A 57,671-nucleotide genomic window follows, 5' to 3' on the forward strand; every position below is an offset into this window, starting at 1 on the left:
GGATCTAAAAAAGATGACTCCTGTTCAATACAGAAATCATCTTCTTAATGTAGCATAGGCTTTTTTAAATTGTCCTTGACAAAGGGTACATTTTAATCGTAAGAGGACTTATCATTATTTCAAGTTTGATCTTTGTACTTCCTGCTTTCTTTGGCAGCTATGGGATATGGATTAGCTCTTTATTGAACGAAATTTTTACGCTTTGCATTTCTTTATGGATCTTTTTTCGTTTCCATGGGCATTTGTAAAAATGTCTAGGTTAAAAGGTATAATACGGGTCATCAAGACCTATGTAATTCTCTAAATCATTAACCATGAAGATGGAATAATTATTTAAAGTCTAATAAAACATGCACATGATTAACACAAATCCTACACCATAAAAAATAGACACAGCATAAACCATGTCTATTCATAATATTTTCTATTTATTTTTATACCATAGCCATATTCATTTTTCTACATTCATCTGCACATCTTCGACAGATCTCAGCACATTTTTTACAATGTGCATCTTGGAACATTTCACAATCTTTTGCACAAGCATCACAGATGGTCGCACATGTATTGCAAATATCTTGGGCATACTTGCTACCTCTTGACATATAGCCTATCGCTAACTCACAAATATCAACACAATCACGAAGCATCTCAATACAGTTTACTCTACTCTTTACATCTGCTTCTCTCAAGCATAACGTAAAACATTCTTCACAGGCTTGCAAGCATTCCTTGCAAGCATCAATACAACTTTGCATATTTTTGATTATTAACATTTCCAACAATACCCATTTTCCTTTTACCTCCCTAAATCTATATATTTTATTTACAAATTTAATATTTGTCATTTGTCAGAATTTTATACTCTAACTTAGGGAAATAATAAATCAATAATTAATCAGCTATTCATTACAACGCCTAAGCATAACTATGCTATTCCCTTTCGTATTTTCTCAGCAAATTCACTTGGAATTTCGCTGTCTTCTATGGCTTTTGCCATTTTTTCATAATCATATTGTACTTCAACAATCTCCGTTTTTATATCATTAGCATTCACATCTATGATCATATAAGTAGCCTTTGGATTTCCATGCTTTGGTTTTCCTGCACTTCCTGCGTTGATCATATGAATACCTGCTACCTGCTTGTGGAATGGTTTATGTGTATGACCACATACCATAATATCTGCATTTATCATACCTGAAATTTCTTCTAGTTCTTTTGATTCTTCATAAAGATATTCATTATTCTTTCTTGGACTTCCATGAACCAATAAGATCTTTTGTCCTTCATCTTCGAACTCTATTTTTTCTGGTAATTCTTTAAGCCATTTCTTATTTTCTTCTGTTGTATTTTCTTGTGACCAATATAAAGATTTTGCTCCTATTTCCATAGCTTTATCATCTTTGTAATCACATCCACAAGCAAACAATTCTTCTCCTACGCTCTGATCATAATTTCCTTGTACAGTAGGAATATGCTTTTCTCTGATTCGATTTATTACTTCATTTGGAAATGGTCCGTATCCTACTAAGTCCCCTAAGCAATATATATTTTCAATTCCTTTATCTTCTATGTCTTTAAGTACTGCTTCGAGTGCAAATATATTCGAATGGATATCTGTAATGATAGCGATCTTCATGATATAACCTCCCTTATCATCAATATTTTTTTATAGCATTCTTATAATCTTTTTCTTAATTCAAATTTCCTCTCTCAGGAAACCAATGTTTTGTATTATTTGCTATTTTAACAAGGGTTAGCATGACAGGAACTTCTACTAAAACGCCTACTACTGTAGCTAAAGCTGCTCCTGATTTTAAACCAAACAATGATATTGCAACAGCAACTGCTAATTCAAAGAAATTACTTGCCCCAATCATAGAGCCTGGTGCTGCTATGTTATGTGGAAGCTTCCAAACTTTTGCCCATCCATAAGCTAAAATAAATATAAAGAAAGTTTGTATGATTAGTGGAATCGCTATTAAAGCAATGTGTATAGGATTATTAAGTATGACTTCTCCTTGAAAAGAAAAGATAATAACGAGTGTAAGCAAAAGTCCTACCTCTGTAATGCCATTAAATTTCTTTAAAAATACATTCTCAAAATAGTCTTTTCCTTTACTTTTTATAATATACGTTCTTGAAAGGTAACCTCCTACTAAGGGGATCACTACAAACAACACGACTGATAAAAATAATGTATCATAAGGAACTACTACATTACTTACGCCTAATAACAGAGCAACAATTGGCGTAAAGCCTACTAATAATATTAAATCATTCACAGCAACCTGCACGAGCGTATAAGCAGGATCTCCTTTTGTAAGATGACTCCAAACAAATACCATTGCCGTACATGGGGCTGCACCTAAAAGAACTGCTCCTGCTAAGTATTGTGATCCTAGTTCATCAGGTATAAGCGATCTAAAAATAATTTTTAGGAAAAGCCATGCAAAAAAATACATTGTAAAAGGTTTTATCAACCAATTTGTAACACACGTAATCGTTAAACCCTTTGGTTTTTTCGTAGCTTCAAGAATACTTGAAAAATCGATTTTTAACATCATTGGATAAATCATCAACCATATGAGTATCGCAACCGGTATTGAAACTTGTGCATATTCAAATTTGCTCAATGTTTTTGGAAATTGTGGAAATACTTGTCCAATGATTACACCTGCCACAATACAAAGACCCACCCAAAGGGTTAAATAATTTCCAAAAAGCCCTAGGGCTTGTTTTGTTTTTTCTTTATTTGCCATCGTAAACACTCCTTTGCTTTTATCTTGTTCCATCACAATCTGAATCACAATGCTTTATTTCGATGTCTAATGATCTGTTTAAAATCATTTCAAAGAATTGTTTGGTTTCTATAACTTTTTCATTATTTATTGAATAGTATTTCCATTTCCCTCTCTTTTCAACATGAATCAAATCTGCTTGATAAAGCACCTTCAAATGATGCGATACTGTAGGTTGAGATAAGTTCAAGTTTTCTAAGATATCGCAAACACATAATTCTCCATAGGCTAATCGTTTAAAAATGGTTATTCTATTTTCATCCGATAAAGCTTTACATATTTCTACTAGTTCTTTCAAAATCGCTCCTCCATCTTTTCTCTATTTTTAATTTCATTATATTCTTCATATAGATACATGTCAATATATGAATATGTTAATTTCTTGTTAACTTATTTTCTATATTCTCTAAATCTCTTTTACTACAAAACAAAACCCCTAGAAACTAGAGGTTTTATTTTTACTATTTTTGAATTAATTTTTTAATTTCATCTGTTTTCGCTACTTTTCCCATTACCTTCACTTGTTCATCAATCACTAATGCCGGTGTTTTCATTACGCCATACTTCATAATACTTGGAATATCTTCTACTTTTTCAATCGTTACATTGTCTAGTCCTAATTCCTTAACCGCTTCTTTTGCATTTGCCTCTAATTTTTTACAATTTGTACATCCTGTTCCTAAAACTTTAATATTCATATAAAAACCTCCTCTTTAAATTTATTTTATAAATAAAATCAAATTAACCATTACAACAACATCCACAGCTACTTTTTTGCCCTGTATCCTCATAATCTTAATATTTCTCTTATTCACACCATACCCCCTATTCATTTTCGTTATTAACCTCAATAACATGCCTTTTATATTTATATTTACTATATTGATTCTGCATTCATATATATTTTGTCTACTTCACTTTTAGGTATTAAAAAAGATAAAGTGTATGCAATCAATATAATCCCTGGAATATCTACTAATAATCTTGTAACAGCAAAAGGTAAGCCTAATGCTGACATTTCAAATAAAAACATAGGGATTTTAGTCGTTGACCAAGCGCCAATGAATATGAGCACATTGCTAAATTTAACTCCTTTTTTCATAAATACCGCTGCTGTTGGAAAAGCAACAAAACCAGGTATTAATGTTATAGAACCTATAATAGCTGACAAAACGATTCCAATCTATCCTGACTCTTTTCCTAATAAATTTGATATTACTTTTGGATCTAAAATGGCAAGAAGTATCCCTACTAACATGATTACCCCTAAAAATTCTGGTAATATATTTTCAAAAGCTTTCCATGCTTTTTTCAAAGCTTTTTTTGTTTTATGTTTATCTTTTTTAAAAGATACTCCAAGTAATATAACTGTTATCATATACATACTATAGTTATTCATCATTATCTCCGCCTTGTAGATAAGTTATATTAATAGGTGTGCGATCGCATTAAATAAATATCCAACAAGAATGATTCCTATTCCAGTAATAATCACAAAAGCTTTTATTAATTTAGGTTTAATCACTTTTCTCAAAAGAATCATTTCTGGTAAAGATAGTGCGGTTACTGCCATCATAAATGATAGTGCCGTTCCTATACCTACGCCTTTATTGATCAATGCTTCAGCAATAGGAATCGTTCCTAAAGCATTTGAATATAATGGTATTCCAAGAACTACTGCTACAAATACTGAAAATGGATTATCAGGTCCTGCATATTTTGCAAGCAGTGGTGCTGGTGCCCATCCATGAATAGCTGCGCCTATGCCGATTCCTATCACTAAATAGATCCAAATTCTCTTGATAATCTCCTGTACATTATCTATTGCAAATCGAATGCGATCTTTTTTACTTAATTCCTCTATTGTTGCTTCACCCATTTGTATTTCATATACATATCCTTCAACTTCTTCCTCTAAGTGGAGACTCCCTATGATTAAACCTCCTACGACACCAACAATTACGCCTGTTATGACATAAACTACTGCGATCTTTATTCCAAACGAAGCCAATAGTATTGCAAAAGCTGCTTCATTTACTATCGGTGAAGTGATTAAAAATGAGAAAGTTAATCCTAATGGAACCCCCGCTTCAACAAAACCTATAAAAATTGGAACGGATGAACAAGAACAAAATGGTGTAACGATTCCTAAGAGGGACGCCATTATATTTCCTTTAACCCCACTAAATCTACTCAATATTTTTTTTGTTTTCTCAGGTGGAAAATAACTTCTAATATAAGATATTACAAAAATCATAATCCCCAGCAAAATAATGATCTTAATGGTATCATAAATGAAGAAATGTATACTTGACCCTAACTGCGTCGTTACAGAAACACCAAATACATTTTCAACCAATTTTTCAACGAGATGATCTAGCCATGAAAATTTAAATATTTCATTAATCCATTTTAACAATTCTATCAACTCCTTATTTGTTTCGTCATATCTTTTATTTCTTTTGTAACTATTTTTTCTACAATACTTATCAGTTCAATAATTTCTTCATTTTTAATACTATAATTAACCCTTAACCCCTCCTTCTCTTGAACCAATATATTTGCGTCTTTTAAAATCTTTAAGTGTTGCGAAAGATTAGATTGACTAAAATCAATATCTTCATTCAATTCGCAAACACACAATGTTCCTTTTACTAATTTCTTTACTATCTTTAATCTAGTTGAATGGGCTAAGGCTTTAAATATTTTTACTTCCATGTTCTCAATATTCATTCTTTTTCACCCCTTTTTACATGAAAGATATAATTTATTCGATAACTATATTATAATATTATAATATAGTTGTTTAACAATATGGTATTCCTTTTATTTGTATTTGTCAATATGTTAAAGCATCATTTTATTTTGTAAATAGAATCTAAATAAAGACTATATTTGTATGATAGCAAATTATAATATTCTGATCCTTCATAATTAATGCTTTGAATATATTTAGTATGATCTATGAAATATTCTTTTCGTCCCATCTATTTTATTACATTTACAGGACAACATATAATCGCTTTATGCAATGCTCCAAAATGAGCCTTGTATCTCTAATGGCTAAGCAAATAGCGATACAAGGCTCATCTTCATATCTTCATTTTATTATTTCCGAACTTTAAAAGTCTCAAAATATCCTTCAACTTCTTTTTTTATTTCTTCTAATATTTCTAAATTATATGGATGAAGCTTATTTTGTCCTACTAAAACTGTTTCTCCATCTCTAAAATTTTGTATCGTATATTGTTTACTCCCCTTTAAATATTCTGCTATTGTTAACACATCTTCTTTTGTTAATAGTTCTTTACAGACGGTTGTTCTAAATTCATAATCTATATTTGAGTTTCTAATAATACGAATGCTATTCTTTATAGCTTCCATATTGATCTTAGTCCCTGTCACAACTTCATATTTATGTAGTGGCGCTTTTATATCCATAGCTACATAATCTATGATTTTTTCATCTATAAGCCTTTTCACCTCTTCTGGATTCGTTCCGTTTGTGTCTAATTTTACCAAATATCCTGCATCCTTTACTCTTTTTGCAAAATCATATAAGCCTTCATGCAAAGTAGGTTCTCCACCAGAAATACATACTGCATCCACAAATTTTTTTCTCTTTTTTAAAAATACAAATATATCTTTATGGGGAATAATTTGTCCCTGCCCCTTTATCACATGGGCGTTATGACAATATTTGCATAACATGTTGCACCCTGAACAAAAAAACACACTACAAATTTTATCAGGATAATCAATAAAAGACGCTTTTTCTTGTCCTATAATATTCATTTTCACCACCAACCAACACCTTACCCGATTTTCACACTTGTTTTTGATTGTTTATGTTTTAAACTCTCTACATGAGAAAATTCTTTTCTATCTTTAAATTCTTCCTGTTTTCCTTTATTCCACGCCTGAACAGGTCTATGGAATCCTACTACTCTCGTCCATACCTCTGCTTCTCTTCCGCAATGTGGACACTCAAAATGCTCGCCTGATAGATATCCATGCTCTTGGCAGATAGAGAAAGTAGGCGTGATCGTAACATAAGGAATGCTGCTGTTTTCCATCACTCTTTTTAATAGGGTTTTACAAGTTTCGATGCTTTCAATCTCTTCCCCGATAAATCCATGAAAAACCGTTCCCCCGGTATATAAAGATTGTAATTTTTCTTGTAATTCAATGGCTTCAAATATATCATTGGTATGATTTACAGGAAGCTGTGTAGAGTTTGTATAATAAGGTTCCTCTGTTCCTTGCGTAAAAATGTTTGGATACATTTTTTTATCGATTCTTGCAAAACGATAAGCTGCCCCTTCTGCAGGAGATGCTTCTAGATTCCATAGACTCCCTGTTTCTTCTTGAAATATTTGGATCACTCGGTTCATAAATTCCATGATTTCAACAGAAAATTCATTGCCTTCTTCTGTTGTAATATCTACCCCTAAAAGATTTATACAAGCTTCATTCATGCCATTTAATCCAATTGTTGAAAAATGATTTTTAAAATATGCATCCGTAGCATCTTTTACTCCTTGAAGATAGAATCTTGAATAAGGATATAATCCTGCGTCCATATACTGTTCTAATACGACTCTTTTACTTTCGCAGATTTCTTTTGCATTTTCCATTAACCCTCTTACTCTACGTTTGAATTCTTCTATTGATTTTGTAACATATCCGATTCTTCCCATATTCAATGTAACAACATTGATAGATCCAGTAAGTGGATTAGCGCCAAATAACCCGCCACCCCTTCTTCTAAGCTCACGATTGTCTAACCTCAAACGACAACACATACTCCGTACATCTTCAGGGGATAACTCTGAATTTAAAAAGTTTGCAAAATAAGGTGTTCCAAACTTTCTAGTCATTTCCATGATGGCATTTACAGATTCTGAGTTCCACGGAAAATCTGGTGTGATATTTACTGTAGGAATTGGAAAGCTAAATGCTCTACCGGCGCCATCCCCTTCCATCATAACTTCACAGAAAGCCTTATTAAACAGATCCATTTCCTTTTGAAATTCTTTATATGTTTTGTCCATTTTTTCTCCGCCAATAACTACAAGCTGATTCTTTAGTAGTTGATGAGGCGTAATATCTAATGTGACATTTGTAAAAGGTGTCTGAAAGCCTACTCTTGTAGGAACATTTAAGTTAAATACAAATCGTTGAATAGCCTTCTTAACTTGCTCATAGGATAAATTATCATAATAGATAAAAGGGGCTAAATAGGTATCTAAACTAGATACTGCTTGTGCGCCTGCTGATTCTCCTTGTAATGTATATAGTAAATTTACAAGCTGCCCTAAAGCGGATTCTAAATGTTTTGGAGGCTTTGACTCAATCTTTCCTTTTGCACCTTTAAATCCATACCTTAAGAAAGCTTCTAAATCCCATCCACAGCAGTACGGCGCCAAAAGCCCTAAATCATGTATATGTAAATCTCCACGAATATGTGATTCTCTTAATTCTTTTCTATAAATTTTATTCAACCAATATTTCTTTGTAATACTTTCAACAATATGATTATTTAGACCCTGCAACGAAAATCCCATATTCGCATTTTCATTTACGCGCCAATCTTCTAAATTCACATATTCGTCAATCATTTTTTCTGCGTCCATAAATAAATTTTTTACTTCTCTTATTTCTTCATGTCTCTTTCTATAGATAATGAACGCTTTCGCTGTTTTTGCATGCCCTTCTTCGATCAAAACTTTTTCTACCATATCTTGGACATCCTCTACAGATGGTATACTCGCCCCATATGTTTCATTAATAATTTCAACCACTATATTTGCAAGTCTCTTTGCAATCATTTCATCTTTACCACCCACAGATTTTGCAGCAGCAAAGATGGCTAATTTAATTTTTCCACCGTCAAAGTCGACAATTTCCCCATTTCTCTTCTGAATCTTTGTAATTGACATCATACCCCTCCTATTGTGCCGCATTCCTTATCGTGCACTACATATTGTATATTATGCACCATTGTCCACACTTATGACAATAATCCTAACGGACTAATTCCTACAACTTTTGACGGGTTTATACACCTATTCTCTATCATACTCTTAAGTTCTTTTAATTTTATATTTTTATAAACAAAATATAATAAATTATTATATTTGAAAAAACTATTCTCTATCATTTTCTGTACATTAGAATAGGATATGCTTTCGCATATCCTATTGTTTCGTAAATATATAAGGTTCCTTACTCCATTTTTCTAATAATTCTTTTTCACCTTCTTCAACATATCCCATTTCAATAGCAATAGGAAGAAGAACGCTATAGCTTGTCAATGTATGGTAAGGAATATTTTCTTCTTTAAAAACTGTATCTACTTTTTCAAAGCCATAGGTAAATATAGCTACAACCCCTAAAACATCTGCACCTGCTTCTTGAAGGGCTTTTACCGCCTTCATAGAGCTTCCTCCTGTTGATAGTAAGTCTTCCACCACTACAACTTTTTGTCCTTTTTTTACAAGACCTTCAATTTGATTTCCTTTTCCATGTTCTTTTGCAGAACTTCTTACATATGCCATAGGCAAATTCGTTCTTTGAGACACCCATGCAGCATGAGGAATTCCAGCTGTAGCTGTTCCTACCAAAACCTCTGCTTCAGGATAGTTTTCCCTAATTAAATCTTCAAACCCTTTTGCGATCAATTCCCTTACATTTGGATAACTCATCGTAAGACGATTATCACAATAAATAGGGGATTTGATTCCTGATGCCCAAGTAAATAAATCATCCGTACTTTTTACAGTTACTGCTTTAATTTCTAAAAGCTTTTTAGCAAGTTCTTGACTTATATTCATTTTTACTCCTCCTTGTTAGCCTCACTGGACTTCTTTTAAAGGTATTTTTTACTCCATCCATCTTACCACATACATCTTTTTATTGTCAATTTCTCCTTTATAGAAAATTCATTTATATATTGTGCATAACCCTTATTATCTCATTTTTTATCCACTCTTTTATGCCATTGTTCACAACTTATTATCTTTCCTCACGGGAATAGGATACCCCAAGAGCACCTGGCGCAGCAATATTTCTATTTCCTTTCTTCGCAGATATAAAGATTAGCACCCCCATTGTAAATAAATACGGAATCATTTTCATAAAAATAGGTGAGACTGTAATCCCTAAAGTTTGTGCACGATACCCCAAAATATCTAGTCCTCCAAATATATAAGATCCCACAAGGGCACGCACAGGATTCCATAGCGCAAAGATAACGAGTGATACAGCAATCCATCCTCTTCCTGCTGTCATATTCTCAAGCCATGCAGGTGAATAAGCAAGAGATAAATAAGCGCCTCCTGCGCCAGCGAAAACCCCTCCAATAAATACATGGATATACTGTATTTTACTTACATAAATCCCAACCGCATCTGCTGCTGCTGGATTTTCTCCAACCGCTTTTAGTTTTAGTCCCATATTCGTTTTATATAGATAAATCCATACAGCAACAATCATCATATAGCTAATATATACCAATACATCTTGATGAAAAAGGATCGTCCCTATAAAAGGAATCTTCGAAAGGATTGGAATAGCTACTTTACTAAACTTTACAGGTGCCGGTATACCAATCATACTTTTTCCTATAAAACTACTCAGTCCTGTCCCAAATATGGTAAGGGCTAGCCCACTTACAACTTGACTGCTTTTTAGGGTAATCGTTAGAAATGCATGTATAAGTGAAAACAATCCTCCAGCAAGCATTGCAACTAAGAAACCTACCCAAGGGTTATTGCTAAGAACTGCTGCTTTAAAACCACACACAGCGCCTATAAGCATCATACCTTCAACCCCTAAATTTAAATTTCCAGACTTCTCACAGATTATTTCTCCTAAAGCCGCATAAAGAATAGGGGTTCCTGCAATGACTGCTGCTGAAAGTGTACTAATGATAATCGCATTATCCATTTATTTTCGCCTCCCCTTTAGAAAAAAATCTTTTGTCTATGCTCACACGATACCCCGTAAAGAATTCGGCTCCTAATACACAAAACAGTATCAATCCTTGAAGCATCAAAGCAACAGAAGCAGGAAGTCCACTCGTCTGCACTGCATATCCACCTACAATTAATCCTCCAAATAAGAAAGATACGAAAATGGCTGCAATAGGATTGAGTCTTGCTAACCAAGCAATAATAATGGCACTATACCCATAACCAGGTGAAAAATTTGATTGTAACCTGTGAATCACACCTGATACTTCTGTCATGCCTGCAATCCCTGCGATTCCACCACTGACCATTAAAGTAAGTATGATGTTTTTTGTCACATTCATTCCTGCATATTTTGCCACGTCACTATTCTCACCTGCAACCCGAATTTCATATCCCCAAACCGTTTTATTTAAAAGAATATAAATAACAAAAGAACATAATATGGCAATCACAATCCCTATGTGTACACGTGTGCCCCCAAAGGTCGGTAGAAAAGCTGACGGACTAAATTCTGCCGTTATGGGAAAGTTGTATCCTTTAGGGTCTTTCCACGGTCCAAAAACAAGATAATCCACCCACAAAATACCCACATAATTCATCATAAGTGTCGTAATGGTTTCATTCGTTCCCCAAAATGACCTTGCAATCCCAGGAACACATGCCCAAAGGGCACCCCCTAAAAATGCTGCGATCATCATCATGGGTATTAATAGCAAGCTCGGTAAATCTCCAAAAGATAAGGCCACACCACTGGCCATAATCCCTCCTGCATAGATCTGGCCTTCTGCACCAATATTCCAAAGCTTCATTCTAAAAGCAATAGAAACGCCCAATGCGGCAATTAATAATGGAATTGTTTTCACGATGGTTTCATTTACTCCATAAGCAGAACCAAAGGCTCCGTCGATCATCGTAACATATACATCTATCGGAGCATGTCCAGAGAATATAAGAAAAATAGCTCCTAAGACTAATGCAACAAAAATTCCACCAATCCGTATGGCAAACATGCCATATTGATTGTTCATATTTCTTTTTTCTACTTTCAAATACTTTTGCATCCCTTTTTTCCTCCTAACCTACTTGTCCATCAAGCATCATCATGCCGATTTCTTCAACCGTCGTTTCATCAGGTTTTACAATCCCGGCTACTTTTCCACCTTCTATCGCTACAATTCTATCAGATAATTGCATAATATAATCTAAATCCTCAGAGATAAATAAAACAGCACATCCTCTATTTCTTTGCTCAAGTAACAAATCATATACCGCCTCTGTCGTAGCAATATCTAGTCCACGAACAGGATAAGCTGCAATCAGCACTTTTGGATCTTCTAATATTTCTCTACCTAATAAGATCTTTTGGAGGTTTCCACCCGATAAAGTTCTTATGGGTGCATCTATATTTTCAATCTTTATTTCAAATTGATCAATAACATCCTTGGCATTTTCACGTACTTTCTTCTTTTGGATAAATATCCCTTTTCTTGCTTTCTTTTTGCGATAATCCTTCAAAATCAAATTATCAGTAATATCCATGTTTCCTACAAGACCCATGCCCATACGATCCTCTGGCACATAGCTTAACCCCATATCAATAATCTGACGTGGATTTTTTTCTTTGATTCCTTCATGGTCAATTTTTATATTTCCTTTTTCAATTTCTCTAAGTCCTGCAATGGCTTCTGCTAATTCTTTCTGTCCATTTCCAGATATCCCTGCGATCCCTACAATTTCTCCCTTTTTTACGTCAAAAGACATATTTTCTACCGCAACAAATCCTTTATCATTTTTGATCGTCACATTTTCTATTTCTAAACCAACCTCGTTTGTAACTTGCCTATCTTTCATTTTTCTTTCAGATGCGTATTTTCCAATCATCATCTCTGTTAATCTTTGTTCATCTACTTCTCTTTTAAGTACAGTTCCTTCTTTTCGTCCTTTTCTTAAAACCGTAATTCGATCAGCAATCTCCATAACTTCTTTCATTTTGTGTGTAATAATCACAATACCGCATCCTCGATCAGCCATTTTTCTTAATATATCAAATAGCTCCTTTGTTTCCTGTGGCGTCAGTACTGCAGTAGGTTCATCTAATATCAATATATCCGCACCTCTATATAAAGCCTTTAATATTTCGATGCGTTGCTTTTCTCCAACAGACATATGATAAACATAATCATTTGGATTAATGGAAAGACCATATTTTTGTGAAAACTTCAAAATTTCTTCTGAGATATTCTTTCTATTTAAAAAGAATGTCTTTTTATAGCCTAATATAATATTTTCACTAGCTGTTAGGTTTTCTACAAGCTTAAAGTGCTGGTGGATCATTCCCACACCATTTTGTATTGCATCTTTCGGTGAAGTAAGAATCGCTTCTTTTCCATGCAATAAAAGTTGCCCTGCATCCTGCTTATAGACCCCTGCTAAAATATTCATCAGTGTTGATTTTCCTGCACCATTCTCCCCTAAAAGTGCATGAATTTCTCCCGCCCTTAGTTCAAATTCAACCTGTTCATTTACCCATTTATCTCCAAATTTTTTTCCGATCCCCTTCATGGATACCAATCGTTTTTCTTTCATACTTGATCTCCCTTCTCCTATATACAAGGATTGGCACACAAATGTTTCTGTGTGCCAACCCAAAATTTACTCAGCTATTTTTCCTTCTACCCCTTCAACGAACCAATCCATTGAAAGAAGTTCTTCATCTGTTAATTGTTGTCCTTCTTGCACCTTCACGTTTCCTTCTTGATCTTTAATGATTCCTGTAAATACATCCCAATCTGTATCTATTATTTTCTTTTCTTCTTTCGCTACAAGTGCTTTTGTTTCTTCATCAACCAAATCTGTCATTGGCGCTAAGGCTACAACCCCATCCTTTAAGCCTCCCCAATATTGTGCTGATTTCCATGTACCCGCTCTTACAGCTTTTACAGTATCCACATAATAAGGTCCCCAATTCCAAACAGGAGCTGTTAAATAGGCTTCTGGTGCAAACTGGCTCATATCCGTATTGTATCCAATAGAAAATGCATTTTGCTCTTGTGCAGCCTGTTGTGGTCCTGGTGTATCTTGATGTTGCGTAATAACATCTGCCCCTGCATCTAATAAACTCTTTGCAGCTTCTTTTTCTTTTGCAGGATCATACCATGTGTTTGTCCAAACTACTTTTACAACTGCATCTGGATTGACACTTTTTGCCCCTAGCGTAAAGGCATTGATTCCTCTTATTACCTCAGGAATAGGGTAAGCTGCTACATAACCAATCACGTTTGACGCTGTCTTTTTCGCTGCTACAACCCCTGACAAATATCTTGGTTGATACATTCTACCAAAATAAGTTGCTACATTCTTATCCGTTTTATATCCAGAGCAATGGATGAAGGTAACGTCTGGATATTTTTTTGCTACATTCATCACAGAGTCCATATACCCAAAGCTTGTTGCAAAAATAATTTGGTTCCCTTTTTCTGCAAGCTCTGTCAATACTCTCTCAGAATCAGAACCTTCTGGTACAGATTCTATATAAGTCGCTTCTACATCTGGCATTTCTTTTAATAAATATTCTTTTCCTGCATCATGAGAATAGGACCATCCAGCATCTCCCACTGGTCCAACATAGATAAATGCTACTTTATATTTTTCATCTTCAGTCTTGCTTTCATCTGCTGTAGATTTTTGAGAACATCCCGTAAATATCATTACTAATACCATCAACAAAGACATAACACCCAATAATTTTTTTCTCATTTTTTTCTCCCCTTTTATTTTATATTTATTTTTCACAAAAAATAATACAATCTTCTTTCATTGCTTCTATGATCGCCAAAGATTCTACGCGAATCCCTGCTTTTCGAACACTCTCTCCACCACCTTGAAATCCCTTTTCGATAACAATTCCAGCGCCTATAAACTCCGCACCGCTTTCATTTATAATCTTTTTAAGTCCTAACAAGGCATGTCCAAATGCGAGAAAATCATCAATCACCAGTATTCTATCTTCAGGGTCAATAAATTCTTTTGCAATCTTAATATCATATACAGTTCCTCTTGTAAAAGATTTTACTTGCGTACTATAAACATCTTGATCCATATTAGAAGATTTGCTTTTCTTTGCAAAAACTAAAGGTACCCCTAACGATGCAGCAGTTCCCATAGCAGGTGCAATTCCTGATGTTTCTATGGTAATCACCTTTGTGATCTTTTCATCCTCAAATCTTTTTGCAAATTCTTCTCCTACTTTCAGCATAAACTTTGCATCTATTTGGTGATTTAAAAAGGAATCTACTTTTAATATGGTGTGTGATAAAACTTTTCCTTCTTTTCTGATTTTCTCATGCAATGCTTTCATATTTACCCTCCATATATAAAATTTCACAAAATCTTTTATCTGCTAGCTATCTACATCCTTGAAAATCTATGCTTTCCAAATAAATAAAAGCACCCAAAATCTACAGTTTTTACCATGGTGAAAACTGTAGATTTTGGGTGCTTCTATAAACACTAAAAATACTAAAGTTCGTATTTAATCCGAACATTTTTCACTCATAGCTCTATAATTTAAGGTTATAGTGTAGAAACTCCCAGGCCATATCCCCAGGATTATACGAGTTTCTATTTAATTGAATAAGTTTATTTTATACATGTCTATTCGTATTGTCAATAGTCTAATCTGTTTTTGTCTCATTTTCTCAAAAGCTAGGAAAGAAAACCATTAGAACACCCATCATGATTAGTGAAATCGAAAAAAGGCAGCATACTGCCGCCTTTTATTCCACTAGAGCCCCTTGTGAATATTTATTCCCTGCATTCCATAGTAAATAGGATTCTACGCCATTTTCTTCTAATGCTTTTATTTGATCTTTTACTTGCTTTGGACCATATTTGATATATCCTTTTACCCACGATGCAGTAAAATCTTGAATCCACGGTCTAATATTTGCAGGCGTTGGTATATTTTGATTTCTCGCAATAGCATCCTTTGTCCCCTGATATACAAGTTCGTAAGGATGCGCATCAGGTATAGACAATCCATACGTTCCATTTGCATAATGACTTGGATACATCATAGGAGATATATAGTCTACTACATTACTAATTGCTTCCCAGTATTGTCCTAGTCCCATATCATCTGTAACAGAACCTACCAATCCAAATACATCCGCACTGATATAAACACCTTCTTTAGAGAGTTCATCATGAGCTTGTTGTAGAAAATGTTGGATGGTTTGTGGTTTACTTTGATCTCCATGCGTATTTCTATAATCTAAAGCTTGATCTAATTTGTTTCCATTTGAAGCTGGAAACCGTACATAATCAAATTGGATTTCATTAAAGCCAACCCGAGCAGCTTCTTTTGCTACAGCAATATCATAATTCCAAAGTTCTCGATCATGAGGAGAAGCCCATCTTAATTTATCTTTACTTATAAATGTCGTTCCTGTTCGTTTATCAAGAATTGCGCGATCTGGATGTTGCTTTGTATACATAGGATCTTTGAATGTAACAATTCTTGCGATTGTATAAATATTGTTATCTTTAAGAATTTGCATTCTTTCTTTAAGCTTTTCCATATTCGCTCTTGCTCGTTTATTCCCTTCAGGAGAATATTTTTCAGCTGCTTCATTTGGAAATAACATGATCCCATCATCATCTTTTACATCAATAACGAATGCATTGATTTCTGTTTCATTTGCAAGCTTTAAAAGTCTTTCAAATCCTTCTCCTATAAAAGAATGTTCCGTAACATAAATCCCTTTTACATTTACGCTAGGATTGCCTTCATATTCTTTCACCTTGTTCTGTGGTGAAAAATCTAAGATCCTTAAGGATTTATCTAATAGCTCTAAACGATCCTTCACCGTATAAGTAGATACAATCCATCCTGTAGATTTTCCTTCCTTTGTGTCAAAAGAAATTTTATACCAAAGTTCATTATTCTCATTGGTTTTTTCCTCAACAACTTCAACAGCAGTCCCTTTCATAAAGCTTTCCACAACAGCTGCATTGTTTATCGCCTCTTGTCTTACATTTAATTTACTTGCACTGATATAAACAATATTTTTTTCTTCTACCCCCTGTGCTCCTTGTTCTTCTTTTGATGCTTCTCCATTTGAATCTTTGTTTTCTCCTCCATAAACCTCTTTTTCAGTTGTTTGTTCTGCCTTTGACGTTGGTGCCTGACATCCACTAAGTATTACCATACTTACCATCATGAGTGCAACCATTGCTATGACAAAATTCCTTTTGTTTCTATCCATTTAGACACCTCATTCTTTTGTTTTACTTTATTATACCATGATATGACAAAGAACTTATAGATTTCTTATTATGAAATATTTACTATTCTTGTTTCATTAAAATTTCACTCCTCCAATAGATTCTTTGAAAAGTTTTTTATCCTAAACATACCTATATGAAATAATATTGCATATGGTTAAAATAATGAATAATGATTTTATGTTCAAAAAATAAAAATTTTTCCCATTATTCGCATAAGAAATAGAAAAACATCCATCATGTATTAGATTAGATGTACAGACAAAATAGATGCAGTGATACAATCCAATGCTCTTATACACAAAGACATAGGCAAAAAGAATATCGGTTATATACAATATGGAAAACTGCACAAGGAATTTTATAGAAGAAAAGACTATCCAATCATCACACCGAAAGGTCATATCTATGTAAACTATATAGCGAAGTAGAAAGGCACTTTCTTTTTATATTATGGCAAGCGATAATAAAACACAAGATGCACATGATAAAGAATTGCCGTCTCACGCTTATTTTCGTAGGTTTTTTAAAAAAGTCTTCTTCAATAGCCTATTCGATCAAAAAAGATTCACTCTATACAATAAATCCTATAGATGGTGTAGAGAAAGTTGATCCTCAACTTTTTTATAATCCAATCATACAGTTTTTACTACTTGGTTTTTTACAGGCAAAAAAATAGTAAACAAGGTTCCAACCTCTTCATAACTTTCTACCATGATTTTCCCTTTATTTCTTTCAATAATTTGTTTTACAATATGAAGACCATATCCATGGTTCTCCCCTTCTTTTGTTGAATATCCTTTTTCAAAAATTTTCTCATAGCAATCTTTCTCTAAAATTGGGAATGAATTTCCTATGATAATAATCCATTCGTCTTCATACTCTCCAACATCTATATTCAACACCTTGTCATCGTCTTTACAATGCTCTAATTCGTAAATTGCATTATCGATTAAATTAAACAAAACGGTGCAAAGTTCTATAGAATCTATATATGTGTTTTCTAAAGAGGTACTAATATCTAGTTCTACTCGAATCCCTTTACTCTCTGCGATGGTGCATTTTCTTCCTAAAGTAGCAGCGATTTCAACATTTTCAATCTTAGAAACACAAAAAACACCTTCAACCTTTTGCGCGATTTTAAAAATATATTCTAGCGCTTTTTCATTCTTTCCCAATTGAAGCATACCCGCAATTAAGTTTAAATGATTGGCAAAATCATGTTTTTGTCCTTGCAGCGCATCAATCACTTCCTTAGAGTTGTTCAATTTGATAATCGATTCTTTTTCTGTCTTTAAAAAGTTTGTAATATAAAAAATGCAAATGATTGCACTAAATCCAAGTATATTAATAATAATCGCCATATAATTTGGGTATTGATATTGGACAATCATATTTCCCATCAATCTTAAAATCGTATTATTGGTTAAAAACATGCCAATAAAACTCTGTAATAATATGAGTCCAACTAATATGTGCGCCCTAATAGAGATTTTCATATAAATCCACCCTTATTCATTATTTTCATGAAAATGATTGAAATCAATAATGGTAATTTTTAAAATATATCCTATAAAAAAAGTAATGATTAAAAGAAGATTTGCTAATAGCCCAGCTAATAGTAGTCCTCCATGTTTGCACATTAACGTTTGTGGGTTAAGTTTCAATAATCTTAATAAAGGAAATAAAAAAACTCCATCTCCCCACATGATCAATAAGAAACTAATTAATGTTGCAATGATACTATCTAAACTTCTCTGTTTTCCAATAAATTTAAGCAATATTATAAAAGAAATAAGTAATAATAGCGTATGCGTCCCAAAAGGAATGTTATTTTTAATATAAAGAATTCTAATATTATATACTAATAGAGCTTGTATTATAGAAATTAATAACATTGTTTTTACTTTAGGACGGATACCTATAAGCCCTAATCCTGCTCCAACCATTAAAAAACATTCTATAAAATAGACTATTATTTTTTCTAATATTTGCATATGCTATCCCCTTTTATTACATAAATTCTTTTCATGGCAATAAAGCACGTAGTGCTTTATTGCCATGAAAACTTACATGTCTTTAAGCTGTTCAGGTAATTCAGGCTGATAATTAGCTGTAGTACACGCTGCTGCTACATTTGTAAGAGCAAGAAATGTAAGTACTGAAATTGATAATTGTAATAACCTTCTCATCATTTGTATCCCCCCTATTCCCCTAATATTTTATTAAAAAGGCGATCGATTCCATGTGCAAATTGATAGCCTTTTTGGGTGATTGAAAAAGATTGACTCAGAATCCCTAAAGCAGATGCAAGCATCATCGGATGTACCTTATGAAAGATAATATAATAATTGATCACACAAAAATTCCATGCACACACAAAAATAAATGCGCGTATTTTTAATTTTTTTCTTTTTTTCTTTGATGTAATAGGTTTTTGTGGCGTATCAGAAGGCGCATATTTTTGAATTGCCCATACAGAAAATAAAAAGATACCAAATGCTATATACAGTATGTTTTTATCCGGTTCCATATTTTCCGTCAACAGTCCTGCAATATTGCATAGCACCATACCATAAATGGTACAATTTCTCATACTCTCACAATGTGCTCCTCCTGAAAAAAAACGAAGTGTAGCATTTGTCATCATCATCATAAAAACATATGCGACAATTCCTAAAGGCCATGCTACAATAAGCGCAAGTCCAAATGAAAAAATCGTACTTATCGTTATTTGCAGCGAATATTTCAAAATAGCTTCCTTATTTTCATCTATCTCTAGATGCTTTTTATAAAACGACAAAATCTTCCCAATACATTCTTCCATGTTTATAAGTCCCTTCATTCATATCGCAATAGGTAAGTGCTCCCATTTTTATAATATATTACTACACTATAGATTCTTCATTCTTATACATATTCCTCTAATTATTTGTAATTTTTTTCAATTTTTTTTTAAATAAAAAATAAGCACTTCATTTCTTAGAACAAAGTGCCAATTCTTTATACTTCAAAGCCTTCATTTTTTATCATTTTAATATCGTCTACCATTTTATTGCCTACTGTGGTTAAATAATTCCCTACTAAAGCTGCATTGACCCCTGCCCGAAACCCTATGTTTTGCTTTTCTCCTAAAATAACTCTTCCTGCTGCATAGCGGATAGAACCATCAGGTATGACGAATCGATAAACAGCCATTATTTTTAATACCGCTAGCGGCGTTATTTTGTCTATATTTTCTAACGGTGTTCCTTGTATAGGATTTAAAATATTTACAGGAACAGATTTAATCCCTAAACCCTTGATCTCAAATGCCATACGCATGCGATCTTCCATCGTCTCTCCCATACCTATGATTCCACCACAACATAAATCTAACCCAGCCTTTTGTACATTCTTTATTGTATCAATTCGATCTTCATACGTATGGGTCGTACAGATCTTTTCGTAAAAACTACTGCTTGACTCTACATTATGATGATACATCCTTACGCCCGCTTCTTTTAATTTTACAGCTTGTTCGTAGGTTATAATCCCATGTGATGCACATATCTTTAATTTTGTATCCTTTTTTAATTTTTGATAGATTTCTAGTAATTTTTCAAAATCTTCTCCATCCATGCCTCTCCCACTCGTAACAAGGGAAAATCTATGCGCACCATCCTTTTGCATCTCTAAAGCTCTTTCTAAAATTTCATCATATTTTAACAATGCATATTCCGCAACACCTGTTTTATAATGAACAGATTGTGCACAATATTTGCAATCCTCAGAGCACCTGCCACTCCTCGCATTCATAATGGTGCATAAATCCACTTTGTTTCCTACATATTTTTCTCTTATGGTATTTGTAGCATCAAAAAAACTCGCTAGTATTTCGTCATTGTTTTCAGGAATTTCCATTAATTTTACTGCTTCATCATAAGTAATCTCCCCACCATCCAAAATTCTTTGTTTGATTTTTTTGATCAGGTTTTTCATTTTTCTTCATCTCCTCAGATTATTTTTCAAATTTTTCTGAAACATATCCTGCTTTTCTAAGCGAAGGAATTACTTTTGTTGCTGTATATACGATCAAAACGCTCCAAAAGATATCTTGTATAATAAAAGGGAAAAATCCCAATTTTAAAGCTGTCATAAAAGTAATGGGTTTACCAATATGATAACGAATAATCATATACATATAAGGAACCCCTACACTATATACAGCTAAGAGTCCTGTTATTACAGGGAAAAATAAATTCTTGAAATTTACTTCTTTTAGTTTTTCAGTAAATTTACCAATTATATATGAACAAAGCATAAATCCAATCAAATATCCAAATGTTGGTTTATACACATAGGACAATCCTGACCCTTGTGCAAAAATAGGGATGCCACTAAGTCCAATTGCTACATATAAAAGCTGAGAATAAAGTCCTAATCTAGCACCTAAAAATATACCTGAAAAAGCGCAGAATAAATATTGTAGTGTAACAGGCACAATAGGCGTTGGGATTTTTATAAAAGCACCAATAGCTGTAAGGGCTGCAAACATTGCAACCAATATCATATCTCTTGTTTTGAATTTCATATTATTTGCCTCCTTATATTTGTGTGCTTTTATCTTATAGGAGCGCTCGTCTTTTGTCAACTTCATAGCCGTCATTGGTTAACGTTATTTTTTTACATTTCTCCTTAGAAGTATTCACCACAAGTGCCAATCTATTGCTTCATTACAATCCACATAATTTCAAAAAAGATAAAGTGTATGGTCTATTTTACAAATAGTCCATAAACTTTATCTTTTTCTCTTGTTATTCTAATTATTTTCTTGATGAATCAAGTCCTTACATAAAACTTTTATTTAATGCACCTTTATCTCTGTCCAAATACGATCATATTCTGTAGTAAACTCTCCTAAATCTATGAATACTTCTCCCTTTTCAAATAGATCTCCCTTTGGATAAGCCAATTCATTTTCTACATCTTCTCTTGGAAGGAGATTCATGGCTTCTGTATTTGCTGTAGCATACTTCACATACGCTGCACATTTTGCAGCCACTTCTGGTCTCATCATATAGTTAATAAAAAGTTCTGCTTCTTTTTTATGCTTACTTGTAGTAGGCACCGCTATGGCATCAAACCAAAGATTTGTTCCTTCCTTTGGAATTGTATAAGCTAAATCAGGATTTTCATCTATTAAAAGCATTGCATCTCCTGACCAAGCAAGAGACATTGCCGCTTCTCCAGAAATCATCATATCCTTATATGCATCTACTTCATATGCTTTTACTAAAGGTTTTTGTTTGATCAATGCTTCTTTTGCTTTTTCTAGTTCATCCATATTTCTCGTGTTTAAAGAATATCCTAATTTTTTAAGGGTAATACCAACTGTATCACGTACACTATCAATCATGACAATATCGCCTTTGTACTTTTCATCCCAAAGAGCATCCCAGCTATCTATTTTCCCATCTACTTTCTTTGTATTATATACAATGCCCATCGTTCCCCAAAAATAAGGAACAGAATATTTATTATCTGGATCATATGCAATATTTTTGAATTGATCTCCTATATTTTTATAATTGGGTAGATTTTTAAAATCTAATTCTTGCAACAGCCCTTCATTCATCATCGCTTCAATCATATACTCTGAAGGGAATATAACATCATAGTCCGTTCCTCCCGCTTGAATCTTTGCAAACATTTCTTCATTTGTGGCATAATTTTCATAGTTTATTTTAATCCCATATTCTTTTTCAAAATCTTCTAAAACTGCCGGCTCTATATAATCTCCCCAGTTGTATACATTTAATTTGTCATAATAACCCTGTTCATTGGTCTTTCCCTGACCACATCCAACAACCCCTACCATAAGCATACATACCACCATTAATAATACGATTCTTTTCAATCAGATCATCCTTTCATTCTTTTATATTTTTTTCTCTACTTTGTAGTAACACAAACAAACTTAAAACGCCTATAAACAACAGCGTTGATAAAGCATTAATCTTAGGGCTTACACCAAGCTTTGTCATAGAATACACCTTGATTGATAACGTATTCACCCCTGATCCTGTAGTAAAAAAACTTACCATAAAATCATCTAATGATAATGTAAATGCAAGCAAGCCTCCCGTTACCACCCCTGGCATAATTTCTGGTAAAACCACCTTGAAAAAAGCTTGCATAGGCGTTGCACCTAAATCTAGCGCGGCTTCTTCTAGATATGGATTTAGGTGTTTTAACTTTGGTAATACGGCCAAAATCACATAAGGGGTATTAAACGTTATATGACCTAGTAAAATAGTAAAAAATCCAAGGTGCATCTTCAAAGCCACAAAAAGAGCTAAAAGAGATATACCGATTACAATATCTGGATTCATTACTGGTAAGTATGTAACGTTCATAAAAGTCATTTTCCATCTAGGGGACATCTTATGTATAGCAATCGCGCTGATTGTCCCTATAATTGTTGCAATGAGTGCTGATAAGATAGCGATTGCAAATGTATTATATAAGGCTGCAACAATCGTTCTATCCTTAAAAAGTTCTTTATACCACCGCAATGTAAAGCCACTCCAACTGCCTCTATATTTTGAATCATTAAAAGAGTAAAGGATCAACAAGAATATAGGCAGATACAAAAACAAATAAACAAGGAGTGCATATCCTCTTTTAATTAGTTTCTTTACCATAATCCTCCCCCATCCTCACTCTTATATTTACTGCTTATGGTCATAGCAATTACAATCAATACCATCATAATCATGGAAATGGCTGAACCAAACTGCCAATTTCTTGCTACTAAAAACTGGTTTTGAATCAGATTTCCAAGCAAGATCGTTTGTCCCCCACCTAATAAATCAGATATAACAAAGGTACTCACGGCTGGCATAAATACCATGATAATCCCTGACACAACCCCCGGCATACTTAGTGGCAAAGTAATCTTCAAAAAAACTTGTGTAGAAGTAGCACCCAAATCCTTTGCCGCTTCAATCAAACACTCATCCATCTTTGCGAGTACAGAATATACAGGCAGTACCATAAATGGTATGAAATTATAGACCATTCCCAGTGTTACAGCGCCTGTATTATACAAAAGCTTTAAGGGCTCATCAATAATGCCTAAAGACAATAACAGTTGATTAATAGGTCCTTGATCTCTTAAAAGAACCATCCATGCATAGGTTCGAAGTAGAAAGTTTGTCCATAAAGGTAGTACAAATAGCATCATCAAAATGTTTCTTTTCTTAAGAGAAGCTTTTGATATAATCATAGCCATAGGATATCCTACCAACAAACATACAACTGTACTAATCATTGCCAATAGGAGAGATCTCCATAAAACATTTAAATAAATAGGTTCCATGAATTTTCTGTAATGCTCAAAAGTAAATTTATAAATAATCTTTCCATAAGGAGATCGACTACAAAAGCTATATACGGCAATAATCACAAGGGGTGCGATACTAAAAATCAATGCCCACAATGCATAGGGGATAGAAAGCCACTTCTTCTTCATTGCTATGCCCCCTTTTTCATGATATGTATCGCATCTGGCACAATCACGAGTCCTACCTGCTGGCCTTTTTTAGACATATGTATACTATGAATCATCCAATGAAACCCTAACTCATCCTTTACTTCCATTTCATAATGAACGCCTTTAAATATGACAGAGATTACGATTCCTTTCATCATACCATCGTTTTCCCTAACAATTTCTATATCTTCAGGCCTTACTAAAACCTCGACCATTTCATTTTTTTCAAATCCTTTATCTACACAGGGAAGTACCTTCTCTTGTATTTTAACAGAAAAATCTTCTAACATACATCCATCCAATATATTTCCCTCTCCAATAAAATCTGCAACAAACCGATTAACAGGTTCATTATAGATATCCTCTGGCTTTCCAATCTGCTGAATTTCTCCTTCACTCATTACGATTACCCGATCAGACATGGTTAGGGCTTCTTCTTGGTCATGGGTTACATAGATAAAGGTAATCCCAACGCGTTGCTGAATCTTTTTCAGCTCTATTTGCATCCCTTTTCTCAGCTTCAAATCAAGCGCCCCAAGGGGTTCATCTAAAAGCAATACCTTTGGTTCATTTACCAAAGCCCTTGCTATAGCAATCCTTTGCTGTTGCCCACCACTTAAGGAATCAATCTTTCTATTTTCAAATCCTTGTAAATTCACTAACCTTAACATTTCTTTTACTTTTTCTTGAATCACATCTTTATCAATCTTTTTTATTTTCAACCCGAAAGCAATATTTTCAAAAACATTTAAATGGGGAAACAGGGCATATTTCTGAAAGACCGTATTGATTTGTCTTTTAAAGGGTGGAATGTCATTGACTTTCTTTCCTTCAAAATAAACATCTCCCGTCGTTGCATGCTCAAATCCGCCTATAATCCTTAGTGTTGTTGTCTTACCACAACCACTAGGCCCTAAAAGCGTTACAAATTCCTTTTGTTTTATACTAAGATCTATATCACATAAGACTGCTTTATCTCCAAATATTTTAGAAATATTTTTTAATTCAACAATATAGTCATTCATATTAATAGCCCTCCTTCTACATTGATCTCTCTTGATTCTATCACCTTTTTCTATATAAATATAAAAAAGAATATTTAGTATTTGTAATCTTAAAGTTTATTAAAACTAAAACCAATTAATTATATTTTTTTTGAAGGAATTTGTCAATAAGTATAGCAATATATTCTTATTTAATTTATAATCTTTTACTGTTCTTACTTCATTAAAATAGATGCCTCAAACATCTAAAAAAGACAAAACAAAAAGAATACGCTATTAGCTTTAAGATTCATTCCTTATGCTATAGCCTATTCTTTTTTTCTTTTTTTGTAAATTGTGAATGAATATTGCGATCAGCCTAAAAATTTATTTAGCATAGGATCTTATAACCGCAATGATCGTTTCTACAGCTTTATCCATAGATTCTATAGATATTGTTTCAAATTTACCATGAAAATTAAATCCTCCTGTAAATATATTGGGCGTTGGCAGTCCCATGAAAGAAAGTCTTGCTCCATCTGTACCTCCTCTTATGGCTTTAACAATAGGTTTTACCCCTACTGTTTCCATCGCCTTTACTACTGAATCAACAATATGCATTACGGGTACAATCTTTTCCTTCATATTAAAATATGAATCCGTTAATACAAGTTCCACTGTATCTTCACCATATTTATCATTCATAAATTGACAAGCCTTTTCAATTAAAACTTTTTTATTAAGAAATTTTCCCATATCATGATCACGAATAATATATTCCATCTTCGTAAGTTCAACTGTTCCAGTAAATTCATCAAGATGAAAAAAACCTTCATAACCTTCTGTATATTGAGGGATTTCGAATATTGGAAGAAGGGCATTCAGTTCCATACCTATTAGCATTGCATTTTTCATCTTTAGCTTTGCTGAACCTGGATGAATATTCACCCCATGAACTTTAATAGAAGCAGAAGCCGCATTGAAGTTTTCATATTCAATTTCTCCAATAAAACTACCATCTATGGTATAAGCAAAATCTGCTCCGAATTTCTCAACATCAAATTTGTCTGCACCATTACCAATTTCTTCATCTGGTGTAAAACAAATCTTAATATCACCATGCTTTATTTCAGGATGCTTTATAAAGTATTCTGCTACAGTCATTATTTCTGCTATACCAGCTTTATCATCTGCGCCAAGTAACGTAGTGCCATCTGTAGTAATCAGCGTTTGTCCTTTATAATCTGCTAGATATGGAAAATCTGATACACGCATCATGATATCTAATTCCTTATTTAAAACGATATCCTTTCCATCATAATTTTTAATTATCTTCGGTTTAACATTTTCACCTGAAAAATCAGGACTTGTATCTAGGTGAGCAATTAACCCTATCACTGCTGCATTTTCAACATTCCCCTTTAGCGTTCCCATCACATAACAGTTTTCATCCACATGGGCATCTTCTATTCCAATAACCTTTAGCTCTTCTACTAATACATTGGCCAAATCAAATTGCGTCATCGTACTTGGTGTAGTTTCTGAATCCTCATCTGATTTTGTATTGATGACTGCATATCTAAGAAATTTTTCATAAGCTCTTTCCATTCTTATCTCCTCCTTACTCCTTATTCTTTTTAAAAAGTTTACAGTTCATGCATCTCATCCATACCCTATTTTATTGAAAATCGAGATAAGAAAAAGAGGGTATCTCACAATAGAAAGTACTTTCTAAATTGTGATCCCCCATTTTTTTACTTTAAACGAATGCTTGAACTAATAACATGACTGCTGAAAATCCTCCTATGATTCCCATTAAAGGCATAATAAATTTCAACCATTTATCATAGGTTACATCTACCATCGAAAGCGTAACCAATATCAGTCCTGTTGGTGTAATGAATGCCATTAGGCCTTGCCCATATTGATAAGCACTAACAATCACATCTCTTGGTAATCCAACCGTATCAGCGAGTGGTGCCATAATAGGCATTGATAATACTGCTAATCCTGATGAAGATGGAATAAAGAATCCAAGGACACAGAATATTAATAACATCAATATAGAGAATACCCCACCATTCATTCCAGTAACAATGTTGGTTGCTCCATGAAGGATTGAGTCAGAAATCAATCCATTATCCATGATGATATTTACAGCTCTCGCAACCCCAATTGTTAAAGCAACACCTACAAGATCAGCTGATCCTGCCACAAAGTTTCCTACCGCTTTTTTTTCACCCATTCCAGAAATTGCACAAATAACGATTCCTGAAGCGAGGAATAAAGTCGTCATTTCTTTAAACCACCAGTCTTGAGAAGAAACACCCCAAATCATCACCCCAAAAGTACATGCAAAAAGTAAAATCATTAATTTCCGTCTAAAAGTAAATTCTGGAACTTCTTTATCTACATGTAAAAATCTCTTTTCTATATCGTCTTTTTGATCAAAAATAAGTGATTTTGAAGGATCTTTTTTGATTCTTTCAGCATATCTAACAATATATACAATGGTTATAATCGTAGCAATGAAAAGTCCAACCCCTCTGATCATCAACCCATTTGTAAAAGATATACCTGCGGCATTTGATGCAATAACAGAAGAAAACGGATTTACCGTTGAAAACATTGTGCCAATAGATGAACCCATGTATAAAGCTGCGATACATACAATCGCATCATATCCTGCTACCATGAACACCGGAACTAAAATTGGATAGAGTGCTATAGTTTCTTCTGCAAGACCAAAGGTTGTTCCTCCTAAAGATATTAAAAAAGTAACAACTACAATCAGTAAATATTCTTTCCCTTTTGTCATACGAGAAAGACTTGCAAACCCAGCATCAAAGGCCCCACTGCTGTTAAGAACACCTATGATCCCCCCTATAATAAATACAAACATAATAATGTCTACTGTATCATAAAGCCCTTCAATTGGTGCTTTAAGAATTTCAAAAATTCCCTGTGGATTACTTGGTAGTTTTTCATAAGTACCAGGGATGGCAACTGCTTTATAGATACTTCCATCCGTAAACTTAGAAATATCTACCTTAACCCCAAGTTCATCTAGTGTAGCTTGTGTACCTGGATATTCTTGTGTTGATTCTCCATCCGGTAAAGTCACTACAAACATTTCTGTACTATCATCAAATAAAAGCTTTGCATATGACCCTGCCGGAACTGTATAGGTTAAAATTGCTGCGAAAATTAAAACAATAAATAATACCGTATAGGCCGTAGGAAAACTTCTTTTTTTCTTTTGCTTTTGCGTATTCATACTATTCCTCCCTTATCTTCATCACAAAATCCCATCATTGTTATTACATTAAGTAACCACGTATACATCACATAAAGTACTGTTTTCACAGATTTACTCCATATTTTTATTTTGGATGCAATCCCTCCTTTAAGACCTATTATTCCTTTAATAAAAATTTATTTTAATAATTTTAATAAAGCACATGCATAAATCTCTATCGCCATTTTCATTTCATCTAACTTAATACATTCATTTGGCTGATGTTCTGTTTCTTCCGTATATGGAAAAGCTGCTCCAAAAGCCACACAACGGTCCATAGCCCTAGCATAGGTTGCTCCCCCTGATGAAACAGGCAAGCTTTTTGAATCTCCCGTAATTTCCACATACGCTTCCATTAATGTTTGTACAAGTTTAGAATCAAGTGGTGTATAGATAGATTTTAGATAATCGTTTTCCACAATAATAAAACCATATTTTTGTACAACTTTACTTAATTTATTTAAAACAAATTCCTTATCTATACTTACTGGTATTCTTATGTCAATATTTAAAGTTTCATTATTTTCATCCATATTTATTTTCCCAATATTAAATTTAAGTGCGCCAGATACATCATCTTTACATTCTCCAAAAATCTTAATTGCCAATGCATCTTCTAAAATATTCTCAACTATAAAATCAATACATTTCGATTTTAATCCGATTTTATCCATTGCTATGAGTAATCTGCATATGGCATTGATTCCTTTTTCAGCATCTTTCGCATGAACGCTTTTTCCCATAACCGTAATCATACGATTATTTTTTTTGTACTCAAAATTTAATTTTTCTAAAGCTTCTACTAACGAATCTGCATCTTTCGTCTCATACAAAATTTCTGAAGGAACCGAATTATAGGCATCTCCTCCTTTTAATCTTATATTCGTTTCATTTTTTGCAACCAAATTTACTTGCAAAAGTCCTTTTTCTGCATATATTAATGGGAAATCTGCATCTGGTGTAAATCCATAATCAGGCATTTTCTCTTTCTTCTTGTATTCCTCAATTCCTCTCCAAAGAGATTCTTCATCCGTTCCATATATAAATCTTACCTTTTTGTTAACGTTAACACCGCTATCCATGATGGCTTTGAGGGCATACATTGCTCCTAAAGTAGGACCTTTATCATCTTGTGTTCCTCTACCAAATAATTTACCTTCTTTAATAGTCGGACTAAAAGGCTGCGTATCCCATTTTTTCAAATCCCCTGGCGGAACTACGTCTAAATGTCCCAAAACCCCAATCATTTCATCACCATTTCCATATTCCGCATATCCATAGTACCCTCTAGGATCATAAAATGTATCAAAGCCTAGCTTATCCGAGATGGCTAACATTTCTTTTAAAGCGTCATCTATATTCTTCCCGAAAGGATATGGGCTTTCATCCTCTTCATAAACACTCGGTATACGAATTAACGCTTTAAGATCTTCAATAAACACATTAAAATTAGATTCGATTTTTTCTTTTATTATTTTCATCATCCATCCTCTTTTATAATTTATTTTTTGTCGTTATTCGAATTTTATATGAAAAAAAAGTTTTTTTCTGTAGTCTATATTACAATTTGTGGTAATAAAAAAAATAATCAGAATATTTTTCTGATTATTCTATAGGTATATTCGTAAGCTTTTTAAGCCCTTCAATATCTTTAATAATTATTTTTCTCTCTTTAATTTCTATATAGTTTTTATCTTTGAATAGCTTTATTCCATTTGTAACTGTAATCCTATTAAGACCTATTCTGTTGGCAATTTCTTCGTGCGTCAATACAATACTTATATTGTTCTTTAAATTTATGTTTTCTGTATAGTATAGTCTTATAAAAAAATCTGCTAATTTCCCAATAGAATCATTAAATTGGAAGTTTGTTAATTCTAACATAATCATTCTATGTTTTCTTATGATACTCATCAAAAAATAATGATACATCTCAGGATCTTCTTTTAATCTACATTCTATAACGTCCCTACTTACCACCGATATTTTCCCATTTGTCACAGCTTTATTGACAACAAAAGTTCTATTTTCATCAAAAAAATCTATTTCTCCAAATATACTTCCTGCTGTTATTCTATAGAAAATGATTTCATCACCATTTTTTGAATACATAACTTGATTCAATTCACCCTCAAGGATAATATAAATACTATCTGCATTATTAGGATTAATAATCTGTCCTTTTTTTAAAATTTCAATTTTCCCATGCTTTGCTAAGTTATTTATAAAAAAAATATCCATCTTTTTTTGCACATCTTGATCAAATATTTTTTCATACATAAAGTATTCTCCTTAATTATATACAACAAAACGTCTTTCAAGAAACTTACAAATTTTATTCAAATCTTTTTTAATCATAAAATACTTCATACAAAAATAATCCTTGCGCTGGCGCAGTAACGCCCGCATTTTCTCGAGTCTTTGATGCGAAAATATCTTTTATGCTCTCAGGAGTTCTTTTTCCTTCTCCGATTTCTATAAGGGTTCCTACCATAATTCGAACCATATTATGTAAAAATCCATTTCCATGAAATAGTAGGTGCAGTTCATTTTCTTCTTTTGTAATATCCATTTCGAATATTTCTCTACTTGTTGATTTTTTACTAGATTTTACAGATGAAAAAGCTTTAAAATCATGTTCTCCTAAAAGATAACTGCCTGCTTTTTGCATCGCTTCTATATCCAAATAATTCGGCACATAGTAAGTATATTTTCTATTAAAAGCTGTTGGGATTGCGCCAATTCTTATCCTATATAAATATTTTTTAGATTTTGCATTATACCTTGCATGAAAACGTTCGTCTACTTCTTCTATGCCTTTTACCACAATATCTTTTGGAAGATATTGATTACAATACCGTCTTATTTCTTTCGTACTCATGTTTATATTTGTTTTGAAGTTCACAATTTGCGCGAGTGCATGCACCCCTGAATCCGTTCTTCCTGAAGCAATAACCTCAATCTTTCTACCTGTCATTTCAGAAAGAACCTTTTCAAGTTTAGACTGAATTGTATTTTCCGTATCCCCTAGTTTTTGCCATCCATTATACCTAGCCCCATCATATTCGATGGTTAGTTTTATGTTTCTCATTAAAATTTATGACCCCTTCCTATTTACATCTATTTTTTTTTCGATCTCATTTCCTATAGCATATCCTATAGCTCCACCAATTATATATCCTACCACAAAATTCGAAAACATTGTGAAAAAAAATCCAATAAATCCTCCGATTAAAAGAAAGTTCATTCTTATATTTTTCTTTATATATTCTATCATTGAACGATCCCCCGATCTGCTATTTTTATCTATACAATCAATTTTTTATTCTATTCATATCCTATATTCAATATATTCTACATTTTCTGCAAATTCCCTTTTCTCAATTTTAATCGTTTCTCATTCATTACACCGTAACAAATTCTATTTTCCTTAAGTTTTACCTATATTTTCAAATAAATATGCTATACTATGGTTATATCATTATTTAAAGACCATGGAGAATATTTATGAATATATTAAAGAAAAACAAAACCCTAATCTTATCTATATTGACTATTGCTTTACCTGCTATTGTAGAAATGGGATTAAATACCTTAGTTAATATTGCGGATACCTTGATGATTGGAAGGATTATCGGAAAGAACGGCCTCGCCGCAGCTGGTTTTTGCAACGAACTGGTCTTTTCACTTATTTTTATCTTTTCATCCTTTAATACAGGAGCTACCGCAATGGTTGCGCGACGTTTTGGAGAAAAAAATTATACTGAACTCAATAAAATAACAGGGCAAAATCTATCCTTAAATCTATTTGTTGGATCGATCATTTTCATCCTTTCCCTGATTTTCAAAAAAGAATTGATTATGGTTTATGACATATCCTCTGCTGTTTTAAATATGTCATTAGCTTATTTTCAACCGATTGCTTACAGTATCTTATTTATGTTTGTCTCTTTCTCTGTTGCTGCTAGTTTAAGAGGTATTGGTGATACAAAAACACCCATGCTCATTACACTCATCACCAATATTTTAAATATTATTGGGAATTATTTTTTGATGACAGGTTTTTGGATCTTTCCGAATATGGGTATTGAAGGAGCCGCTGTCTCTACTGCTTTTTCTAGGTGCATAGGTATGCTTCTATACCTATATGTTCTTTTAAAAGGAAAAGACCAATGTAAACTTATATATGAAAACTTAAAAGTCACAAAAGAAGTACTAAAACCTCTTTGGAAAATAAGTTATCCAGGCGCCATTGAACAGCTTTCAATGAATGTATCTTTTATCGCTTCTAGCATAATTATTTCCAAGCTAGACACAGCTTCAGAAGCTGCCTTTCGTATCCTACTAAGTATCGAAAGACTATCTTTTATGCCTGCTGTTGGTATGTCTATCGCTGCAGCAACACTCGTAGGAAAAACCCTTGGCGAAAAAGATATAAAGAAGTCATTGGATACAGGATATACAGTTTCTTTTTTAGGTGTTATTTGGGGGATATTTATAGGCATGTTCTTTATATGTTTCCCTAGACATTTATTAAGCATTTTTACAAAGGAATTAGCCATTATTAATCTTTCTGTTTTTGCCATGTTTGTTGCAGGTTTTAATCAACCCTTTCTTAATTTTATGATTGTACTATCCGGCGCATTAAGAGGTGCAGGTGATACGAAAGCGGTCATGATTATTACTGGATTAAGGGCATGGACTATGTTTGTTCCGCTATGTTACATCTTTACGATCACATTAAAATTTGGTGTTGCAGGTATGTGGTTAGCAGAAATTACATCGTTTTTCGTATTTTCATCTATTCTATTTAATCGATTTCGAAAACAAAAATGGGTAGAAATTGATTTATAATCTAAAAAAAACAGGTATCGATTTATATCCATACCTGTTTTTTTAAGTTTAAATATCCTTTTTCCTATACTCTCCTAGCATTTCCTTTGGTGGCTTAGGTCCAAAAAATTGATAGTAATCTACTTTAATCCTTCCATTGTATAGCTTCCTTTTTTTGCTTGCACGTTTTCCATATAATTTTTCAAAATCTTCATCCGATGTGATAATGTATGTAGACCAAGTATCCAGTTTTTTAAATACTTTTCCCATTCTCGCATAAAGCTGTTGCACTTCTTTTTTTTCACCTAATCTTTCTCCATAAGGAGGATTGCATATGATATATCCATATTTTTCGTTAGATCTTATCGTAGCCATATCCCCTACAGCAAAGGTTATACAATCCTCAACCCCTGCGTTGCAAGCATTTTCTTTTGCGATCTCAACAGCTTTTTCATCCATATCCGATGCAAATATTTTTATGTCTTCATCTTGTCTGATAGCCTTTAGTGCTTCTACTCTTGCATCTTTCCATGCTTTTTCAGGTATTCTTTCCCAACCCTGCGAAACAAATTTTCTTTCTAATCCTGGGGCAATGTTTTTTCCAAGCATAGCTGCTTCTATAGCAATGGTTCCAGATCCACACATCGGATCAATCAATACCCGATCTTCTCTCCAACGGCTAATCATTACCATTGCTGCTGCTAATGTTTCTTTTAAGGGTGCTTCATTGGCTTTTTCTCTATAACCCCTTTTATGTAATCCTTGTCCACTTGTATCAATCGTAAGTGTCGCAACATCCTTTAATAAAGCTACCTCGATAGGGAATTCCTCGCCATCTTCCTCAAACCACTCTGTATCATAATGTTCTTTTAATCTCTCTACAATCGCTTTTTTTACGATGGCTTGACAATCGGAAACACTAAATAATTGTGATTTTATAGATTTTCCATTAACAGGGAATTTGCCATTCTCAGGAATCCATTCTTCCCATGGTAAAGCTTTTGTTCTCTCAAATAATTGCTCAAAAGATGTGGCTTTAAATTCTCCCATTTTGAGTAGTACCCGGTCTGCTGTTCTTAGCCACAGATTTGCTCTCGGTATTGCATATGTATCACAGGTGAAAGTAACCTTTCCATTTTCAACTGTCATTTGTTCATATCCAAGGTTTCTTACTTCAATTTTCACCATTTCCTCTAACCCAAAAGTGGATGTTGCAATTAATTCAATTTTTCCCATATCATCTCTCCTAAACTGATCTTTCTATTTTCAATTGGTTATATTATAGCATAAACTCAACTTTTTATTCTTATGCATTCTAAAAATTCTATCCTTTCACTGATCTCTTCTGCTAATTTCCTTACTTCTTCTGCAAATAAGTTTGTTGATAGAACAAAAGCAAATCGCTATAATAGAAGATAAGTCCTATAGAATCGTATGGCTATTGTAGACAAAAAATTGACGCTAGCCTCTTATAATTTAACATAGCATAAGATGCGCTATTGGCTTGAATAAGATAGGAGAATTTTTATGGAAAGAATAAATAAAATCCTTATCCATCTAAAATATATTGATTATTTGAATAGAAATTTTGAATCTGAAAAGACGCGTGTGTTTTGTCATCATGATCTGCGTCATGCCATCGATGTAAGCAGAGTCGCTTATATCTTAGCTTTAGAAGAAAATTTGAACATAAAAAAAGATTTGATCTACGCGGCTGGTCTTCTTCATGATATTGGTCGATGGCAGGAATACCTCACAGGTATGGATCATGCCCTTATCAGTGCTCAGTTTGCACCAGAAATATTAAAAAGCTGTGGATTTACGCCTAGTGAAGAAAATATTATATGTTGCGCCATTAGAAATCATCGTAAAGAGCGCGCACAAAATATGTCTTTAGATAGGATATTATACAGAAGCGATAAACTTTCTCGTCCCTGCAATGAATGTCTTGCAATCCATCAGTGTAAACGATTTAGTCCTAGAGAAAAACCTAAGCTTCATTATTAAATGTATCTTTGCTACATAAAGTAGCTCCTATATACTATCAAACCTAACCATTTCTTATTTTGCCAATACCGTCCACAACTAATGGACTCGTAGGAAAGGAGTGTTTCCGTTGATTTTAATGATTGATAATTATGATTCATTCACGTATAATTTAGTACAATATCTAGAATGTTTAAAGGAAGACGTACTTGTTTATAGAAATGACTGTATCCATCTAGAAAAAATAGAAAATTTAAACCCCGATATGATTGTTCTATCTCCTGGACCTTGTACACCAAACGAAGCGGGCATTTGTAAAGATGTGGTTGGTCATTTCAAAGGAAAAATACCGATCCTTGGCATATGTCTCGGGCACCAGACTATTGGTCAAGTATTTGGAGGGCATATTATAAAAGCAAAAGAACCTGTACATGGAAAGGTGCATCCTATTCACCATTCAAACAAAGGCGTATTCGAAAATCTTCCAAACCCTTTGAAAGTGACTAGATATCATTCTCTTGTCATAGAAAGAAAAACGCTCCCAGATTGTTTAGAAATCACCGCCGAAACCTTTGACGGAGAAATTATGGGAATTAATCATAAAGATTATCTATTAGAAGGGGTTCAATTTCATCCTGAGGCTATATTAACAGAGATGGGTATGGAAATTTTAGAAAACTTTTTGATCAAAGCAAAAAAATGGACAAGTAGGTGTAAACATGTTGATTAAAGCAATAAATACTTCCCTAAATAGCTTCCAAATCTATTCACTTTTTAAAGATGAACCTTATAGCTTCTTCTTAGATAGTGGTATGGATCACGAAAAATTAGGAAAATATTCTTTCATCGGATTTGATCCTTTTTTGATATTCAAAAGCAAAAACAATCGGATAGATATTTGTGAAAATGGGATAACTTCTACTTTTTATGGTGATCCATTTAAAAAGCTAAGAGAAATATTTTCAACCTATGCAATGGATTACAAAACCGATCTTCCCTTTATCGGCGGTGCTGTTGGCTATTTGGGCTATGATTTATGCCACCATATAGAGAAATTACCTCGAACTGCAATAGATGATATAAATATTCCCGACTGTTATTTTGGACTCTATGATGGTGTTATTATTATTGATCACGTAAAAAACACTGTATCCATTGCTGCTTTAGGCATAAAAGATAGAGAAAAAACTATCATTGCAAACATCGAAAATATTATAAAAGAAACCGAAAAAACAGGAGTTACCCTATCTATACAGAAAAAAAATAATCCCGTTACACTTAAATCTAATTTTGAAAAAGAAGATTATATGAAAGCAATCAACAAAATCAAGGACTATATCAAAGCTGGAGACATCTATCAAGCAAATATGACCCAAAGATTTGAATGTACCCTTGAAGAATCCCCTTTTGAACTTTACGCAAAGCTTAGAGAAATAAACCCTGCACCCTTTGCAAGCTTTATAGATTTTGGAGAAGGCCAAATCGTAAGCAGTTCTCCAGAAAGATTTATTCAAATAAAAGAAAATATCATTGAAACAAGGCCCATTAAAGGAACACGTCCTAGAGGCAATACACATGAAGAAGATATGAAAAACAGAGAAGAACTATTATCAAGCGAAAAAGATAAAGCAGAACTTTTGATGATTGTAGACTTAGAAAGAAATGATCTTGGAAAAATTTCAAAAACAGGTAGCGTAAAGGTAACGGAATTATTCCACTTAGAAGCCTATCCGACGGTATACCATTTAGTCGCTACTGTTATAGGCAAAATGAAAGATGATCTCCATATAATAGATTGTATTAAATCCGCTTTCCCAGGAGGATCTATTACGGGTGCTCCCAAAATAAGAGCCATGGAAATTATTGATGCATTAGAACCTACCCAAAGAAATGTTTATACAGGTTCTATCGGCTATATAGGCTTTAATGGTAGCGTTGATTTAAACATTGTCATCAGAACCATCCTTTGTAAAGACAAAAAAGCATACTTCCAAGTGGGAGGTGGCATCGTTTGGGATTCAGATGCAAACCTTGAATACGAAGAAACATTGCATAAGGCAAAAGCACTTATCAAAGCTTTAGAAAGTTAGCTTTTAAAATTGGAGTGATGCTATGTATATCTCGTTCAATGGCAATCTAATAAAAGGATCAGATGCCTTTGCTTCTCCAAATAATGAAGGTTTTCAATACGGCTATGGGCTATTTGAAACCCTAAAAATCGTAGATGGAAAAATATTCTTTATTGAAGAACATCTCGCACGATTAAAAAAAGGTTGCAAGGAATTAAACATTGGTCTAGCCTATGATTTAAAGCTTATACAAAAGTATGCCTATGCACTCATTCATCAGAATAATATTGTTTTTGGTGCCCTAAAAATACTTTATGCAAAAGATAATGATGGATACGATTTATTGATAACGACTAGAAAAAATGCTTATAATGAAGAAAAATATACAAAAGGATTTAAATTATGCTTTGCAACCACAAAAAAAAACCCCTATGCAAAGCTGACGTATATTAAATCTAACAATTATCTAGAAAATATATTAACAAAAGCATACGCCCTAAAAAATGGCTATGATGAAGCCATCTTTTTAAATGTACATGAAAAAATTAGCGAAGGTACCTATACAAACATATTTTTTGTAAAAGATAAAATCATCCATACCCCTTCTATTTCATGTGGTATTTTAGAAGGAATTATGAGAAAAAAGATCATTGATTTGATTCATGCGTGTAATTTAACATTGAAAATTGGGGAATTTAATAAAGAAGATCTATTGGGGGCAGACGAAATTTTTCTAACAAATTCTTTAATGGAGATTATGCCTGTTTACCAATTAGCGCATACAGTATTTCCTTTAAATAAAAATCATATGACGAAACGATTACAACAAGATTTTTATCATTTATACTATGAAAAATAATGACCTGCTTTAAATCACGCTGTCATAAATGTACTTTTCTCATAATCTATTTGAGAACACAAGGTATTTCTATCCATAAAATACACACTACAAGAATAAATACAAGTAAAACCTATAAAAACAAAAAGAAAAGAGGAATCAAAATGGACAAACCAAGAATAGAAAAGGCTGTAAGAGAAATATTAGAAGCAATTGGTGAAGACCCAGATCGAGAAGGTTTGAAGAACACGCCAAAAAGAATTGCCAAAATGTATGAAGAAATTTTTTCAGGACTTCATGAAGACCCGAAAAAACACTTAGAAATATTTTTTGAAGAAGAAAAGCACGAAGAACTCGTTTTAGTAAAAGATATTCCTTTTTATTCCATGTGCGAACACCATCTCGTTCCCTTTTTTGGAAAAGCACATGTTGGATATCTCCCTAGAAATGGGAAACTTACAGGATTAAGCAAACTTGCAAGAGTTGTAGAAACCGTTGCAAGAAGACCACAACTTCAAGAAAGATTGACTGCATGCGTTGCAGAAGCATTAGTAGAACAATTAGCTCCTTATGGTGTGATCGTAGTCGTTGAAGCAGAACATATGTGTATGACTATGAGAGGCGTAAAAAAATCTGGTTCTAAAACGATTACTTCTGCTGTAAGAGGATTATTCCAAAAAGACGCAAAAGCAAGAGCAGAAGCTATGGCACTCATTAAATTTTAGCTCTTTTAGGGGGAAATAAAATGAATTGTAAATACAATTTTTCACGAAAAGTAAATGTATCCTGTAAAGAGTATACATTAAACCTCGGAAGCAAAACCTATATCATGGGTATTTTAAACGTTACACCCGATTCTTTTTCAGATGGTGGAGACTTTATAGGCTTAGAAAAAGCAATCCATCATGCAAAGGAAATGGTCGCGCAAGGTGCAGACATTATAGACATAGGTGGAGAATCTACAAGACCAGGTCATATGGAAGTATCCCCACATGAAGAAATCGAGAGGGTTTTACCTATAGTAGAGAGACTTATAAAAGAAGTCCATGTGCCCATATCTGTAGATACCTCTAAAGCGCTAGTCGCCCAAGCAGTACTAGAATCAGGTGCCCATATGATTAACGATATTTGGGGGCTTCAAAAAGATCCAGACATGGCAAAGATTGTTGCAAAACACGATGTCCCAATCATCATTATGCACAATCAAGATGGAACTGAATATAAAAAAGATATTATGGAAGACATCATTGATTTCTTAAAAATATCTATTGATATTGCATTAGATGCAGGAATAAAAAAAGAAAAGATCATTTTAGATCCAGGCATTGGTTTTGGAAAAACACCAACCCAAAATATTCATGTCCTATCAAGATTAGATGAACTAAACAGTCTAGGCTATCCCCTATTGTTAGGTACATCTAGAAAATCTATGATTGGAAAGATACTTGATCTTCCTCCAAAAGAAAGAGTAGAAGGCACCATTGCTACTTCTGTTATGGGAATCATGCATGGTATGGATATTTTAAGAGTCCATGATGTAACAGAAAATCTAAGGGCCACAAAGGTTGCCGATGCCGTATTGAGAGGAACTACGCTATGGATAAAATAATCATGAAAAATCTAAGCTTTTATGGCTATCATGGTGCCATGCGGGAAGAAAATGTACTTGGACAAAAGTTTTTTATAGATATTGATCTCTACGTAGATTTAGAAAAAGCAGGAAATAGTGATCATGTGAAAGACACGGTTCATTACGGAGAAGCTTATGCGCTTGTAAAAGATATTGTAGAAAATAAACGATTTGACCTCATAGAAGCATTAGTCGAAGACATTGCAAAAGAAATTTTGAATCAATTTCAATTGGTAAAAGAAATAAATGTAACCATCAGAAAACCCGAAGCACCTGTAGCAGGTATATTTGACTATTTTGGGGTGGAGATAAGGAGAAAACAAAATGCGTAAGGCTTATTTGGGAATCGGTAGCAATATTGGAAATAAAAAAGAAAATATTGAAAAAACCATTGCACTACTAAAAGACAATCCCCTTATAAGCGTGTGTGCTATTTCATCCTTCTATGAAACAGCCCCTGTAGGCTATACAGACCAAGACTGGTTTCTAAACATTGTGGTTGAAATAGATACCTCCTTAGTACCTTATGATTTACTTGATTATTGTCATCACATTGAAAATGAATTAAAACGTGAAAGAATCATCAGGTGGGGTCCAAGAACAATCGATGTGGATATCCTCCTCTATGAAGATTTTTTATCCACAGATGAGCAGTTAATTATCCCCCATCCTAGAATGTGTGAACGCGCCTTTGTCATGATCCCCCTTTATGAGATCGCAAAGGAACTGATCATTCATAACAAAGAAATTAAAACGATTGTAGAAAATCTAAAAGAAAAAGAAGTTAGAACTTTTTCTAGCACTACAAACAAGTAGCTATCATAATTAAGCATCAAACCACCCTTTTATCTTAAACCAAATTAATAATAATAAACTTACAAGTAGCATGACCCCTAATATTGTAAAATAGCCATAATGCCATTTGAGTTCTGGCATGTACTCAAAGTTCATGCCATATACTCCTGTGATAAATGTCAATGGCACAAAAATAGATGTGACTAAAGTAAAAGTCATCATAATGGTATTCATACGGTCAGCATTTATTGACAAATAGCTCGCATGGATATCCGAAGTCACATCACGGTTCGATTCAATCATTTCTGAAAGCTTCAGTAAATGATCATAAATATCTGAGAAGTAGATTTTCATTTCTTTATAATTTTTGAAATGATCAGAATTGGTTATCCGATACAACAAATCACGCATAGAATTAATCGTTTTTCTTAATTTTAATAAATTATTTCTGATTTCAAATAAATGATTTACTAATACGCGTATTGAATGTTTTTTAACATGAATACCAAGATTATTGATTTTATCTTCAATTTTATATACAGCTGGAAAATATTTGTCAACGATATTATCTAATATGAGATGCAGGATATATATATGATTTTTAGTGCCAATTGTATTATTCTCTATTATTTTTTGTCTCACTTTTTCTATTTCATCAATGTATGTTTTATGAAATGATACCATATAATTTTTACCAACAAACACATCTACTTCTTCCGTTTCTAAAGTTTCTTCATTTAAAGAATGAAACACAAAAAAATTATAGCCTTCATAGTAATCAAGTTTTGGCCTTTGTAAAAAATACATACAGTCTTCTATTGCTAATGCATGAAATTTAAAATAACTTTCTAAAAGTTTTACTTCTTCTTCACTAGGCCTATCAAAATCCACCCAATACCATTTTATTTCTTCGTTATTCATCTGATTAATATCTATATCCTGTATCAATTCTAATTTTTCGGTAATTGCCATTATATGTACCAATTTATATTCCCTCCATAGTAACTCCATTGTGCTCTATTCCATTAAACTAATTCGCGCAATTTCTATTCTGAAAATTCTTCATTTAAAATGGGATATTTTTATATATGATTTTCTAAATCTTTAAAAAATATACAATCTTAAAATTAAGCGATCAAAATATTATAATGTCTCAAGAATATCCAGACAGCTTTGTGGCATTTTGGGACGAACGTACACCAGAGATAGAGAATACACTCCCTCCAAAGACCACCCAACCCATTGTAAAATTTTTTAGAAGATCAGGGGGTAATAATGTGATTTTAAAAGGCTCTTTTTTGTCAATAATCTACAACCATATTTTTTTTATTTCACCAACAACAATCACTACAGATACAAACACATACACAGCATTTTTCCAATGCTTTTTCCAGTTAAAATTATCTTCAAAATATCTGGCATCAATAAGACGCCCTACATTCATGATCCCAACCCCACTCCACATGATAAGCCACTGTATTTCTTTAAAGGTAGTTTTACTAATAAAAAAATAATGTATCCCTATACCTATCATAACAATAGCAACCATCCACTGAATAACATTGTGAATTTTCTTTAATGCAGCTTTATCAATCATATTTCCCATCCTTTCTAATCGGTAAATAAACCCCTTCACATGTAAACTGTTTATGGTGTTATATCTATCATACGATAAAGTTATTTGCTTTTAAAGCTAAAATATTCTATATTTTAGTAAATCTATCCTATATTTGTCTCTTCTTCCTAAAAACAAAAGTACTTCTTATAAGGATGTGCCTCCAAAATAAAGGGGCTGTCGTAAAATAAGAAAAACTGCCAGTTTAATCAATTTAGTGATTTCCTGACAGCCCTTTTTATAATTTCAAAACCATAATTTCACATAACGATCGTAGCATATATATACAAAATCTACACATATACGTTTCTTCAACTATCCTATAATTTTTACTTGATATTTTCTCATCCACACATCTATCTGAATCAAATATGCAATTAATTGTGGGCCTGTCATCAACTGTCCAAACCACGGTTTATCAAATGATTTTCCACCCGTTTCTACAATTTCAAATACTTTATCATGATCAATAATTTGCAATATCGGTGAATTTTTGTCTTGAAGAATTTCTCTCATCCATTTTTGCACCCCTTCAGTATACATATGATGATGTGTTTTAGGATATGGGCTTTTTCTTCTTTCTAAAACATCCTTTGGTAAAATACCTTTTAATGCTCTTCTTAAAAGTCCTTTTTCTCTTGTATCGCAGAACTTCATGCTATTTGGAATATTAAATGCATATTCTACAAGGCGATAATCTGCAAAAGGTACTCTAACTTCTAAACTATTCGCCATACTCATACGGTCTTTTCTATTTAGTAACGTGATCATAAACCACTTAATATTAAGATAGAATAATTCTCTCATTCTAGCCTCTTGTGGTGATTCTCCCTTTAGCTTAGGCACATGTTTTATAGTATCTTTATATTTTTGACCTACATATTCCTCTAAAGGCAAATCTTTAAATTCTTTACCCAAAATACTTCTACGTGCTTCTATATATTTCAACCATGGGAAAGTGTCTGCTTTTATATCTTCCTGTCTTCTAAACCACGGATATCCTCCAAATATTTCGTCAGCACACTCTCCTGAGAGAGCTACAGTCGCTTTTTCTCTAACTTCTTTACAAAAAAGATATAAAGAAGAATCTATGTCTGCCATACCAGGTAAATCGTTCGCTTTAACAGCATTTTCTAGTGCTAATACTAGCTGAGAGTTGTCTATTATGATATTTTCATGATTACTTTTAATAAATCCAGCCACTTTTTCAGCCCATATATCATCTGAATTTGGTTGGTATTCATTGGCTTTAAAATATTTTTCATTGTCTTTATATCTCACGGAGAAAGTATTCAATGTCCCTTTTCCATCTCTTTCAAAAGCATTTGCTGCAATACTTGATATTGCACTAGAATCTAATCCTCCAGATAAAAAAGTGCATACAGGAACATCAGATACCAACTGTCTTTCAATAGCATCTATTAACAAATTTCTCGTATGCTCTATGGTTGTAGCGAAATCTTCCATATGCGGTTTTGCTTCTAACTTCCAATATTCTTTTAACTGCATGGTTGTCTTATTATATATTAAGTAGTGCGCAGGTGGAATTTCTTTAATATCTTTAAAAACGCCACTTCCCAAGGATCTTGAAGGTCCGAGTCCAAAAACTTCAAGTAACCCTTCTTTATCTATAACAGGTTCTACCATAGGATGTTCTAGTAAAGCTTTTATCTCCGATGCAAAAAGTAACCTATTATTCTTTTGTACATAAAATAAAGGCTTGACACCTAATGGATCTCTCGCTAAAAATAAATTCTTATTTTTTTCATCCCATATCCCAAAAGCATAAATACCGTTAATATGTTTTAAACAATCTATGCCCCATTCAATATAGGAAACCAAAAGCACTTCTGTATCCGAGTATGATTTAAAATAATGGCCTTTTTCCTTCAATTTTTCTCTTACTTCTTCTGTATTATACAATTCACCATTATACACGATTGTATATTTATTATCTCCTAACTGTCTAGTCATTGGTTGTTTTCCTCCTTGCGGATCTACAATCACTAGACGTCGATGCCCTAGCAATACATTTTCAGATACATAAAGATCCGAATCATTGGGTCCTCTATTACTAAGCATATCTGTCATTCTTTTGATTATACTAACATTACTTGTAATATCTCTTTGGTGCTCTGCCCATCCAGCAATTCCACACATGGCTCTCACTCCTTAAAATTTTCCAATATTCATAAATAATTGTTAATATATATATTCAATTACTTATAAATGTGTTACACCTATATCACTTTGATAAATTTTTTTCAAGAGCCAAGAGAATTGATCGTCTAGTTGTCTATAATAGCCTTAAATACAGTATCCATTATTCCCCTATATTTTAAACCGACTCATTTCACCATCTAGTTTCGTAGCAAGTACATTCAATTTATCTGCTGCTGTTGCAATTTGTTCCTCTGCCATGGCTTGCTGTTGCATAGCAGCATTCACCTCTTCTGATGAAGCTGCTGTTTCTTCTGATACAGCGGATATGCTTTGTATTGACTTTACGATTTCATCTTTATCTTGATTCAATTGATTTGTAAAACAACTCATTTCCTCAATCTTTCCTGTAACACTATTTATGGATTGTGATATCTTTTCAAAAGAATCATTTACTTCTACAACAGATTCATTTTCAGCTAAAGATCTTTCTTTTAATTCTTTCATGATACCTACCGTATGATTACTTTCCTTTTGAACATTTGTAATGATTTCTTTTATTTCATCGGAAGAAACTCTGGATTCTTCAGAAAGTTTTCTTATCTGCTCTGCTACTACTGTGAATCCTTTGCCTGCATCTCCTGCTCTTGCTGCTTCAATAGATGCATTCAGTGCTAAAAGGTTTGTCTGTCCCGCAATGGTGTCAATCGTTGCTAATATATTTCCTATATCTTTTATGCGATTATCTAAATCAATAATTGCTTTTTCAACTTTTTGTGTTCCTTCATTATTTAATTTTGTCTTTTCTTTTAACTCATTTACAACAACTTTACTTGTTTCACTTGTTTCTATTACATCTTGCGCTGATGTTCTTATATGATCAAAATTCATTGTTAATTTATTGAAGTTGTCTGCTAATTGTATTGTAAGATTTGCACTTTTTTCTGCTTCAATAGCTTGGTCTGAAGCACCTCTTGCAATAACTTCAATGGTTGCTGCTACCTCTTGCGCAGAAGCACTCGTTAATTCAGAAGTAGCCGCTAAATTTTGTGCAGATGAAGTAATTGCTACAGATACACCTTGTGTTTCCTTTGTAATTTTATGTAACTCTGCTACCATTCTATTGAAGTTTTCACCAAGTTGGCCGATTTCATCTGTTCTTTTAATCTTACGTTTTATTGTAAGATCTCCAGCACTTACCTTTTCCATATCCTTCACAAGGGTTTTAATCGGATTGGTTAATGATGTAGCAAATAAATAAGCAATCGATATCGCAATGAGCAGTGCAATACCCCCTACAATCAAAATATTTTCTAATATTACTGCTGTTTTTTCTTGAATTTCATCCACATACATATTGGCCATTACTTTCCAGTCTAATTTATCTAATGTACTGTATACAACAAACTTTTCATAAGTTTTTCCATCTTCCTCTTCCCAACTGTAATGAACAATCTCTTCTTTCTCTGTTTTTATTGCTATCGTAATGGCTTCAACCGGTAATGTTTTTCCTACAAGTTCTTTATTTTTATGGAAGATTACAGTCCCTGTATTGTCTAACACAAATGGATATCCACTTTGACCTATTTTTGTTTTATTGATCATATTTTCTAAAGTTTCTAATGTTATATCCGCTGATACTACCCCGATTAATTCTTTATTTTTATCATATACAGGCTTTGCTACTGAAACAATCCTTTTATTTGAAACATCATCTTGATATGGCTGGGTCCATATTAGTTTTTGTTGTTTTATAGCTTCTGTATACCAAGGCCTTTGGGTAGGATCATAGCCTGCTCTATATTCAGTACTAGGATAAGCATACATATTTTTATCTTTTGTCCCTAAATATATGGACATTACATCTTTGTTTGAATTTTTAAAGTCTTCAAATTTTTTCATTGCATTCTTTAAAGCATCTGGATTCGAATCAATTTCTTGCATCGCTGATTCATTGGCTATAAACGCTACAGATTTTTCAACTCCCTCTAAATAATTGGTAATAGATATATTTAATTGTTCAATAAATTGTAGCGATGATTCCTCCAATTCTGTTTGTGTTACCTTCACTGATTTTAAATAATCACTTGTACCTAGCGCAATTAATGGTAACGTGATGAGTAAAACAAATATGATGATTAATTTAAAGCGTATGCCTATTTTCTGTTTTTTACTTTTCTGCATATTCCTATTCATTCCTTTCTTAATGATTTATTCATTATATGCGTTAATGTATTTTGTCATTTTTTATAAATTTACCCATAATAGTGTCTATTTTATAGTATATATGAATCATCTTTCTAGTACGATATGCATATCAAGGTTTATTTACTGAAATTTCCTTATTTAAAATCAAAATCAAGCTTTTACGTGTATTTTCTCAAAATTCCAAAAAAGATTTTTGTTCTTTTTATCCCTCAAATTTCTTGAAAATATTAATAAAAAATGGCTTATGCCATTTTTATACATTAAGTACACTTTCTTTGCAAATATTTATTTTTTCTAATATTTCCTCCGCAGCAAAAATCCCTTCCTTTTCTGTAAAAATTATGTTTTGTGCTGCTTTACTTTCTCTATGGTCTTTATAAATTTCGCCATGCGGAGGAGAAATTGCATAGTCTGCCATTTTTAGCATAGGCAAATCTAATAAAGAGTCTCCTGCTGAAGCTACAAAATCTATATTTTCACATTCTTTTATATACTTTGTAGCTTCCCATTTACATACACATTTGGGTACAAAATATAGTTTTCTTCCTTGCAAAGAACCCTTCCAATTACGATGCTCTAGCCACTCCATAAATGAATTTAGTTTTTCCATAGGAATATTATCTCTTTCAACGATGCAATACGTAAATAAATTATCAGCTGTTCTTTTTCTTTTTACCCACTCTATTGATTCAATCTCTTTAAATTTTAATAACAAATCTTTAAAAGGCAAACACATTCTTTTTATTTTATTCCGGATGAATTGACTCCAGTATCTATCTACTTCACCATCAATGATGATATTCCCTCCATTACTGACGATTGCATATTTATGTGCTATTTTCTCTAAAATAGAAATTCTTCTATATTGTTCAATTGTACGGGTGGTAACGGGTATAAATAATAGTTCATCCGATAATTTTTTCAACTTTTTTATTGCGATCTCGGTCATAAAAGATATGGACTCATCCTCTTTTTTTTCAATCAACCTTATATCTTTATGATCCGAAATAAACTTTTTTGAGTAAATTAGTGTTCTGTCTAAATCACTTGCAAAGATCATATTTTTTTCTCCTTTAAAGGTTTAATCAGTCCACAACATTGATATGTCATATCGGGATAAATTTCAACAGGCACATTTTTTTCTTTTGCTAACAGTAAAATATGCTTCAAATTTGGATTTTTATTTTCTTTGATGAGTATTTTCCAGGGTACTCTTCTTAGTAATACTCTTGTGGTTTCACCAATCCCTGGTTTAATCAAATTAATATTATTGATCTTGAATTTCTCTTGCATTTTCTCAATATCTTTTAGTCCCACCCAAGTTGGAGCAGTAGATCGTTCTCCTTTTTGTAATGCTTCAGAAATAGCTTCTTCCACTACTGAAAATTCTTTCGTAATCGTGTCAATAAAGAGATTCGATACATCTGCATCTCCCAATTCTTTATAATATTTTGCACCATGAAAATCATTTGGTCCAATCAAATCTTTTCGATGAACGGTTCTGCTCACAAGTCCTGATACCGTAGAATTTAAACATGCACTAGCAATGAGAAAATCCTCTCTTGTACCAAATGTGCTGACACAATATCCCGGATCTGCAAGTACAGCTAAATCGTCATTTAAATGGATTCCATATTTTTCTTCAAATGCACTACATGCCTTCTCTAAGACTTTGGTAATGGCACCTTTTCCTGTCCATCCATCTACAAATTGAATGGCTTTATCTGGATGGTTTTTTAAGATATATTTTATGGCGTTTTCATCCATTCCTTTTCCTCTTATGATTGAAATGCTATAGTGTGGAAACTGAAGATCATATTTATATGCAATATAACGCTTTATAAGTATCCCTATAGGGGTCCCTGCACGGGCTAAAGAAACAATGATGGTATTTTTGCCTCTATTTTTTATGATTTTTTCAGCAACAATGCCTACAGCTGTTGCTAACTTTTTTGCGGATTCTTTTAAGGATTCTTGAAATAAATCTATATATTCAGATGAAGGCTTATACTCAATGGGAAGCATCTCTGAATAGTGTACACCACTCTGTATGGCTTCTTCACGCTCTTTTGTTTCTCTCTCTTGCATGATATTGCTAATATCTTTTAATAGAAATGTTACTTCCTCTTTATTGTAGCTTCCCATTTCACTAGGTTTTTCGGTATAATTCTCCTCTATACATATGACAATAGTTATATACGCAATACCTAATGTTTTGAGTACTTTTAATAAAGGATCTAATCTTTCTTTTGTAACTGCTCTTTCTAAAAATAGGAAAAGCGCATCATAATGTTCATACGGAATGTTATAAAGATAGTTCATCACAGAAGGGTCATCAATACTTTCAAAAGCAAATGTGTTTTTCGCCCCATAATCTGGGGAATCATAAGCATAAATTGGACTTCTCGTTGTAGATTGGTATCTTATCCCTTCTCCCATGTAAGATGCAATCTTCATAGGAATATACATAAATTCCCCTGTTCCAACGCATAGTGTTTTCTGTCCTTTTCGCTTTTTTTCTAAAATTTTTCCTATTTTCTTACATGTAAGATCTGTTGATTCCCGATCTTTACTCGTAATTCCAAACCTGCCTGTTTCTTTTAAATAAGGACAAGTATTTATCTTTCCTTGTGCATCCTTTGATGAAAACAGTAAAGTTTTAAAAAAAGATCCATTTTCTTGGCATTTATACATATTTATTTCTGAGTCTATTGGTTTATCTATCGTTTTTTGAACTGAAGTATTCTCCTCATCTACGATAGGCTTTCCTTCTACCTCAATTTCTCCCGAAACGAGTGAGATCGTATGCACTTTTATCCCTAACTTTTCCTCTAATGCATCATATCTTTTTCTATCTTGACTATTTCGCCAATCTAGGATAGATAGGACTGCATATTCCTTCCTTGGATAAGTTTTCTGAATGGCTTCAATAATATTGATAGCTGTTTTCCCTGTTGTAATCTCATCATCTATAAGCACTACAGGTGCTTTTGATGCCAATAGTTCGTTGTTTAATGGATAGAAATGATGACTGGTAGCATGGGAATGTTCTTCTTCAAAGTAGATCAAAGAATTTAGACCCAAAATATTTTCTCGCGTTGTATGAATATAGGTAGCATCTTTAGAAAAGCAGTCAAATACAGCATGCCCTAATGCAGTAGCTGTTTCTGCAAACCCAATAAATAGTACCGGTTCTGGTAAATGAAATTGTTTCTCTTTTAGATCATCGTAGATAGACACACAATCTACCGCATTCATCAATGCTTTTTTCAATGATTGGCTTTTAAAAAGATCTTTTTTATAGACTTCTTTCATATATTGTTCTGCCATGGCCCATCCGATGAGTAATGACAGCTGCGGAAGAACTGGAATGTGTTTTCCAAGGAGTTTGCTGACAAACAAAAACCCTCTTTTTTTATTTTTCCTTGCTGCCATTAAAAACAGTTTTTCCATAGGTATTTGATAAGGATTTTTTGTGATATTGATGGTTACCGATAAATCATTTTTTATATTATAAGTATGCTTTCTCTGCAAGCAAGTTTGTAAAGTTTTTTCCTTCATGATACACCCCATATATTTTTGATTTTTTCATAATTTTTCTTGCCCAATTTAAATGTGGTTTGATTTCATTCATTTTATTTGCATACTGACTTTTAATAACACCAACACGTCCATCATTATTTTCTATAATGCTTAAAGCATCTATATATTCTTCATGACTGACTACATATAAAGATTGCACAGGCATAATATGACTTGGATGAATAATTGTTTTTCCAACAAAACCATTTGATTTGTCCAATAAAATTTCCCGGATCAAACCATCTACATAAGCATCTAATAATTCATTTCGAATTTTAATACCCCGCTGCCCATAAGTCTCTTCAAAGGGACTTCTTCTTAACTGAGGCTTTAAAACCCGATCCCCACTCGAAAAATATTCCCATACAGGGGCAGATACCACATAATTCTTATCAATTCTCGTAAAATAGTTGAGTATATCTGCAATACAATCTCTAATCACAGCAATATCATAAATCGTCATGTCATAGTCTCTACGCAAACCAAATAAACTTGAAAAATCGGTTGCCCCTACCCTTACATTCAAAACATTTTCATAATTGATATCTAATATATTCCTTATGCTATTTAGAGATTTTATTCTTGTTTCGTGATAAATAATATCCGCCGTTTCTAGAATCGGCATGCCATATAAATGTTTTCCTGATATTTTATTGATTTTTTTTAGACTTTCGAAAAAAGCTTCTCCATTGCGCCATGAAAACTTTGGAAATGTGAATCCTGTTAATAAAAAAATGTTTTCTCCTATTTTGTCCGCAATGTGCATCATCTGTTCTTTATTTCTTACCCTCAGAAAAATCAATGGCAAATCCTCTTTTTTTGTCTCTCCATTTTTGATCGCTAAAGATAATTCTTTAAAGTGCTTACATACACGATTTTCAGCTTCCTTTACATCCTGATCCCCTATCGCATCTTCTAAACAAATCACCATAGATCGCATCTCTACATGCTTGTTTTTAATCAAATCTTGTGCAATATTTTCTCTTGTGGCAGGCATATACAGCGTTGCACCCATTGCATAAGATAAAAGCTCTTTTGGACTATCTCTATAAAAATCTTCGGGTTGTAAATAAAAAATAGATTGCTTTTCTTCAGGGGTCAAATAATTAAAATATCGCATAGCGTATCTCCTTTTATATTTCAAGCTTATAATAAAAATTCTACCATAAAAAACCTAGCATTAACATACATACGCAGCATATATACATTATATTCCACTAAAAATTTCTCTATAAACAAATAGAAACCCAAAGTCGATACTAATCAGACCCTTTGGATTTCTACATTGTTAAAATAAATTATTTCGTATTTAAAATGAACCAAATCATTCATTTCTTAGTCTACTTGTAATCCATAGTTTTTACAAAGTGCAGCTAGTCCTCCTTGGAATCCACTACCAATCGCATTAAACTTCCATTCACGATCATGACGATAAATCTCACAAACAACAAGCGCTGTTTCAACAGAGAATTCTTCCCCTAAATCATAACGTAGTACTTCTTCGTTTGTTTCTTCATTTACCACACGAACATATGCATTAGAAACTTGCCCAAAATTTTGTTGTCTTTGTAGTGCATCATGAATAGTAACAGTAATACCAATTTTGTGTACATGCGTAGGAATTTTATCAAATTCTATTTTTATTTCCTCATCGTCTCCATCCCCTTCACCGGTTCTATTATCTCCCGTATGAATAACAGAGCTATTTCCACCTTCTAGATTGTTATAAAAAACAAAATCATGATCATTTGAAACTTTTCCATTTTCTCCAGTTAAAAACGCAGAAGCATCTAAGTCAAAATCATGTCCTCCTGAATACTTATTTGTATCCCACCCAAGTCCTATAATCACTTTTTTAAGTGCCGGGTTTGACTTTGTTAAATCGATTCTTTGTCCTTTACTTAAATTAATAGACATACGCTCTGCCTCCCTTTATTCCTTAATATTTCTTCACAATTTCACTTAATGAAGCATCATGTGTTCCTTCACCAATCGCAGCAAATTTCCACTCTGTATCATGGCGATAAATTTCTCCTACAATCAAAGTCATTTTTCCTGCATACCCATCTGTCAAATTATACCTTATGACTTCTTGGTTGCTTGTTCCATTTGTTACACGGATATATGCATTTTCAATCAATCCAAAATCTTGTTTTCGTCTTATACAATCATAAATATTTACAACAAATACGAGCTTATGAATATTTGCAGGAACAAGTCCAAGGTTTATGATGATTTGCTCATCATCCCCGTCTCCCTCACCTGTAAGATTATCTCCTGTGTGCACAACACTGCCACACATACTTCTTAGATTTCCAAAATAGATCAAATCTTGTTTTCTAGTCAATTTATTATTGCTATCTAGCATAAGTACAGACGCATCACAATCAACATCTGCATTATTGCTTCCTCCCCCAAAAATACCTGATAAGAAACCGCCCCCAGGTTTCTTTTGAACGGGATCCCATCCTAACCCAACCATAATTTGAGATAACCCAGGATTTTTTTTCGTCAAATCAATCCTTTGACCTTTTTGTAAATTAATTCCCATACTTTCTCCTCCTTTAGTCGCAAAATTCTGTTATGAACAGATTATATACAGCATTATTTATATATAATATTAATTCTAACTTTTTCTTAAAAATCCTTCCAAATTTTTCTTCTATTTTGAAGAAGGAATAAACTGACGCATCCATGAACCAAACCCACCAGGATTTCTGCTTTGAATCAGTACCGTTCCAGGTCCTTTGAATCTACATACCAATCCTTCTCCAGAAGTAAAACTTGAAATCCATCCCTTTGATGCTTTTTCAATACTATACTGCATATATTCAGGCCAAGCTACTAAGTGGCTATTATCAATAATCATCTCTTCACCAGCAGGAATATTTACTGCATGGATTGCACCTAGAGAATTGATAAATACCGTACCCTTTCCACTTATTTTAACAATAAAAAATCCTTCTCCTGAAAATATTCCTTTTGCTAAGTTCTGCATTTGTGTAGCTACTTCAATATTTTGCGTCGCTGCTAAAAAACCATCCTTTTGCACGTACAAACCGTAAGAGCCATCTAGTTCTATATCTTCAATTCCACCTAATGCAGAGGGTGCTAATAACACTTCTCCAGGTCCACGATTTGCCTTTAGCATTTGAAAGAAGAATTTTTCTCCTGCAAGCATTCTTCCAAGCCCTTTCATAAATCCGCCTTCAGCGCGTCCTTCCACATCCATTGTACTAGACATAGACACCATAGCCCCTGATTCTGCTTTCACCATCTCGCCTTTTTGTAGTTCTATTTGAACCATTGGAAAGGCTTCTTTATACAGTATTTTATAATTCAATTTTCTCACTCCTATATTCTATTTATATTATTCGAGATAACTACTACATATTTTATTAAAATTTAATTATGCCATAAACATTTGGTTTTGATCATATGCTTATTGTATGTTATAAAAAAGGCAGAGCCTAGGCTCTCCCTTTTTTTATTTTATTACATATTGATTCCGAAATTTCCACAAAGAGCAGAAAGTCCTCCTTGGAACCCACTCCCGATTGCATTAAATTTCCACTCACTGTTATTACGATAAAGTTCACCTATCACAACAGCTGTTTCGATACTAAAATCTTCTCCAAGATCATATCGAATCAATTCTTCATTACTTCCTTCATTCACAATTCGAATGAATGCATTTGATACTTGTCCAAAATTTTGACTTCTCTCCGTTGCTTGATGAATTGTTACGGTAAAAGCAATTTTTGCTACATTTGCAGGCACTTTACTAAGATCAATCTTTACTTGCTCGTCATCTCCATCCCCTTCACCTGTCAAATTATCTCCAAGGTGAATTACGGACTGCGCTGCATCCTTTAAATTGTTATAAAATATAAAGTCTTTCTCACTTGTAACTTTTCCATTCTCCCCTAGCATAAAAACAGCAGCATCTAAATCAAAATCTGCGCCACCATCATATTTGTTTGTATCCCACCCTAAACCTACTAATACCTTTGTAAGACCAGGATTGGTTTTTGTTAAATCTACCTTTTGTCCTTTTTGTAAACTGATTGCCATAATAAGACCTCCTATTTTCTGTGTTCTTAATATGTTTCCCATTACTTATATTTCTTCTCTGATCCCTAAAATCCTCCTATTTTTGAAGTATTTTTCAAAGTCTCTAAAAATATACCTCTATAGATTAAATTGTTCTATTAAATGTTTTAATTTATCCATAACAGAAACCATTTTATCTGTTTCTTCTCTCATAAGCTCCATAGAACTATTTTCTTGTTGTGTAAGCGCAGATGTTTCCTCAATAGATGCAGAATTTTCCTCTGCAATGGCTGCGACCTGTTCTACAGAAGAACTAATTTCTTCATTATGCTTAGAAACTCTTTCTAGATTTTCAGATACCTGCTGAATCTTTTCTACCATTTTTGGCATTTGTTCATTGATATTATTAAAACATTCTTCAGTATCTTGGATTTGTTTTGTTCCACTTTCTACTTGTTTATATCCCTCCTCTAAAGATTGTGTCATGCTATTTGATTCTTTTTGGATATCTTCTACAATGCCTCTTATTTCGGTAGCTGAATTGCCAACTTGCTCAGCAAGTTTTCGGATTTCATCTGATACAACAGCAAACCCTCTTCCTGCTTCACCTGCTCTTGCTGCTTCAATGGCTGCATTTAATGCTAAAAGATTTGTTTGCTCTGCGATTTGATTGATCACTTCAACCAGTTGTGATATATTTTGGGCTTTATGATTTAACTTCTGTACTTTTTCAACAGACCCTTTTACCACATGATTGATATGATTCATCTGATCTACAGATGCTAAAATTTGCTGATTTCCTACATCTGCTACAGCTCGGACTTCTTCTGAACTAGTTTTTAGTTCTTCGCCTGTTCTTGTTGTTTCTTCTATTAACTTCCCTAATTCGTTAATAGCATGTGCAATCTCTGTAGATGAATTTGCTTGTTCTTCTGCGCCCACAGACATTTCCTGCATAGTAGCCGCAATTTGTCCACTTCCATTTCTTACTTCTTTTGCAATATTCATAAAAGCATTACTTTGTCTATCAGCTTCTTGGGATACCCCTCCCATTTCTGTAATCATTGCCCTTAAGTGATCCACCATTTTGTTAATAGCAGCTGCTAATTGCCCAATTTCATCTTTTCCTTCATAATGAATGCGCTCCAAAGTAAGATCTCCCTGCGCGGCATTATCAGCGACTACAATAATAGTATTCAAGCATTTTCTAATGTTTCTACTAATAATGATCATAATAACGACACTAAAAAATGCACAAATTCCTACCGTAATGATCAGCATCCATATTGCCTTTTTCATGTTTTCATCTACACTTTTTATTGCTACTTTTCGTTCTTTTTCTACAATCTCTTTCATTTTTTCTAGTAAAGATACTGTTCTACTTCGAATAGCAGAGGTTGTTATTTTTTCAGCCACCAAATTTTTTTGATTGTTCGTTTTTACGGATAAAACGATTTTTTCTGTAAGCAGGCTATGTACTTTTTCATTGTTACTTACAATATGATCATAATAAAATTTGAGATCCCCTGTACGGTCTGTATCAATAATCGGTTTTATCTCATCTAATAAAATTTGGAACTCACTTCTAACTGCTTCATAATCATTTAAATAGGAATCTTTCTTAAAAAAGATAAACTCGCCAATACGTACATCTTTTTCTCGGAATAAAGAACCCATCTTCGTAATCATGATCACACGATGATCCGTATCCTCTACATTTTTCACATTCTTTTTCATTTCCAATATGGAGTAGATCGTCACACTAGCTGAAACAATAAAAAATATGAGTACTATAAATAGAACGACCCCATATTTATACCCTATTCTTACGTTGTTCCATCCTAGCGTCTTCTTTTTTGTATTTTGTTTTATTTTTTTTTGTTTAAGTATTTTCTCTTTTTTCACCTTTGTACACCTCTCTTACTCTTCTGCCTAAAAGCATGTCATTCAAAACACATTTCTATATTTTACTAATTATGCGTTTACATACTATTCTCCACGATTTTGTAAATTCCTTCTTTAAATTTAATATTTAACCTATAATTGGATATATAGTCTTATTTTTCTGTTATTTGAAATCATCCGTATTTAATCAATTTTTATTATGTATTTTATGGATTCCAATCTCTTGAATCTTTTGTTGAGAAATTTTCCACAAACTGATAAAATGGATATCATGGTAAAAACAATAAAATTTAAAAATTAGAAATAATAAAAAGGAGGAAGATTCAATGTTTGATTGGATTAGCAATATATGGATTGCCATTGTGATGCTATTTGCTATGGCGTGGGTGATTAATGTAGCATCCGATAAATTAGGAGACGTTTTACATGTATTAGGATTAAAATTAAATATACCAAATTCTGTAAGGGGTGCAACCTTTGATGCCATCGCATCATCTTTTCCAGAATTTTCAACAGCTATGGTTGCTGTAGTGGTTTACAAAGAGTTTGCAGATGTAGGCGTTCCTACTATCGCTGGTTCAGGAATATTCAACATCTTACTGATTCCAATGCTTGCAATATTTGCTTATCATGGAACAGATAAATTAAAGGCAGATCCATCTGGGGTTTATCGGGATATGGTGTTTTATACCATTAGTATTTTAACTTTAATCATTACCGCTTATTTCGGAAAGTTTACACCTGTTTCAGGGGTTATTTTAATCTGTATTTATGTAGGATATATCGTAACATTATATCTTCAAACAAAGAAATATCAACAATCACGTACCCTTGGAGAGCAAATTGCAGATACAGCAGATCTAAAGCATGAGCTTGATGAAGAAGGTGAAGATGAAGATTTTGTTGATATGCCTTATTCAAAAATCTTTGGGGTTATTATAATAACCATGGGACTTTTATGGATTAGTTGCGATGCCATCGTAAAATCAGCTATCGTTATTTCAGATACTTTTGGTATATCAAAACTTATTGTTTCTGTCGTTATATTAGCTGCTTGTACTTCTATCCCAGATACACTATTATCTATAAAATCTGCAAAACTGGGCGATGCAGA

The 57,671-nt window shown here is 33.1% G+C and carries 57 protein-coding genes and 1 riboswitch (1 of these 58 running past the window's edge); of the genes, 10 read left to right on the forward strand and 47 right to left on the reverse strand.

Annotated elements, in window-relative coordinates; translation table 11 throughout:
* Positions 1 to 434: 434 nt before the first annotated feature.
* The 34 genes from EV214_RS10275 to EV214_RS10440 all read right to left on the reverse strand — a co-directional run bounded on the left by EV214_RS10275 (position 435) and on the right by EV214_RS10440 (position 32,160).
* Positions 435 to 776, reverse strand: a complete 342-nt coding sequence (locus tag EV214_RS10275; protein WP_132245430.1) for a four-helix bundle copper-binding protein — start codon at positions 774 to 776, stop codon at positions 435 to 437.
* A gap of 152 nt (positions 777 to 928) precedes the next feature.
* Entirely contained in the window at positions 929 to 1,642 is a 714-nt protein-coding gene (locus tag EV214_RS10280) for a metallophosphoesterase family protein (RefSeq protein ID WP_132245432.1), read from the reverse strand.
* 55 nt (positions 1,643 to 1,697) lie between these two features.
* Complete coding sequence (gene arsB, locus EV214_RS10285; RefSeq protein ID WP_132245434.1) at positions 1,698 to 2,765, reverse strand: ACR3 family arsenite efflux transporter; 1,068 nt, start codon at positions 2,763 to 2,765, stop codon at positions 1,698 to 1,700.
* A gap of 19 nt (positions 2,766 to 2,784) precedes the next feature.
* Positions 2,785 to 3,102: an ArsR/SmtB family transcription factor gene (locus EV214_RS10290; protein WP_132245436.1), complete on the reverse strand. Its 318-nt coding sequence runs from the start codon at positions 3,100 to 3,102 to the stop codon at positions 2,785 to 2,787.
* Positions 3,103 to 3,265: 163 nt separating this feature from the next.
* Positions 3,266 to 3,502, reverse strand: a complete 237-nt coding sequence (locus EV214_RS10295) for a thioredoxin family protein (protein WP_132245438.1) — start codon at positions 3,500 to 3,502, stop codon at positions 3,266 to 3,268.
* 179 nt (positions 3,503 to 3,681) lie between these two features.
* Positions 3,682 to 3,975, reverse strand: coding sequence for a hypothetical protein (locus EV214_RS10300; RefSeq protein WP_132245440.1), 294 nt, complete (start codon positions 3,973 to 3,975; stop codon positions 3,682 to 3,684).
* A gap of 12 nt (positions 3,976 to 3,987) precedes the next feature.
* Positions 3,988 to 4,203, reverse strand: coding sequence for a hypothetical protein (locus EV214_RS10305; protein WP_132245442.1), 216 nt, complete (start codon positions 4,201 to 4,203; stop codon positions 3,988 to 3,990).
* A gap of 24 nt (positions 4,204 to 4,227) precedes the next feature.
* The gene (locus EV214_RS10310; protein WP_132245444.1) at positions 4,228 to 5,223 is read right to left on the reverse strand and encodes a permease; all 996 of its coding nucleotides are present in this window, start codon (positions 5,221 to 5,223) and stop codon (positions 4,228 to 4,230) included.
* A 5-nt stretch (positions 5,224 to 5,228) separates the two neighbouring features.
* Positions 5,229 to 5,537 carry an ArsR/SmtB family transcription factor gene (locus tag EV214_RS10315; RefSeq protein ID WP_132245446.1) on the reverse strand — a complete coding sequence of 103 codons (309 nt, stop codon included), beginning with the start codon at positions 5,535 to 5,537 and terminating at the stop codon, positions 5,229 to 5,231.
* A gap of 375 nt (positions 5,538 to 5,912) precedes the next feature.
* Entirely contained in the window at positions 5,913 to 6,599 is a 687-nt protein-coding gene (locus tag EV214_RS10320; RefSeq protein ID WP_132245448.1) for an anaerobic ribonucleoside-triphosphate reductase activating protein, read from the reverse strand.
* A gap of 20 nt (positions 6,600 to 6,619) precedes the next feature.
* Positions 6,620 to 8,746, reverse strand: a complete 2,127-nt coding sequence (locus EV214_RS10325) for a ribonucleoside triphosphate reductase (RefSeq protein ID WP_132245450.1) — start codon at positions 8,744 to 8,746, stop codon at positions 6,620 to 6,622.
* A 258-nt stretch (positions 8,747 to 9,004) separates the two neighbouring features.
* On the reverse strand, positions 9,005 to 9,640 hold the full coding sequence (pyrE, locus tag EV214_RS10330; protein ID WP_165916330.1) for an orotate phosphoribosyltransferase: 636 nt from the start codon (positions 9,638 to 9,640) through the stop codon (positions 9,005 to 9,007).
* Between the two features lie 181 nt (positions 9,641 to 9,821).
* A complete protein-coding gene (locus tag EV214_RS10335; protein WP_132245452.1) occupies positions 9,822 to 10,754 on the reverse strand; it encodes an ABC transporter permease in 933 nt (310 codons plus the stop codon).
* Positions 10,747 to 11,841: an ABC transporter permease gene (locus EV214_RS10340; protein ID WP_132245454.1), complete on the reverse strand. Its 1,095-nt coding sequence runs from the start codon at positions 11,839 to 11,841 to the stop codon at positions 10,747 to 10,749. Before EV214_RS10340 ends, EV214_RS10335 begins: the two co-directional genes overlap by 8 nt.
* Positions 11,842 to 11,854: 13 nt before the next feature.
* Positions 11,855 to 13,366, reverse strand: coding sequence for an ABC transporter ATP-binding protein (locus tag EV214_RS10345; protein ID WP_132245456.1), 1,512 nt, complete (start codon positions 13,364 to 13,366; stop codon positions 11,855 to 11,857).
* A 66-nt stretch (positions 13,367 to 13,432) separates the two neighbouring features.
* Positions 13,433 to 14,536, reverse strand: coding sequence for a BMP family ABC transporter substrate-binding protein (locus EV214_RS10350; protein WP_132245458.1), 1,104 nt, complete (start codon positions 14,534 to 14,536; stop codon positions 13,433 to 13,435).
* A 25-nt stretch (positions 14,537 to 14,561) separates the two neighbouring features.
* Positions 14,562 to 15,137: a xanthine phosphoribosyltransferase gene (locus EV214_RS10355; RefSeq protein ID WP_132245460.1), complete on the reverse strand. Its 576-nt coding sequence runs from the start codon at positions 15,135 to 15,137 to the stop codon at positions 14,562 to 14,564.
* Between the two features lie 177 nt (positions 15,138 to 15,314).
* Positions 15,315 to 15,416: riboswitch (purine riboswitch) on the reverse strand.
* A gap of 139 nt (positions 15,417 to 15,555) precedes the next feature.
* Positions 15,556 to 17,046 carry a putative glycoside hydrolase gene (locus EV214_RS10360; protein WP_207669672.1) on the reverse strand — a complete coding sequence of 497 codons (1,491 nt, stop codon included), beginning with the start codon at positions 17,044 to 17,046 and terminating at the stop codon, positions 15,556 to 15,558.
* Between the two features lie 654 nt (positions 17,047 to 17,700).
* Positions 17,701 to 18,564 carry a sensor histidine kinase gene (locus tag EV214_RS10365; RefSeq protein ID WP_132245462.1) on the reverse strand — a complete coding sequence of 288 codons (864 nt, stop codon included), beginning with the start codon at positions 18,562 to 18,564 and terminating at the stop codon, positions 17,701 to 17,703.
* Positions 18,565 to 18,576: 12 nt separating this feature from the next.
* A complete protein-coding gene (locus EV214_RS10370) occupies positions 18,577 to 19,062 on the reverse strand; it encodes a hypothetical protein (protein WP_132245464.1) in 486 nt (161 codons plus the stop codon).
* A gap of 72 nt (positions 19,063 to 19,134) precedes the next feature.
* Entirely contained in the window at positions 19,135 to 19,260 is a 126-nt protein-coding gene (locus EV214_RS10375; RefSeq protein ID WP_132245466.1) for a cyclic lactone autoinducer peptide, read from the reverse strand.
* A gap of 11 nt (positions 19,261 to 19,271) precedes the next feature.
* Entirely contained in the window at positions 19,272 to 19,892 is a 621-nt protein-coding gene (locus tag EV214_RS10380) for an accessory gene regulator ArgB-like protein (protein ID WP_165916331.1), read from the reverse strand.
* Positions 19,893 to 20,068: 176 nt separating this feature from the next.
* Positions 20,069 to 21,046, reverse strand: coding sequence for a biotin synthase BioB (gene bioB, locus EV214_RS10385; RefSeq protein ID WP_132245470.1), 978 nt, complete (start codon positions 21,044 to 21,046; stop codon positions 20,069 to 20,071).
* 19 nt (positions 21,047 to 21,065) lie between these two features.
* Positions 21,066 to 21,638 (reverse strand): biotin transporter BioY, encoded by a 573-nt coding sequence (locus EV214_RS10390; protein ID WP_132245472.1) that lies wholly within the window; start codon positions 21,636 to 21,638, stop codon positions 21,066 to 21,068.
* A gap of 273 nt (positions 21,639 to 21,911) precedes the next feature.
* Positions 21,912 to 22,925, reverse strand: a complete 1,014-nt coding sequence (locus EV214_RS10395) for an ABC transporter substrate-binding protein (RefSeq protein ID WP_243116623.1) — start codon at positions 22,923 to 22,925, stop codon at positions 21,912 to 21,914.
* A 52-nt stretch (positions 22,926 to 22,977) separates the two neighbouring features.
* Positions 22,978 to 23,751: an ABC transporter permease gene (locus tag EV214_RS10400; RefSeq protein ID WP_132245474.1), complete on the reverse strand. Its 774-nt coding sequence runs from the start codon at positions 23,749 to 23,751 to the stop codon at positions 22,978 to 22,980.
* Positions 23,745 to 24,581, reverse strand: coding sequence for an ABC transporter permease (locus tag EV214_RS10405; RefSeq protein ID WP_132245476.1), 837 nt, complete (start codon positions 24,579 to 24,581; stop codon positions 23,745 to 23,747). The genes EV214_RS10400 and EV214_RS10405 overlap by 7 nt, the downstream gene beginning before the upstream one ends.
* 2 nt (positions 24,582 to 24,583) lie before the next feature.
* Complete coding sequence (potA, locus tag EV214_RS10410) at positions 24,584 to 25,627, reverse strand: spermidine/putrescine ABC transporter ATP-binding protein (RefSeq protein WP_132245478.1); 1,044 nt, start codon at positions 25,625 to 25,627, stop codon at positions 24,584 to 24,586.
* Positions 25,628 to 25,972: 345 nt separating this feature from the next.
* The gene (gene pepT, locus EV214_RS10415; RefSeq protein ID WP_132245480.1) at positions 25,973 to 27,193 is read right to left on the reverse strand and encodes a peptidase T; all 1,221 of its coding nucleotides are present in this window, start codon (positions 27,191 to 27,193) and stop codon (positions 25,973 to 25,975) included.
* 151 nt (positions 27,194 to 27,344) lie between these two features.
* Positions 27,345 to 28,862 carry a YfcC family protein gene (locus EV214_RS10420; RefSeq protein ID WP_132245482.1) on the reverse strand — a complete coding sequence of 506 codons (1,518 nt, stop codon included), beginning with the start codon at positions 28,860 to 28,862 and terminating at the stop codon, positions 27,345 to 27,347.
* A gap of 158 nt (positions 28,863 to 29,020) precedes the next feature.
* Positions 29,021 to 30,364 carry a Sapep family Mn(2+)-dependent dipeptidase gene (locus EV214_RS10425; protein ID WP_243116615.1) on the reverse strand — a complete coding sequence of 448 codons (1,344 nt, stop codon included), beginning with the start codon at positions 30,362 to 30,364 and terminating at the stop codon, positions 29,021 to 29,023.
* A 124-nt stretch (positions 30,365 to 30,488) separates the two neighbouring features.
* A complete protein-coding gene (locus EV214_RS10430; RefSeq protein ID WP_132245486.1) occupies positions 30,489 to 31,163 on the reverse strand; it encodes a Crp/Fnr family transcriptional regulator in 675 nt (224 codons plus the stop codon).
* A 70-nt stretch (positions 31,164 to 31,233) separates the two neighbouring features.
* On the reverse strand, positions 31,234 to 31,974 hold the full coding sequence (truA, locus tag EV214_RS10435) for a tRNA pseudouridine(38-40) synthase TruA (RefSeq protein ID WP_132245488.1): 741 nt from the start codon (positions 31,972 to 31,974) through the stop codon (positions 31,234 to 31,236).
* 6 nt (positions 31,975 to 31,980) lie between these two features.
* A complete protein-coding gene (locus EV214_RS10440; protein ID WP_132245490.1) occupies positions 31,981 to 32,160 on the reverse strand; it encodes a hypothetical protein in 180 nt (59 codons plus the stop codon).
* A gap of 230 nt (positions 32,161 to 32,390) precedes the next feature.
* On the opposite strand from EV214_RS10440, the gene EV214_RS10445 reads away from it, so the two are divergent.
* Complete coding sequence (locus EV214_RS10445; protein WP_132245492.1) at positions 32,391 to 33,737, forward strand: MATE family efflux transporter; 1,347 nt, start codon at positions 32,391 to 32,393, stop codon at positions 33,735 to 33,737.
* Between the two features lie 48 nt (positions 33,738 to 33,785).
* Here the strand turns inward: EV214_RS10445 and EV214_RS10450 are convergent, their stop codons facing one another.
* Positions 33,786 to 34,952, reverse strand: coding sequence for a THUMP domain-containing class I SAM-dependent RNA methyltransferase (locus tag EV214_RS10450; protein WP_132245494.1), 1,167 nt, complete (start codon positions 34,950 to 34,952; stop codon positions 33,786 to 33,788).
* Positions 34,953 to 35,243: 291 nt separating this feature from the next.
* Here EV214_RS10450 and EV214_RS10455 point away from each other — a divergent pair, with 291 nt between their 5' ends.
* From EV214_RS10455 to folK, 8 genes are all read left to right on the forward strand, one after another.
* The gene (locus EV214_RS10455; RefSeq protein ID WP_132245496.1) at positions 35,244 to 35,723 is read left to right on the forward strand and encodes an HD domain-containing protein; all 480 of its coding nucleotides are present in this window, start codon (positions 35,244 to 35,246) and stop codon (positions 35,721 to 35,723) included.
* 109 nt (positions 35,724 to 35,832) lie between these two features.
* Positions 35,833 to 36,432, forward strand: coding sequence for an anthranilate synthase component II (locus EV214_RS10460; RefSeq protein ID WP_132245498.1), 600 nt, complete (start codon positions 35,833 to 35,835; stop codon positions 36,430 to 36,432).
* Positions 36,422 to 37,792 carry an aminodeoxychorismate synthase component I gene (gene pabB, locus EV214_RS10465; RefSeq protein WP_132245500.1) on the forward strand — a complete coding sequence of 457 codons (1,371 nt, stop codon included), beginning with the start codon at positions 36,422 to 36,424 and terminating at the stop codon, positions 37,790 to 37,792. Before EV214_RS10460 ends, pabB begins: the two co-directional genes overlap by 11 nt.
* A 22-nt stretch (positions 37,793 to 37,814) precedes the next feature.
* Positions 37,815 to 38,630: an aminotransferase class IV gene (locus EV214_RS10470; protein WP_132245502.1), complete on the forward strand. Its 816-nt coding sequence runs from the start codon at positions 37,815 to 37,817 to the stop codon at positions 38,628 to 38,630.
* A gap of 143 nt (positions 38,631 to 38,773) precedes the next feature.
* Positions 38,774 to 39,334, forward strand: a complete 561-nt coding sequence (gene folE, locus EV214_RS10475) for a GTP cyclohydrolase I FolE (RefSeq protein WP_207669673.1) — start codon at positions 38,774 to 38,776, stop codon at positions 39,332 to 39,334.
* Positions 39,335 to 39,354: 20 nt separating this feature from the next.
* A complete protein-coding gene (gene folP, locus EV214_RS10480; RefSeq protein ID WP_132245506.1) occupies positions 39,355 to 40,218 on the forward strand; it encodes a dihydropteroate synthase in 864 nt (287 codons plus the stop codon).
* Positions 40,206 to 40,571 carry a dihydroneopterin aldolase gene (folB, locus tag EV214_RS10485; protein ID WP_132245508.1) on the forward strand — a complete coding sequence of 122 codons (366 nt, stop codon included), beginning with the start codon at positions 40,206 to 40,208 and terminating at the stop codon, positions 40,569 to 40,571. The genes folP and folB overlap by 13 nt, the downstream gene beginning before the upstream one ends.
* Positions 40,564 to 41,055 (forward strand): 2-amino-4-hydroxy-6-hydroxymethyldihydropteridine diphosphokinase, encoded by a 492-nt coding sequence (gene folK / locus EV214_RS10490; protein WP_132245510.1) that lies wholly within the window; start codon positions 40,564 to 40,566, stop codon positions 41,053 to 41,055. The genes folB and folK overlap by 8 nt, the downstream gene beginning before the upstream one ends.
* Before the next feature lie 9 nt (positions 41,056 to 41,064).
* Here the strand turns inward: folK and corA are convergent, their stop codons facing one another.
* The 12 genes from corA to EV214_RS10550 all read right to left on the reverse strand — a co-directional run bounded on the left by corA (position 41,065) and on the right by EV214_RS10550 (position 56,557).
* Positions 41,065 to 42,018: a magnesium/cobalt transporter CorA gene (gene corA / locus EV214_RS10495; protein ID WP_132245512.1), complete on the reverse strand. Its 954-nt coding sequence runs from the start codon at positions 42,016 to 42,018 to the stop codon at positions 41,065 to 41,067.
* A gap of 325 nt (positions 42,019 to 42,343) precedes the next feature.
* Positions 42,344 to 42,631, reverse strand: a complete 288-nt coding sequence (locus EV214_RS10500) for a hypothetical protein (RefSeq protein ID WP_132245514.1) — start codon at positions 42,629 to 42,631, stop codon at positions 42,344 to 42,346.
* Positions 42,632 to 42,964: 333 nt separating this feature from the next.
* On the reverse strand, positions 42,965 to 44,809 hold the full coding sequence (gene asnB / locus EV214_RS10505; protein WP_132245516.1) for an asparagine synthase (glutamine-hydrolyzing): 1,845 nt from the start codon (positions 44,807 to 44,809) through the stop codon (positions 42,965 to 42,967).
* Between the two features lie 171 nt (positions 44,810 to 44,980).
* A complete protein-coding gene (locus EV214_RS10510) occupies positions 44,981 to 46,993 on the reverse strand; it encodes a methyl-accepting chemotaxis protein (protein ID WP_165916332.1) in 2,013 nt (670 codons plus the stop codon).
* Positions 46,994 to 47,270: 277 nt separating this feature from the next.
* Entirely contained in the window at positions 47,271 to 48,077 is an 807-nt protein-coding gene (locus tag EV214_RS10515; protein WP_132245520.1) for an HAD family hydrolase, read from the reverse strand.
* Positions 48,074 to 50,578: a phosphoribosyltransferase gene (locus EV214_RS19485; protein ID WP_132245522.1), complete on the reverse strand. Its 2,505-nt coding sequence runs from the start codon at positions 50,576 to 50,578 to the stop codon at positions 48,074 to 48,076. The genes EV214_RS10515 and EV214_RS19485 overlap by 4 nt, the downstream gene beginning before the upstream one ends.
* Positions 50,529 to 51,719 (reverse strand): HpcH/HpaI aldolase/citrate lyase family protein, encoded by a 1,191-nt coding sequence (locus tag EV214_RS10525; protein WP_132245524.1) that lies wholly within the window; start codon positions 51,717 to 51,719, stop codon positions 50,529 to 50,531. Before EV214_RS10525 ends, EV214_RS19485 begins: the two co-directional genes overlap by 50 nt.
* Before the next feature lie 215 nt (positions 51,720 to 51,934).
* The gene (locus EV214_RS10530) at positions 51,935 to 52,516 is read right to left on the reverse strand and encodes a TerD family protein (protein WP_132245526.1); all 582 of its coding nucleotides are present in this window, start codon (positions 52,514 to 52,516) and stop codon (positions 51,935 to 51,937) included.
* Positions 52,517 to 52,538: 22 nt separating this feature from the next.
* Positions 52,539 to 53,150: a TerD family protein gene (locus EV214_RS10535; protein ID WP_132245528.1), complete on the reverse strand. Its 612-nt coding sequence runs from the start codon at positions 53,148 to 53,150 to the stop codon at positions 52,539 to 52,541.
* Between the two features lie 111 nt (positions 53,151 to 53,261).
* Entirely contained in the window at positions 53,262 to 53,942 is a 681-nt protein-coding gene (locus tag EV214_RS10540) for a TIGR00266 family protein (protein ID WP_132245531.1), read from the reverse strand.
* 152 nt (positions 53,943 to 54,094) lie between these two features.
* Positions 54,095 to 54,673 carry a TerD family protein gene (locus EV214_RS10545; protein WP_132245533.1) on the reverse strand — a complete coding sequence of 193 codons (579 nt, stop codon included), beginning with the start codon at positions 54,671 to 54,673 and terminating at the stop codon, positions 54,095 to 54,097.
* A 117-nt stretch (positions 54,674 to 54,790) separates the two neighbouring features.
* Positions 54,791 to 56,557, reverse strand: coding sequence for a methyl-accepting chemotaxis protein (locus tag EV214_RS10550; RefSeq protein WP_132245535.1), 1,767 nt, complete (start codon positions 56,555 to 56,557; stop codon positions 54,791 to 54,793).
* Between the two features lie 326 nt (positions 56,558 to 56,883).
* Here EV214_RS10550 and EV214_RS10555 point away from each other — a divergent pair, with 326 nt between their 5' ends.
* On the forward strand, positions 56,884 to 57,671 hold the 5' portion of the coding sequence (locus tag EV214_RS10555) for a sodium:calcium antiporter (protein WP_132245537.1). The gene runs 283 nt beyond the window's last position; only the first 788 of its 1,071 coding nucleotides appear in the window; its start codon is at positions 56,884 to 56,886; the stop codon falls past the right edge of the window.

This window comes from Marinisporobacter balticus, assembly GCF_004345705.1.
GTDB lineage: Bacteria > Bacillota > Clostridia > Peptostreptococcales > Thermotaleaceae > Marinisporobacter > Marinisporobacter balticus.

What these genes read in the sequence shown, in the direction of transcription:
- EV214_RS10275 (WP_132245430.1), bottom strand. Translation starts at nt 776, where the DNA reads ATGTTAATAATCAAAAATATGCAAAGTTGTATTGATGCTTGCAAGGAA.
- EV214_RS10280 (WP_132245432.1), bottom strand. Translation starts at nt 1,642, where the DNA reads ATGAAGATCGCTATCATTACAGATATCCATTCGAATATATTTGCACTC.
- arsB (WP_132245434.1), bottom strand. Translation starts at nt 2,765, where the DNA reads ATGGCAAATAAAGAAAAAACAAAACAAGCCCTAGGGCTTTTTGGAAAT.
- EV214_RS10295 (WP_132245438.1), bottom strand. Translation starts at nt 3,502, where the DNA reads ATGAATATTAAAGTTTTAGGAACAGGATGTACAAATTGTAAAAAATTA.
- EV214_RS10305 (WP_132245442.1), bottom strand. Translation starts at nt 4,203, where the DNA reads ATGAATAACTATAGTATGTATATGATAACAGTTATATTACTTGGAGTA.
- EV214_RS10315 (WP_132245446.1), bottom strand. Translation starts at nt 5,537, where the DNA reads ATGAATATTGAGAACATGGAAGTAAAAATATTTAAAGCCTTAGCCCAT.
- EV214_RS10320 (WP_132245448.1), bottom strand. Translation starts at nt 6,599, where the DNA reads ATGAATATTATAGGACAAGAAAAAGCGTCTTTTATTGATTATCCTGAT.
- EV214_RS10325 (WP_132245450.1), bottom strand. Translation starts at nt 8,746, where the DNA reads ATGTCAATTACAAAGATTCAGAAGAGAAATGGGGAAATTGTCGACTTT.
- pyrE (WP_165916330.1), bottom strand. Translation starts at nt 9,640, where the DNA reads ATGAATATAAGTCAAGAACTTGCTAAAAAGCTTTTAGAAATTAAAGCA.
- EV214_RS10335 (WP_132245452.1), bottom strand. Translation starts at nt 10,754, where the DNA reads ATGGATAATGCGATTATCATTAGTACACTTTCAGCAGCAGTCATTGCA.
- EV214_RS10340 (WP_132245454.1), bottom strand. Translation starts at nt 11,841, where the DNA reads ATGCAAAAGTATTTGAAAGTAGAAAAAAGAAATATGAACAATCAATAT.
- EV214_RS10345 (WP_132245456.1), bottom strand. Translation starts at nt 13,366, where the DNA reads ATGAAAGAAAAACGATTGGTATCCATGAAGGGGATCGGAAAAAAATTT.
- EV214_RS10350 (WP_132245458.1), bottom strand. Translation starts at nt 14,536, where the DNA reads ATGAGAAAAAAATTATTGGGTGTTATGTCTTTGTTGATGGTATTAGTA.
- EV214_RS10355 (WP_132245460.1), bottom strand. Translation starts at nt 15,137, where the DNA reads ATGAAAGCATTGCATGAGAAAATCAGAAAAGAAGGAAAAGTTTTATCA.
- EV214_RS10360 (WP_207669672.1), bottom strand. Translation starts at nt 17,046, where the DNA reads ATGGATAGAAACAAAAGGAATTTTGTCATAGCAATGGTTGCACTCATG.
- EV214_RS10365 (WP_132245462.1), bottom strand. Translation starts at nt 18,564, where the DNA reads ATGAAAATCTCTATTAGGGCGCACATATTAGTTGGACTCATATTATTA.
- EV214_RS10370 (WP_132245464.1), bottom strand. Translation starts at nt 19,062, where the DNA reads ATGCAAATATTAGAAAAAATAATAGTCTATTTTATAGAATGTTTTTTA.
- EV214_RS10375 (WP_132245466.1), bottom strand. Translation starts at nt 19,260, where the DNA reads ATGATGAGAAGGTTATTACAATTATCAATTTCAGTACTTACATTTCTT.
- EV214_RS10380 (WP_165916331.1), bottom strand. Translation starts at nt 19,892, where the DNA reads ATGGAAGAATGTATTGGGAAGATTTTGTCGTTTTATAAAAAGCATCTA.
- bioB (WP_132245470.1), bottom strand. Translation starts at nt 21,046, where the DNA reads ATGAAAAACCTGATCAAAAAAATCAAACAAAGAATTTTGGATGGTGGG.
- EV214_RS10390 (WP_132245472.1), bottom strand. Translation starts at nt 21,638, where the DNA reads ATGAAATTCAAAACAAGAGATATGATATTGGTTGCAATGTTTGCAGCC.
- EV214_RS10395 (WP_243116623.1), bottom strand. Translation starts at nt 22,925, where the DNA reads ATGGTAGGGGTTGTTGGATGTGGTCAGGGAAAGACCAATGAACAGGGT.
- EV214_RS10400 (WP_132245474.1), bottom strand. Translation starts at nt 23,751, where the DNA reads ATGGTAAAGAAACTAATTAAAAGAGGATATGCACTCCTTGTTTATTTG.
- EV214_RS10405 (WP_132245476.1), bottom strand. Translation starts at nt 24,581, where the DNA reads ATGAAGAAGAAGTGGCTTTCTATCCCCTATGCATTGTGGGCATTGATT.
- potA (WP_132245478.1), bottom strand. Translation starts at nt 25,627, where the DNA reads ATGAATGACTATATTGTTGAATTAAAAAATATTTCTAAAATATTTGGA.
- pepT (WP_132245480.1), bottom strand. Translation starts at nt 27,193, where the DNA reads ATGGAAAGAGCTTATGAAAAATTTCTTAGATATGCAGTCATCAATACA.
- EV214_RS10420 (WP_132245482.1), bottom strand. Translation starts at nt 28,862, where the DNA reads ATGAATACGCAAAAGCAAAAGAAAAAAAGAAGTTTTCCTACGGCCTAT.
- EV214_RS10425 (WP_243116615.1), bottom strand. Translation starts at nt 30,364, where the DNA reads ATGAAAATAATAAAAGAAAAAATCGAATCTAATTTTAATGTGTTTATT.
- EV214_RS10430 (WP_132245486.1), bottom strand. Translation starts at nt 31,163, where the DNA reads ATGTATGAAAAAATATTTGATCAAGATGTGCAAAAAAAGATGGATATT.
- truA (WP_132245488.1), bottom strand. Translation starts at nt 31,974, where the DNA reads ATGAGAAACATAAAACTAACCATCGAATATGATGGGGCTAGGTATAAT.
- EV214_RS10440 (WP_132245490.1), bottom strand. Translation starts at nt 32,160, where the DNA reads ATGATAGAATATATAAAGAAAAATATAAGAATGAACTTTCTTTTAATC.
- EV214_RS10445 (WP_132245492.1), top strand. Translation starts at nt 32,391, where the DNA reads ATGAATATATTAAAGAAAAACAAAACCCTAATCTTATCTATATTGACT.
- EV214_RS10450 (WP_132245494.1), bottom strand. Translation starts at nt 34,952, where the DNA reads ATGGGAAAAATTGAATTAATTGCAACATCCACTTTTGGGTTAGAGGAA.
- EV214_RS10455 (WP_132245496.1), top strand. Translation starts at nt 35,244, where the DNA reads ATGGAAAGAATAAATAAAATCCTTATCCATCTAAAATATATTGATTAT.
- pabB (WP_132245500.1), top strand. Translation starts at nt 36,422, where the DNA reads ATGTTGATTAAAGCAATAAATACTTCCCTAAATAGCTTCCAAATCTAT.
- EV214_RS10470 (WP_132245502.1), top strand. Translation starts at nt 37,815, where the DNA reads ATGTATATCTCGTTCAATGGCAATCTAATAAAAGGATCAGATGCCTTT.
- folE (WP_207669673.1), top strand. Translation starts at nt 38,774, where the DNA reads ATGGACAAACCAAGAATAGAAAAGGCTGTAAGAGAAATATTAGAAGCA.
- folP (WP_132245506.1), top strand. Translation starts at nt 39,355, where the DNA reads ATGAATTGTAAATACAATTTTTCACGAAAAGTAAATGTATCCTGTAAA.
- folB (WP_132245508.1), top strand. Translation starts at nt 40,206, where the DNA reads ATGGATAAAATAATCATGAAAAATCTAAGCTTTTATGGCTATCATGGT.
- folK (WP_132245510.1), top strand. Translation starts at nt 40,564, where the DNA reads ATGCGTAAGGCTTATTTGGGAATCGGTAGCAATATTGGAAATAAAAAA.
- EV214_RS10500 (WP_132245514.1), bottom strand. Translation starts at nt 42,631, where the DNA reads ATGATTGATAAAGCTGCATTAAAGAAAATTCACAATGTTATTCAGTGG.
- asnB (WP_132245516.1), bottom strand. Translation starts at nt 44,809, where the DNA reads ATGTGTGGAATTGCTGGATGGGCAGAGCACCAAAGAGATATTACAAGT.
- EV214_RS10510 (WP_165916332.1), bottom strand. Translation starts at nt 46,993, where the DNA reads ATGCAGAAAAGTAAAAAACAGAAAATAGGCATACGCTTTAAATTAATC.
- EV214_RS10515 (WP_132245520.1), bottom strand. Translation starts at nt 48,077, where the DNA reads ATGATCTTTGCAAGTGATTTAGACAGAACACTAATTTACTCAAAAAAG.
- EV214_RS19485 (WP_132245522.1), bottom strand. Translation starts at nt 50,578, where the DNA reads ATGAAGGAAAAAACTTTACAAACTTGCTTGCAGAGAAAGCATACTTAT.
- EV214_RS10525 (WP_132245524.1), bottom strand. Translation starts at nt 51,719, where the DNA reads ATGCGATATTTTAATTATTTGACCCCTGAAGAAAAGCAATCTATTTTT.
- EV214_RS10530 (WP_132245526.1), bottom strand. Translation starts at nt 52,516, where the DNA reads ATGTCTATTAATTTAAGTAAAGGACAAAGAATCGATTTAACAAAGTCA.
- EV214_RS10535 (WP_132245528.1), bottom strand. Translation starts at nt 53,150, where the DNA reads ATGGGAATTAATTTACAAAAAGGTCAAAGGATTGATTTGACGAAAAAA.
- EV214_RS10545 (WP_132245533.1), bottom strand. Translation starts at nt 54,673, where the DNA reads ATGGCAATCAGTTTACAAAAAGGACAAAAGGTAGATTTAACAAAAACC.